General features: G+C 64.0%; 55 protein-coding genes and 1 pseudogene (1 of these 56 running past the window's edge). 40 read left to right on the top strand and 16 right to left on the bottom strand.

What is annotated here, in order from left to right; all coding sequences use genetic code 11:
• Nucleotides 1–8: 8 nt before the first annotated feature.
• From FJU11_RS02545 to hemB, 4 genes are all read right to left on the bottom strand, one after another.
• Nucleotides 9–839 (bottom strand): DMT family transporter, encoded by an 831-nt coding sequence (locus FJU11_RS02545; protein WP_141165526.1) that lies wholly within the window; start codon nt 837–839, stop codon nt 9–11.
• A gap of 80 nt (nt 840–919) precedes the next feature.
• Nucleotides 920–1,666 (bottom strand): arginyltransferase, encoded by a 747-nt coding sequence (locus FJU11_RS02550; protein WP_141165454.1) that lies wholly within the window; start codon nt 1,664–1,666, stop codon nt 920–922.
• A gap of 156 nt (nt 1,667–1,822) precedes the next feature.
• Entirely contained in the window at nt 1,823–2,284 is a 462-nt protein-coding gene (locus FJU11_RS02555; RefSeq protein WP_141165455.1) for an RDD family protein, read from the bottom strand.
• A 75-nt stretch (nt 2,285–2,359) separates the two neighbouring features.
• Nucleotides 2,360–3,394 (bottom strand): porphobilinogen synthase, encoded by a 1,035-nt coding sequence (gene hemB, locus FJU11_RS02560; protein ID WP_141165456.1) that lies wholly within the window; start codon nt 3,392–3,394, stop codon nt 2,360–2,362.
• A 173-nt stretch (nt 3,395–3,567) separates the two neighbouring features.
• Here hemB and FJU11_RS02565 point away from each other — a divergent pair, with 173 nt between their 5' ends.
• The 3 genes from FJU11_RS02565 to FJU11_RS02575 all read left to right on the top strand — a co-directional run bounded on the left by FJU11_RS02565 (nt 3,568) and on the right by FJU11_RS02575 (nt 6,195).
• Entirely contained in the window at nt 3,568–4,008 is a 441-nt protein-coding gene (locus FJU11_RS02565) for a DUF6163 family protein (protein ID WP_141165457.1), read from the top strand.
• A 128-nt stretch (nt 4,009–4,136) separates the two neighbouring features.
• Complete coding sequence (gene ldtR, locus FJU11_RS02570) at nt 4,137–4,655, top strand: transcriptional regulator LdtR (protein ID WP_141165458.1); 519 nt, start codon at nt 4,137–4,139, stop codon at nt 4,653–4,655.
• Nucleotides 4,656–4,932: 277 nt separating this feature from the next.
• On the top strand, nt 4,933–6,195 hold the full coding sequence (locus FJU11_RS02575; protein ID WP_141165459.1) for a L,D-transpeptidase family protein: 1,263 nt from the start codon (nt 4,933–4,935) through the stop codon (nt 6,193–6,195).
• A 55-nt stretch (nt 6,196–6,250) separates the two neighbouring features.
• Here FJU11_RS02575 and FJU11_RS02580 read toward each other — a convergent pair whose 3' ends face one another.
• Nucleotides 6,251–8,425, bottom strand: coding sequence for an FUSC family protein (locus tag FJU11_RS02580; RefSeq protein ID WP_141165460.1), 2,175 nt, complete (start codon nt 8,423–8,425; stop codon nt 6,251–6,253).
• 261 nt (nt 8,426–8,686) lie between these two features.
• On the opposite strand from FJU11_RS02580, the gene glyA reads away from it, so the two are divergent.
• The 7 genes from glyA to FJU11_RS02615 all read left to right on the top strand — a co-directional run bounded on the left by glyA (nt 8,687) and on the right by FJU11_RS02615 (nt 14,629).
• On the top strand, nt 8,687–10,006 hold the full coding sequence (glyA, locus tag FJU11_RS02585) for a serine hydroxymethyltransferase (RefSeq protein WP_141165461.1): 1,320 nt from the start codon (nt 8,687–8,689) through the stop codon (nt 10,004–10,006).
• 109 nt (nt 10,007–10,115) lie between these two features.
• On the top strand, nt 10,116–10,604 hold the full coding sequence (gene nrdR / locus FJU11_RS02590) for a transcriptional regulator NrdR (RefSeq protein WP_141165462.1): 489 nt from the start codon (nt 10,116–10,118) through the stop codon (nt 10,602–10,604).
• Nucleotides 10,594–11,721, top strand: a complete 1,128-nt coding sequence (gene ribD / locus FJU11_RS02595) for a bifunctional diaminohydroxyphosphoribosylaminopyrimidine deaminase/5-amino-6-(5-phosphoribosylamino)uracil reductase RibD (RefSeq protein ID WP_141165463.1) — start codon at nt 10,594–10,596, stop codon at nt 11,719–11,721. The genes nrdR and ribD overlap by 11 nt, the downstream gene beginning before the upstream one ends.
• The gene (locus FJU11_RS02600; protein WP_141165464.1) at nt 11,721–12,329 is read left to right on the top strand and encodes a riboflavin synthase; all 609 of its coding nucleotides are present in this window, start codon (nt 11,721–11,723) and stop codon (nt 12,327–12,329) included. The genes ribD and FJU11_RS02600 overlap by 1 nt, the downstream gene beginning before the upstream one ends.
• A 139-nt stretch (nt 12,330–12,468) precedes the next feature.
• Nucleotides 12,469–12,930: a 6,7-dimethyl-8-ribityllumazine synthase gene (ribH, locus tag FJU11_RS02605; protein WP_141165465.1), complete on the top strand. Its 462-nt coding sequence runs from the start codon at nt 12,469–12,471 to the stop codon at nt 12,928–12,930.
• Nucleotides 12,927–13,412: a transcription antitermination factor NusB gene (gene nusB / locus FJU11_RS02610; protein ID WP_141165466.1), complete on the top strand. Its 486-nt coding sequence runs from the start codon at nt 12,927–12,929 to the stop codon at nt 13,410–13,412. Before ribH ends, nusB begins: the two co-directional genes overlap by 4 nt.
• Nucleotides 13,409–14,629: an MFS transporter gene (locus FJU11_RS02615; RefSeq protein WP_141165467.1), complete on the top strand. Its 1,221-nt coding sequence runs from the start codon at nt 13,409–13,411 to the stop codon at nt 14,627–14,629. The genes nusB and FJU11_RS02615 overlap by 4 nt, the downstream gene beginning before the upstream one ends.
• Nucleotides 14,630–14,848: 219 nt before the next feature.
• On the opposite strand, the gene FJU11_RS02620 is transcribed toward FJU11_RS02615, so the two are convergent.
• A complete protein-coding gene (locus FJU11_RS02620; RefSeq protein ID WP_141165468.1) occupies nt 14,849–15,763 on the bottom strand; it encodes a LysR family transcriptional regulator in 915 nt (304 codons plus the stop codon).
• 158 nt (nt 15,764–15,921) lie between these two features.
• Between FJU11_RS02620 and FJU11_RS02625 the strand changes: the two genes are divergently transcribed.
• The 4 genes from FJU11_RS02625 (at nt 15,922) to FJU11_RS02640 (ending at nt 20,732) form a co-directional block, all read left to right on the top strand.
• Nucleotides 15,922–17,457 carry a sulfatase gene (locus FJU11_RS02625; protein WP_141165469.1) on the top strand — a complete coding sequence of 512 codons (1,536 nt, stop codon included), beginning with the start codon at nt 15,922–15,924 and terminating at the stop codon, nt 17,455–17,457.
• 76 nt (nt 17,458–17,533) lie between these two features.
• Nucleotides 17,534–18,520: a Bug family tripartite tricarboxylate transporter substrate binding protein gene (locus tag FJU11_RS02630; RefSeq protein ID WP_181408018.1), complete on the top strand. Its 987-nt coding sequence runs from the start codon at nt 17,534–17,536 to the stop codon at nt 18,518–18,520.
• Nucleotides 18,521–18,593: 73 nt separating this feature from the next.
• On the top strand, nt 18,594–19,151 hold the full coding sequence (locus FJU11_RS02635; RefSeq protein ID WP_141165471.1) for a tripartite tricarboxylate transporter TctB family protein: 558 nt from the start codon (nt 18,594–18,596) through the stop codon (nt 19,149–19,151).
• A 63-nt stretch (nt 19,152–19,214) separates the two neighbouring features.
• Nucleotides 19,215–20,732, top strand: a complete 1,518-nt coding sequence (locus tag FJU11_RS02640; RefSeq protein ID WP_141165472.1) for a tripartite tricarboxylate transporter permease — start codon at nt 19,215–19,217, stop codon at nt 20,730–20,732.
• Between the two features lie 41 nt (nt 20,733–20,773).
• Here the strand turns inward: FJU11_RS02640 and FJU11_RS02645 are convergent, their stop codons facing one another.
• Nucleotides 20,774–21,391 carry a LysR family substrate-binding domain-containing protein gene (locus FJU11_RS02645; protein WP_235890784.1) on the bottom strand — a complete coding sequence of 206 codons (618 nt, stop codon included), beginning with the start codon at nt 21,389–21,391 and terminating at the stop codon, nt 20,774–20,776.
• Nucleotides 21,392–21,556: 165 nt separating this feature from the next.
• Nucleotides 21,557–21,685 (bottom strand): annotated as a pseudogene (locus FJU11_RS18825) (helix-turn-helix domain-containing protein); the annotation flags it as partial.
• A 100-nt stretch (nt 21,686–21,785) separates the two neighbouring features.
• Between FJU11_RS18825 and FJU11_RS02650 the strand changes: the two are divergent.
• From FJU11_RS02650 to FJU11_RS02705, 12 genes are all read left to right on the top strand, one after another.
• Nucleotides 21,786–22,763, top strand: a complete 978-nt coding sequence (locus FJU11_RS02650; protein ID WP_141165474.1) for a Bug family tripartite tricarboxylate transporter substrate binding protein — start codon at nt 21,786–21,788, stop codon at nt 22,761–22,763.
• A gap of 131 nt (nt 22,764–22,894) precedes the next feature.
• Entirely contained in the window at nt 22,895–24,376 is a 1,482-nt protein-coding gene (locus FJU11_RS02655) for a sulfatase-like hydrolase/transferase (RefSeq protein WP_141165475.1), read from the top strand.
• A 35-nt stretch (nt 24,377–24,411) separates the two neighbouring features.
• Complete coding sequence (locus FJU11_RS02660; protein ID WP_141165476.1) at nt 24,412–24,942, top strand: tripartite tricarboxylate transporter TctB family protein; 531 nt, start codon at nt 24,412–24,414, stop codon at nt 24,940–24,942.
• 1 nt (nt 24,943) lies between these two features.
• On the top strand, nt 24,944–26,461 hold the full coding sequence (locus FJU11_RS02665; RefSeq protein WP_141165477.1) for a tripartite tricarboxylate transporter permease: 1,518 nt from the start codon (nt 24,944–24,946) through the stop codon (nt 26,459–26,461).
• Nucleotides 26,462–26,845: 384 nt separating this feature from the next.
• The gene (locus FJU11_RS02670; RefSeq protein ID WP_141165478.1) at nt 26,846–28,168 is read left to right on the top strand and encodes an ABC transporter substrate-binding protein; all 1,323 of its coding nucleotides are present in this window, start codon (nt 26,846–26,848) and stop codon (nt 28,166–28,168) included.
• 216 nt (nt 28,169–28,384) lie between these two features.
• The gene (locus tag FJU11_RS02675; RefSeq protein ID WP_141165479.1) at nt 28,385–29,254 is read left to right on the top strand and encodes a carbohydrate ABC transporter permease; all 870 of its coding nucleotides are present in this window, start codon (nt 28,385–28,387) and stop codon (nt 29,252–29,254) included.
• A gap of 9 nt (nt 29,255–29,263) precedes the next feature.
• Nucleotides 29,264–30,091: a carbohydrate ABC transporter permease gene (locus tag FJU11_RS02680; RefSeq protein ID WP_141165480.1), complete on the top strand. Its 828-nt coding sequence runs from the start codon at nt 29,264–29,266 to the stop codon at nt 30,089–30,091.
• Between the two features lie 5 nt (nt 30,092–30,096).
• Nucleotides 30,097–31,104: an alcohol dehydrogenase catalytic domain-containing protein gene (locus FJU11_RS02685; protein WP_141165481.1), complete on the top strand. Its 1,008-nt coding sequence runs from the start codon at nt 30,097–30,099 to the stop codon at nt 31,102–31,104.
• Nucleotides 31,104–32,186: an ABC transporter ATP-binding protein gene (locus FJU11_RS02690; RefSeq protein WP_141165482.1), complete on the top strand. Its 1,083-nt coding sequence runs from the start codon at nt 31,104–31,106 to the stop codon at nt 32,184–32,186. The genes FJU11_RS02685 and FJU11_RS02690 overlap by 1 nt, the downstream gene beginning before the upstream one ends.
• A gap of 34 nt (nt 32,187–32,220) precedes the next feature.
• Entirely contained in the window at nt 32,221–33,144 is a 924-nt protein-coding gene (locus FJU11_RS02695; protein WP_235890787.1) for a sugar kinase, read from the top strand.
• Nucleotides 33,141–34,175 carry a tagatose 1,6-diphosphate aldolase gene (locus FJU11_RS02700; RefSeq protein WP_141165484.1) on the top strand — a complete coding sequence of 345 codons (1,035 nt, stop codon included), beginning with the start codon at nt 33,141–33,143 and terminating at the stop codon, nt 34,173–34,175. The genes FJU11_RS02695 and FJU11_RS02700 overlap by 4 nt, the downstream gene beginning before the upstream one ends.
• Nucleotides 34,176–34,241: 66 nt before the next feature.
• Nucleotides 34,242–35,693, top strand: a complete 1,452-nt coding sequence (locus FJU11_RS02705) for a sulfatase family protein (protein ID WP_141165485.1) — start codon at nt 34,242–34,244, stop codon at nt 35,691–35,693.
• A 295-nt stretch (nt 35,694–35,988) separates the two neighbouring features.
• Here FJU11_RS02705 and FJU11_RS02710 read toward each other — a convergent pair whose 3' ends face one another.
• The 3 genes from FJU11_RS02710 to FJU11_RS02720 form a co-directional block, all read right to left on the bottom strand.
• Nucleotides 35,989–37,428, bottom strand: coding sequence for an NAD-dependent succinate-semialdehyde dehydrogenase (locus tag FJU11_RS02710; protein ID WP_141165486.1), 1,440 nt, complete (start codon nt 37,426–37,428; stop codon nt 35,989–35,991).
• A 44-nt stretch (nt 37,429–37,472) separates the two neighbouring features.
• On the bottom strand, nt 37,473–38,645 hold the full coding sequence (locus FJU11_RS02715; RefSeq protein WP_235890788.1) for a mandelate racemase/muconate lactonizing enzyme family protein: 1,173 nt from the start codon (nt 38,643–38,645) through the stop codon (nt 37,473–37,475).
• Nucleotides 38,646–38,709: 64 nt separating this feature from the next.
• Nucleotides 38,710–39,774: a LacI family DNA-binding transcriptional regulator gene (locus tag FJU11_RS02720; protein WP_141165487.1), complete on the bottom strand. Its 1,065-nt coding sequence runs from the start codon at nt 39,772–39,774 to the stop codon at nt 38,710–38,712.
• Nucleotides 39,775–39,985: 211 nt separating this feature from the next.
• Between FJU11_RS02720 and FJU11_RS02725 the strand changes: the two genes are divergently transcribed.
• Both FJU11_RS02725 and FJU11_RS02730 read left to right on the top strand, forming a co-directional pair.
• Nucleotides 39,986–41,311 (top strand): ABC transporter substrate-binding protein, encoded by a 1,326-nt coding sequence (locus FJU11_RS02725; RefSeq protein ID WP_235890789.1) that lies wholly within the window; start codon nt 39,986–39,988, stop codon nt 41,309–41,311.
• A gap of 63 nt (nt 41,312–41,374) precedes the next feature.
• On the top strand, nt 41,375–42,115 hold the full coding sequence (locus FJU11_RS02730; protein WP_141165488.1) for an SDR family NAD(P)-dependent oxidoreductase: 741 nt from the start codon (nt 41,375–41,377) through the stop codon (nt 42,113–42,115).
• Nucleotides 42,116–42,303: 188 nt separating this feature from the next.
• On the opposite strand, the gene FJU11_RS02735 is transcribed toward FJU11_RS02730, so the two are convergent.
• Nucleotides 42,304–43,035 carry a GntR family transcriptional regulator gene (locus FJU11_RS02735; protein ID WP_181408019.1) on the bottom strand — a complete coding sequence of 244 codons (732 nt, stop codon included), beginning with the start codon at nt 43,033–43,035 and terminating at the stop codon, nt 42,304–42,306.
• A gap of 187 nt (nt 43,036–43,222) precedes the next feature.
• Between FJU11_RS02735 and FJU11_RS02740 the strand changes: the two genes are divergently transcribed.
• The 6 genes from FJU11_RS02740 (at nt 43,223) to FJU11_RS02765 (ending at nt 49,745) form a co-directional block, all read left to right on the top strand.
• A complete protein-coding gene (locus FJU11_RS02740) occupies nt 43,223–43,510 on the top strand; it encodes a UxaA family hydrolase (RefSeq protein ID WP_141165489.1) in 288 nt (95 codons plus the stop codon).
• Nucleotides 43,511–43,522: 12 nt separating this feature from the next.
• Nucleotides 43,523–44,701: a UxaA family hydrolase gene (locus FJU11_RS02745; RefSeq protein ID WP_141165490.1), complete on the top strand. Its 1,179-nt coding sequence runs from the start codon at nt 43,523–43,525 to the stop codon at nt 44,699–44,701.
• A 96-nt stretch (nt 44,702–44,797) separates the two neighbouring features.
• The gene (locus tag FJU11_RS02750) at nt 44,798–45,760 is read left to right on the top strand and encodes a tripartite tricarboxylate transporter substrate binding protein (protein WP_141165491.1); all 963 of its coding nucleotides are present in this window, start codon (nt 44,798–44,800) and stop codon (nt 45,758–45,760) included.
• A 73-nt stretch (nt 45,761–45,833) separates the two neighbouring features.
• Nucleotides 45,834–47,804: a tripartite tricarboxylate transporter permease gene (locus FJU11_RS02755; RefSeq protein WP_141165492.1), complete on the top strand. Its 1,971-nt coding sequence runs from the start codon at nt 45,834–45,836 to the stop codon at nt 47,802–47,804.
• Nucleotides 47,805–47,818: 14 nt separating this feature from the next.
• On the top strand, nt 47,819–48,751 hold the full coding sequence (locus FJU11_RS02760) for a hydroxyacid dehydrogenase (RefSeq protein ID WP_141165493.1): 933 nt from the start codon (nt 47,819–47,821) through the stop codon (nt 48,749–48,751).
• 1 nt (nt 48,752) lies between these two features.
• Complete coding sequence (locus FJU11_RS02765; RefSeq protein WP_141165494.1) at nt 48,753–49,745, top strand: Ldh family oxidoreductase; 993 nt, start codon at nt 48,753–48,755, stop codon at nt 49,743–49,745.
• A gap of 70 nt (nt 49,746–49,815) precedes the next feature.
• Here the strand turns inward: FJU11_RS02765 and FJU11_RS02770 are convergent, their stop codons facing one another.
• A complete protein-coding gene (locus FJU11_RS02770; protein WP_141165530.1) occupies nt 49,816–50,319 on the bottom strand; it encodes an outer membrane protein assembly factor BamE in 504 nt (167 codons plus the stop codon).
• A 130-nt stretch (nt 50,320–50,449) separates the two neighbouring features.
• On the opposite strand from FJU11_RS02770, the gene FJU11_RS02775 reads away from it, so the two are divergent.
• The 6 genes from FJU11_RS02775 (at nt 50,450) to FJU11_RS02800 (ending at nt 54,979) form a co-directional block, all read left to right on the top strand.
• The gene (locus FJU11_RS02775) at nt 50,450–51,001 is read left to right on the top strand and encodes a ubiquinol-cytochrome C chaperone family protein (protein WP_141165495.1); all 552 of its coding nucleotides are present in this window, start codon (nt 50,450–50,452) and stop codon (nt 50,999–51,001) included.
• A gap of 2 nt (nt 51,002–51,003) precedes the next feature.
• On the top strand, nt 51,004–51,576 hold the full coding sequence (locus FJU11_RS02780) for a YceD family protein (RefSeq protein WP_141165496.1): 573 nt from the start codon (nt 51,004–51,006) through the stop codon (nt 51,574–51,576).
• 195 nt (nt 51,577–51,771) lie between these two features.
• Complete coding sequence (gene plsX / locus FJU11_RS02785; RefSeq protein ID WP_141165497.1) at nt 51,772–52,830, top strand: phosphate acyltransferase PlsX; 1,059 nt, start codon at nt 51,772–51,774, stop codon at nt 52,828–52,830.
• 10 nt (nt 52,831–52,840) lie between these two features.
• On the top strand, nt 52,841–53,812 hold the full coding sequence (locus FJU11_RS02790) for a beta-ketoacyl-ACP synthase III (protein WP_141165498.1): 972 nt from the start codon (nt 52,841–52,843) through the stop codon (nt 53,810–53,812).
• 154 nt (nt 53,813–53,966) lie between these two features.
• Nucleotides 53,967–54,305: an integration host factor subunit alpha gene (locus FJU11_RS02795; RefSeq protein WP_141165499.1), complete on the top strand. Its 339-nt coding sequence runs from the start codon at nt 53,967–53,969 to the stop codon at nt 54,303–54,305.
• 107 nt (nt 54,306–54,412) lie between these two features.
• Nucleotides 54,413–54,979, top strand: a complete 567-nt coding sequence (locus FJU11_RS02800) for a MerR family transcriptional regulator (protein ID WP_141165500.1) — start codon at nt 54,413–54,415, stop codon at nt 54,977–54,979.
• A 165-nt stretch (nt 54,980–55,144) separates the two neighbouring features.
• Here the strand turns inward: FJU11_RS02800 and FJU11_RS02805 are convergent, their stop codons facing one another.
• The 3 genes from FJU11_RS02805 to FJU11_RS02815 all read right to left on the bottom strand — a co-directional run.
• Entirely contained in the window at nt 55,145–55,480 is a 336-nt protein-coding gene (locus tag FJU11_RS02805; RefSeq protein WP_141165501.1) for a hypothetical protein, read from the bottom strand.
• Between the two features lie 209 nt (nt 55,481–55,689).
• Entirely contained in the window at nt 55,690–55,923 is a 234-nt protein-coding gene (locus FJU11_RS02810; protein WP_141165502.1) for a hypothetical protein, read from the bottom strand.
• A 55-nt stretch (nt 55,924–55,978) separates the two neighbouring features.
• A protein-coding gene (locus tag FJU11_RS02815; RefSeq protein ID WP_181408020.1) for a DUF982 domain-containing protein crosses the window boundary here: on the bottom strand, nt 55,979–56,123 show its 3' end. The gene runs 149 nt beyond the window's last position; only the last 145 of its 294 coding nucleotides appear in the window; its start codon lies off the right edge, out of view; its stop codon occupies nt 55,979–55,981.

A 56,123-nucleotide genomic window follows, 5' to 3' on the forward strand; every position in this document is an offset into this window, starting at 1 on the left:
GAAAGGCTCTAAACGGCCCTCTGCACGCCGCGCGAGAAGGTGGAGCGGCGCGAGCGGCGCACCTGCCACACGGAATGCGCGGCGAGTGCGGCGATCATGATCGCGCCGCCGGAGAGCGTCGCCGTCGTCGGCACTTCGCCGAAGATCAGCCAAACCCATACCGGCGCGAGGATCGTCTCGAGAAGGTAGAACATCGCGACCTCGGGCGAGGGGATGTAGCGCGGTGCCGAGGCAAGGCACCAGAAGGCGAGCGGGATCACCACGAAGCCGTTCAGCGCGATCCACACGGGATCGCGGATGACCGGCCCGCCGGTCGGCAGCAGGAACAGTGCGACGAGTGCTGGAAAGAGGTTCGCGACCAGCGGCGTGAAGCCCATGTCGCGGCCGGTCGCCCTCGCCGCGGTCAGCGCTGCGGCCGTCAGGAAGGCCGTCGCGAGCGCCATCGCATCGCCGAAGCCGTGACCGAGCGAGACCCCCTCGCGCACGATGATCGCGACGCCGACGATCATGGCGCCCATCGCGAGAAACGTCGCGCGCCGAGGCCGTTCCTTCAGGAAGATCCACGATAACAGCGCGGAAAAGACCGTGTTGAAGGAAAGGATGAAGACGAGGTTCGCCGTCGAGGTGTTGAAAACGGCGAGCACGAAGGTCACCGCGCCGACGGCGTAGACCGCGACGACCATCGATCCGCCGAGCCCGGGCACGAGCCGGATGGAGCGGCCGGCGAGGGTGCGATAGGCGAGCCAGATGGCGATCGCCACGACGAAGGTGGCGCCGCTGCGCGCGGCAAGGATGGACCACACACCGCCATCGGCAAGCCGCACGAGCGGCACGTCCATGGTGAGCGACAGGCCGCCGAGTGCGGCGAGCCCCAACCCTTTTCCCGTGTCGCTGGATGGCTCGGTGTTCGCCGGCCCCTTCAAGCGGGCCGTCGCCAGCCGTCGGCCATCAGGTGTTCCTGCGGCTGGAAGCGGGTCTTGTAGTCCATCTTCGGCGATCCCTTGACCCAGTAGCCGAGATAGACGTGGGCGAGCCCGCGCTGGCGCGTGCGCTGGATATGGTCGAGGATCATGTAGGTGCCGAGCGAGCGGTCGGCGATGTCCGGGTCGAAGAACGAATAGACCATAGACATGCCGTCGCCCATCACGTCGGACAGCGCGACGGCGACGAGCGGTCCGTCGTTGCGTCCGGTCGCAATCGAGTCCGGCGTCTTTACGCGGTATTCGACGATGCGCGTGTCGACATGCGTATCCTCCACCATCATGGCGTAGTCGAGCACGCTCATGTCCGACATGCCGCCGGTGCGGTGGCGCGCGTCGAGATAGGCGCGGAAGAGGGAATACTGCTCGCTTGACGGTTCGGCGGCATGCTCGCGGGCGACGAGATCGGCGTTGCGCTTGACGACGCGCTTCATCGACTTCGTCGGCTCGAACTCGCCGGCGAGGATGCGCACCGACACGCAGGCGCGACACGTCTCGCAGGCCGGCCGGTAGGCGATGTTCTGCGAGCGGCGGAAACCGCCCTGCGTCAGAAGGTCGTTCAGTTCGTCCGCCTTGTCGCCGACGAGATGGGTGAAGACCTTCCGCTCCCATTGACCCTCGAGATAGGGGCACGCCGATGGCGCGGTCAGGAAGAACTGGGGCGAATGGCTGGAATGGCTCGTCATTTCCGGATCGCGGCGCGGTTCAAATCACGGTTTCGCACAGGATGGCCCAATGCCGCGAAAGGTCAACCGAAGATGCCGAGGTTCCCGCCCACTGCGACGCCGTGAGGCGGCGTGCCGACGGCCTTCGATCGGTGCCGGGGCCGTTCGTACGCCGACCTAGTCCTCGCGGCGAACCACCACCGTGCCGAGCAGGAAATCCTGCAGAAGGCGCTTGCGCGGCGAGAACAGGCTGACGAGAAGCACGATCGGCGAAAGGATGACGTTTCCGGCCCAGAAGAGCACGGTATGGATCAGCGCCAGCATGCCGTCCACCGGGCCGCCGTCGAGACGGGCAAGCCGTAAGTCCATCGCCTTCATGCCTGGCGTCGCCTGCGCGCTTCCGCCCATCGTCAGCATTACGTAGGGCAGGGCGACCAGTGCGAAGAGCACCGAATAGAGCATGAAGCCGAGACCAAGCGTGACGATGCCGAGGAAGAAGACGACGATCGACACCGGGATGCACAGAAGCAGCACCAGCGTGTAGTCGATGCAGAAGGCGAGTATCCGCCGGGTGCGCACGCTGCGGTAGCGGCGCGGCGCGTCGAGGTTCGTTCCCGGCATTTCGGCGGCGATGGCCATCGTCGTGCTCCGTTGGCGCGTTTCGATCGCCACGAATGTGGGGACGAACGCGGCGGATGCAAGAATGGCGCGGGTTCAAACCCCCTTCGCCAGCAGTTCCGCGACGCGCGGCGCGAAATAGGTCAGGATGCCGTCGCAACCCGCGCGCTTGAAGGAGAGCAGGCTTTCGAGCATCACCTTTTCCTCGTCGATCCAGCCGTTTGCGCCCGCAGCCTTCATCATCGCGTATTCGCCGGACACCTGATAGGCGAAGACGGGCAGTCCGAACTCCTGCTTCAGCCGCCAGCAGATGTCGAGATAGGGAAGACCGGGCTTCACCATCAGCGAATCGGCACCTTCCTGTACGTCGAGTTCGGCCTCGCGCAGGCATTCCTCGCCATTGGCGGGATCGACGTAATAGCTCTTCTTGTCGCCCTTCAGCAGGCCTCCGGTGCCGATCGCCTCGCGATAGGGCCCATAATAGGCCGACGCGAACTTCGTCGTGTATGCCATGATCGCCACGTCCTGATGGCCGGCGGCATCGAGCGCCTCGCGGATCGCGCCGACGCGTCCATCCATCATCTCGGAGGGAGCGATGATGTCGGCACCAGCGTCGGCCTGGTTCACAGCCGCCTCGGCGGCTTGCGCCACGGTCTCGTCGTTGACGATGATCCCGTCGCGCAGGATGCCGTCGTGCCCGTGCGTCGTGAACGGGTCGAGCGCGACGTCCGTCATCACGCCGATTTCCGGAACCGCCTCCTTGATCGCCCGCGTCGCGCGGTTGACGAGATTGTCGGGGTCGAGGATGTGCGAGCCCGTCTCGTCGCGGCGCTCCATGGCGATGTTGGGAAAGGTCGCGATCAGCGGAATGCCGAGGTTGGCCGCGCGCCGTGCCTCCTCCGCCGCCCGGTCGACCGTCAGCCGGAAGACGCCCGGCATGGCGTCGACGGGCTCGCTCGTATCGGTACCGTCGACGAGGAAGATCGGCCAGATGAGGTCGTCGACCGTCAGCCGGTTCTCGCGCACCAGCCGGCGCGACCAGTCCGCCTTGCGGTGGCGGCGCATGCGGCGGTGGCCGGTGATCCGGTCGACATTCGCCCGATCGAAGGCGTCCTGTGCTTGCTTGTCCATGGTCGTTCGGCTCCCGCATTGTCCGTTTCCCTTGAACGCCCTTGCGAAGAACGGGTCAAGGCGGGCCATACCGGCGCGCTTCCGTATGCCCCGGAAAGGTTCTAAGCGCATGCGAAGGAGACCCCTGCCGATGATTCGGCGGCGGCGGGCGAAGGAAGGAGAGGACGGGGCGGATGAGCCGGGTTCCGGCCGTTGACCAAACGACAAGGACGTTCACGGAGGAGGCGTTCGTCGTCTTCCTGCGTTTCGTCGCGCTCCTCGCGCTGCTCGAGGGCCTGAAATACTGGGTGGCGCTCATCGGCATCGTCGGTCATGCGCCCTGGCGGTTCGATCTCATGCCGGTCCACTGGCAGATCGCGGCGACGAGCCTTGCCGTCCTCTTTCCCTCCGCCGCGACGGGCCTCTGGCTGACGACCTCATGGGGCCCCGTACTATGGGCCGTGGCGGCGGCCGGCGAAGTCGTCATGTATACCGGCTACACGCTGCGCTTCGGGCATCAGCCGATCATTCTCGCCGCCCACGCCGTCATCGCCCTTTGCTATGTCGGCTTCCGGCTTGCGCTCGTGTTCGAACGGCGTCGCCGGGTGGAGACGGTAAGGCCCGATTTACCGTGATACACTCTTGGCTTCCGGTAAGCAGCTGTTAAGCCTGGATTTTAAGTCGAATTTTAGGGGCATTCGATAGGTTCTGTCTCAAGGCGGCGGACAAGAAAGCCGCCACGCGTCAACAGCGAGGCAGACCGATGAACGTTCAAGCTACCCGGATCGTCGAGAACGACGGCACCAGCGACATCAACGACCAGTCGCTCCACACGCTCTACATGGAGTCCCTTCAGCTCGTCGAGCGGCTCCACCGCCGTCTGCTCGACGTCGTCAAGGACGAGTTCGACCGCAAGGGCCGCTCGGACATCAACGCCACGCAGGCGCTGCTGCTCTTCAACATCGGCAATTCGGAACTGACCGCCGGCGAACTGCGCTCGCGCGGTTACTATCTGGGCTCGAACGTTTCCTACAACCTGAAGAAGCTCGTCGATCTCGGCTACATCAACCACCAGCGTTCGCGCGTCGACCGCCGTGCGGTGCGTGTCAGCCTGACGGACAAGGGCACCGAGGTCGCTTCCGTCGTGTCCGAACTCTACGAGCGTCACACCGGTTCGATCGAGAAGGTCGGCGGCATCGGCGAAGGCGACTTCAAGGAAATGAACCGTCTTCTCACGCGGCTCGACCGCTTCTGGAACGACCAGATCCAGTATCGCCTCTGAACGAGGCATACAAACCACACCGGCCTTCATTCCGGGCGCGCGTTCACGAATGCGTGCGCCGTGCTCCACGAAGTCGACACAAAGTCGTGGCAAGTCCAACACGAGTTCTGTCGGCGGGGAACCATCTGCGTATCGTCATGTGGCGGCGCGTCGCGTGGGTGACATCGGAACGTTCGCGAACGAACGTCGATGTCCGTCACCGGCAGGTATCGTCTTGTTAACCTTGATGGTGGTATCGTGATGCTTTGTCATCGCGATCTTGGAACACGGTGTCTTGATGTCCAGAAAATTCGGTAGCGAATCCTTCTCGCGGCGCGGCTTCCTGCGCGCGGTCACTGCCGCAGGCGCCTTGACGGCAGCCGGCGGGGCCAGCGCACAGTCGATCGTCGACAGCGTCATCCGCGGCTCTCAGCGCGGGTGGAACGACAGCTTCGATTCATCACCGGGCCATGGTGGCGACGTCAACAGCCTGACGCCGATTCTCAATCCGCGGACGCTCTCCTACGTCCAGCTCGCCATCAACCGCTACCAGCAGCTCGTCGCCAATGGCGGCTGGCCGATGGTGCCCGAGCACGGCAAGCTCAGTCTCGGTAGCGTCGACGACGCCGTCCTGACGCTGCGCAAGCGGCTGATGATCTCCGGCGATCTTTCGCAGTCGGCAGGCATGTCGCGAGCCTTCGATTCCTACGTCGATGCGGCCGTACGCCGCTTCCAGGCGCGTCACGGCCTGCCGGTCGACGGCGTCCTCGGCGAATACAGCTACAAGGCCATGAACGTTTCGGCCGATGTCCGTCTCGGCCAGCTCCAGACCAACCTGGTTCGCCTCAACGCGCGCAGCGGCGATCTCGGCCCGCGCTACGTCGTCGTCAACATTCCCGCCGCGTCGATCGAGGCCGTCGAGAACGGCCAGGTCGTCCAGCGGCACACGGCGATCGTCGGCCAGACCTCACGCGAGACCCCGACGCTCGATTCGGCGATCAACCAGGTCATCCTCAACCCGTACTGGACGGCGCCGCGCTCGATCATCCGCAAGGACATCATGCCGGTGATGCGCAAGGATCCGCAGTATCTGACGCGCAACCACATTCGCCTCTTCGACGCACAGGGCAACGAGGTGGACCCCAGCACGGTGGACTGGAGCGCGGACAAGGCTCCGAACCTCACCTTCCGTCAGGATCCCGGCAAGATCAACGCCATGGCGTCGGTCAAGATCAACTTCCCGAACAAGTATTCGGTCTATATGCACGACACGCCCGAGCAGAGCCTGTTCGGGCAGATCATGCGCTTCGATTCGTCGGGCTGCGTGCGCGTCCAGAACGTGCGCGACCTCGTCGTATGGCTGCTCCGGGACAATCAGGGCTGGTCGCGAAGCCACATCGAGCAGGTCATCTCGACGCGCAAGAACACCGAGATCCCGCTCGAACAGCGCGTTCCGGTGCATTTCGTCTACATCACCGCCTGGTCGACCTCGGACGGCGTCGTCCAGTTCCGCGACGACATCTACCATCACGACGGTGTGGACGAGTTGGCGCTTCGCTAGAAGCTCCGTCTGAAGTTGCCCTGAATTCGACCCGGCCCCGAAAGGGCCGGGTTTCTCATGAGCCTTCGGCAGGGCGTGCGAGCGATGAATGCGGCGCAGGCTCTTCCGTCGGGAAGTTCGCGCGCTTCGGCCCCGACATCGCCCGTTCGAGCAGGGCGGCAATGATTTCCAGTGCCTGGATCGGGCTTTCGTCCTCGTTGATCGCCAATTCCCGCCGCGGCGTGCGCGCTGGCACGGCCGGCTTCGAGCGCGGCGGCTTCAGGAAGAAGCGGTCCTTGCGTTCGCGCGCGGCCGATATGCGCTCGCGGACGTCCACGACCAGCCGATCGAACTCCGCCAACTCGTCCGCCGAAAGCGTGCGCCCGTGCGAGATCCCGCGGGCGAGCGCACGCACCCAGTGCGTGCAGCCGGTCAGCACGAGCAGCTTCTCGCGCACCTGTCCGTATCGGGTGACGACGTTCCACGGACCGCCGAGCGGTCGTGCCGCGGTCGCGAGATCGGCAAGTTTTCGGTCGAGCGTGCGCGAGGGTGCGAGAATGTCGGCACCGGCATCTTTGCCATGGGCCCGGGCATGGATGGCGTCGAGCGCCTCGCCGAGCGTTGTCAGATAGCCTTCGAGCGCGACCGTGACGCCCGCCGTCGCCCGTTTGGGAAAGACGAGGAACGCGCAGAAGACACCCGAAAGGGCGCCGAGAACCGTCTCCTCGAGCCGCAGCACGAGGAGTTCGGGTGTGAACAGACCCATCAGCCCGTAGAGAAGCGCCAGCGCGATGGTGATAAAGAAGATCATCACGCCGTAGGAGGTCTGCAGGAAATAGAAGCCGAAGAAGAAGCACGCCATGATGCCGCCGATCGATACGGCGATGGAGCCGTGGAGGAGCGTGGCGATGATCGTTCCGGCGATGACGCCTGCGAGCGTGCCTGCCGAGCGTTCGAGCGCGCGAACGGCCGTATCGGCGCGTGAACGGGTGTTGTTGAAGACGATGAAGGCTGCGATGACCGCCCAGTACCACCGCGTCGAGGAGATGAGGACTCCGCCAGCCATGGCGAGCGCGGATGCGAGCGTCACCTGGATCGGAAGGTGCCAACGCTCCGGAATCCACGGCGTCTTGCCGTTTTCGCCCGAACCGCCAGCGGGCGTTCCGTTGCCGCCGGCGCTCGTCGTACCGGGTCGATCGGTTCGTTTGGCGAAGGCGGGCAGGGGGTCTTCGGCAAGCTTTGCCGCCAGATGGTCGCGGGCGTGCGCGGTGCGAAGCAGCACCTGGCACGTGGCGACCCGGTTGCCTTCCGGCGCCCCGCGCAGCCCTTCGGCGGTCTTCGCCAGTCCCGGGCTGTCGCGGTAGAGTGCCGCGACGAGCAGGTCTTCGGGCGGCAAGGCACGCATGCTGGCGGCGACCAGCCGCTCGACGCTCAGTTGAAGGTCGAACAGCGCCACGGCGAGTTCGGATGCGGGTCCGTGACCGGCGAGCGCGCCGCCGTCTTCCTGCGGGATGAAACCTTCCGCCATCAGCATGATGGCATGCAGGCGGGCAAGATGGCCCTGGAGGTATCTTCGGTTGGTCCGGTCCACCGTGCCGGCGCGGCTTGCGCGTCTCAGTTCACGCAGCACGAGGTTGATCCGCCGGTCGATGGTCGTCGTCGCACGGCGGAAGTCGCGCTCGGGATCGTCGACCAGAATGACGGAGCTGACGATCTGGGTGATCGCGAGGCCGAGAAAGGCCGCGAGCGCGATCCAGCCGATCTGGTTTGCGGCCGGGTGCAGATAGTCCCCCATGAAGAAGGCGATGAAGGCGATCATGCCGGCCGCGAAGCCGCGCGGGCCGAAACGCCGGATCGCGACGGCGGCGAAGATCACTACGAGGAAGACGATATCCGCCGTGAAGGGATACGCCGCGAGAAGCCCGGCGACGAAGATGCTCGCGCAGCCGGCGAGCCCGGCAAGCGCCCGGCTGACGATCTGGTCGCGCACCGTGACGTCGCGGATTGCGAGCGAACCGAGGAAGCCGATGATGGTGGCGATGCCGTAGGCGGCGATCGGCAGGGGATGGACGAAGGTGATCGCCGTGAGCAACAGGCCGATCAGCGTCATCGAAAGCACCGCGCGCGAGGCGAGCCGCAGACGCGAGAAGGCGGGATCGGATGCGACGATGCGGTCGCGCAGCCGCGCGAGGACGCGCCGTCTCGGGGCGATGGGCGGTGTCACGGGCGGTGCGCCCTCGGCTGCAGTCATATCGCCCTTTCGAGGACCGTTCCGGCATCGCTGCCGATCGCGAGTCGCGGCATGCGCGATGCCAAGCTAAGGCATTTCACTGCGGGTTCAACGCGCCATCGGCCCGCCCGGGTCGGCATGCCGCGCCGATCGGATGCCCGGACGGAGCGGATTGGCGAAGATGGGCGAGGTGTGGTACGTGCTGTGGGCACGCCGACGCCGCGCGTTCGTCGCTGCAGCGTCCGGTTCGTCCACTCTTCAACCTTCAAGGATTTGAACGAGATGTCCAACACTTCCTCGGCCTCCGCGGCGCGCTTCGCCGACGCGTTCTTCAACCGCTCGCTCGCCGAAAGCGATCCCGAAGTCTTCGGTTCGATCGACAAGGAACTCGGTCGCCAGCGCCACGAGATCGAGCTGATCGCCTCCGAAAACATCGTCTCGCGCGCCGTTCTCGAGGCGCAGGGCTCGGTGATGACCAACAAGTACGCCGAGGGCTATCCCGGACGGCGCTACTACGGCGGCTGCCAGTTCGTCGACGTCGCCGAACAGCTCGCCATCGACCGGGTGACGAAGCTCTTCGAGTGCGGCTTCGCCAACGTCCAGCCGAACTCCGGCTCGCAGGCGAATCAGGCGGTGCTGCTGGCGCTCGCGACACCCGGCGACACGATCCTCGGCATGAGTCTCGATGCCGGCGGCCATTTGACCCATGGCGCGCGTCCGAACCTTTCGGGCAAGTGGTTCCATGCCGTGCAGTACGGCGTCGTGCCGCAGACCGGCCTCATCGACTACGAACAGGTCGAGGAACTCGCACTTCACAACCGGCCGAAGATCATCGTCGCCGGCGGCTCGGCCTATTCGCGGCAGATCGATTTCGCTCGTTTCCGCGAGATCGCCGACAAGGTGGACGCCTATCTGTGGGTCGACATGGCGCATTTCGCCGGCCTCGTCGCCGGCGGCCAGCATCCGAGCCCGTTCCCGCACGCCCATGTCGCGACCTCCACGACCCACAAGACACTGCGCGGCCCGCGCGGCGGCCTCGTGCTGACGGACGACGCCGACATCGCCAAGAAGATCAACTCCGCGGTCTTCCCGGGCCTCCAGGGCGGCCCGCTGATGCACGCGATCGCCGGCAAGGCAGTGGCCTTCGGCGAGGCACTGACGCCGGAATTCAGGAACTACGCCGCCCAGGTCGTCGCCAACGCCAAGGCGCTTTCGGAAACGCTGATCGAAGGCGGCCTGGAAATCGTCTCGGGCGGTACGGACACCCATCTCGCGCTCGTCGACCTGCGGCCGAAAGACCTGACCGGCAAGGCGTCCGAAGCCGCCCTCGGTCGCGCCTACATCACCTGCAACAAGAACGGCGTTCCCAACGATCCGCAAAAGCCAATGGTCACCTCCGGCATCCGTCTCGGCACGCCGGCCGGCACCACCCGCGGCTTCGGCGAGGCGGAGTTCCGCGAGGTCGGCACGCTCATCCTCGAAGTGCTCGACGGTTTGAAGGATGCCGAATCGGAAGAGACGAACGCCGAGATCGAGGAAGGCGTGAAGAAGAAGGTCGTCGAACTGACGGACCGCTTCCCGCTCTATCCGCATCTCGGCTGATCGAAGAGCCGAAGGGTGAGAAGCCGTCGTCGCAACCGAACCGTCCGGATACCGAAACCCGGGGCGTATCGCGTGACCCTGCGTTCACGCGATACGGTCTAGGCCGCCCATGCGGTGTCCCTATTGCGGCTGCGAGGACAGCCAGGTGAAGGATTCGCGACCGGCCGAGGATGGCGCGGCCATCCGGCGCCGGCGCGTCTGCCCCGATTGCGCGGGCCGCTTCACGACGTTCGAGCGGATCCAGCTTCGCGAACTGACGGTAGTCAAGAAGACCGGCCGCAAGCAGCCCTTCGATCGCGACAAGCTCATGCGATCCTTCGAGATCGCGCTGCGCAAGCGCCCGATCGAGCGCGAGCGCATCGAGCGGGCGGCGTCGGGCATCGTTCGCAGGCTGGAAAGTTCGGGCGAAACGGACATTCCGAGCGACGAGATCGGTCTTCTCGTGATCGAGGCGCTGAAGGCGCTCGATGACGTGGCGTTCGTGCGCTACGCTTCGGTGTACCGCGATTTCACCGGGCCTGAAGACTTCGAGAAGACCATCGCGGAACTGAGCGCACGGATCGCGCGCGATCCGGCCGGCCACGACGATGGGGTCTGAGCCGGACGGGACATCCGTCACAACGCTCGATCGACGCATGATGGCGGCGGCCATTCGTCTTTCGAAACGCAATACCGGGCGCACCGCCTCGAACCCGTCCGTCGCCACCCTGATCGTTCGCGACGAGGGAAATGGGGCGGCGATCGTCGGCCGCGGCGTCACGGCGCTCGGCGGCCGGCCGCATGCCGAAACCGTGGCGCTCGACGAGGCGGGTGAGGCCGCACGCGGTGCGACCGCCTACGTGACGCTCGAGCCGTGTGCCCATCATGGCCGGACGCCGCCTTGCGCGCGCGCCCTGGTCGAGGCCGGTGTTTCGCGGGTCGTCGTCGCGGCCACCGATCCCGATCCCCGCGTTTCGGGCCGGGGCTATGCTATCCTTCGCGAGGCCGGCATAACGGTCGAGACGGGCGTGCTCGCCGAAGATGCGGCCCACGCCATGGCCGACTACCTCACGCAGCGCGTTCATCATCGTCCGCATGTCACTCTAAAGCTTGCCGTTTCCGCAGATGGCGCAATCGGCCGGCGAACGGGTGGCCAGGTCGCGGTCACCGGTGCGCTCGTTCGGGCCCAGGTGCATCTGCTTCGTGCCCGCTCGCACGCCGTCCTCGTGGGCATCGGCACCGTGCTTGCGGACGATCCCGAGCTTACCTGCCGGATCGAAGGGCTCAAGGACCGTTCGCCGATCCGGGTCGTGCTGGATCGCCGATTGCGCACGCCGCCGTCTTCGAAGCTCGTTCGCGATGCCGGCCGCGTGCCGCTATGGCTGGCCTCCACGCGCCCGGCCGAAGATCCGGCTCGCCGCGTGCTCGCGGCGGCCGGCGTGCGGTTTCCCGCCGTTGTCGGTTCGAACGACGCCATTGCCCTTCCGGAGCTCCTGGAGGATTTCGCGGCCGCCGGCATTCAAGCGGTCATGGTGGAAGGCGGCGCCGAGACCGCGCGCTCGTTCCTGGCGGAAGACCTCGTCGACCGCATTGCGCTTTATACCGGCGCGAAAAATATCGGCGGTGACACGGTCACCTCTCCGGTGACGATGGAAGCCGTTCCGGAAGGCTTTGTGCAAACGCGCTTCATGCGCTACGGCGGCGACGAATACCGCGAATACGAACGGATACGCTGATGTTCACGGGTATTATCACCGATGTGGGCAGGCTGGAACGGGCAACGCCGATCGATGGCGGGCTTCGGTTGCGCATCGAGACGCAATACGATCCCGCAACGATCGACATCGGTGCCTCCATCGCCTGTTCGGGGCCATGCCTGACCGTTACCGCGAAGCCGGACGCCACCGACAATGCGCGCTGGATCGAGGTCGAGGCATGGGCGGAGGCACTGGAACTGACGACGATCGCGAACTGGCAGGAAGGCCGTCGCATCAATCTGGAACGATCGCTGAAGATCGGCGACGAACTCGGCGGTCATCTCGTCTCCGGCCATATCGACGGTACGGCCACGATCGTCGCCGTCATAGCCGAGGGGGAGGCGACCCGGTTTCGCCTGCGGGCGCCCGATGCGCTCGCGCGCTTCATCGCGCCGAAGGGATCGGTCGCACTCGACGGCACGTCTCTGACCGTCAACCAGGTCGAGGGCAACGAGTTCGACGTGCTGCTCATCCGCCATTCGCTGGCGGTGACGACATGGGGCGAGCGCCATGAGGGCGACGCGGTCAACCTCGAAGTGGACCAGATGGCCCGCTACGCCGCGCGCCTTGCCGGAATGTCGGGTTAGCGGCGAACGCCCGTCGCCCTGTCCGTTCGGAGGGGCTGCGATGTACGAAACGCACGCAGTTCCCGCTTGCCAATCCCGTCCCGGCATGGTTTGTCCCGCCGGCAAGTTTCCGCCCCCTTTCGGAGGATAGACCGTGACCGTGGCTCGCACGACGCGCCCGCATCTTCTCATCGTGGAGGCGCGCTTCTACGACGAACTCGCCGATGCGCTTCTCGACGGCGCCAGGCGCGAGCTCGCCGCTGCGGAGGCGACCTTCGACGTGATCTCGGTGCCGGGTGCGCTGGAGATCCCGGGTACGATCGCGATGGCGCTCGACGCGGCGGAAGCGAACGGAGTGATGTACGAAGGATACGTCGCACTCGGAACGGTCATCCGCGGCGAGACGTATCATTTCGATGTCGTCGCCAACGAATCGGCCCGAGCGCTGATGGATCTTTCGGTCAACGAATCGATCGCGCTCGGCAACGGTATCCTGACGGTGGAAAACGAAGCGCAAGCCCGCGCGCGTGCCGGAGACGACCGCGAGAACAAAGGTGCGGACGCCGCCCGCGCCGCGCTGCGAATGATCGCGGTGCGCGACACGCTGGGTGCCGGCGCGTGAGCGATCGCGACCCAAAGGCGCCGCGCGCCGCGAACCAGCGTGGCGCTGCGAGACTGGCCGCGGTGCAGGCCCTTTATCAGATGGATGTCGCCGGCACGGGCCTGAACGAGATCGTCGCGGAATACGAGACGCATCGTCTCGGCGGCGTCATAGACGGCGACGAGTACCGGCCGGCGGATGCCGCGTGGTTTCGGGCCGTGACCGCCGGCGTCGTCGGCCACCAGCGCGAACTCGACCCGGAGATCGCCTCTGCGCTGACGACCGGCTGGGCGCTTTCGCGGCTCGATACGACGCTGCTCGCGATCCTGCGCGCAGGTGCGTTCGAGATCACGTATCGCGACGACGTTCCGCCCGTCGTCGTGGTCAGCGAATATGTCGACGTCGCGCACGCCTTCTTCGAAGACGAAGAGCCGAAGCTCGTCAACGCCGTTCTCGATCGCCTCGCAAGACGCAGGCAGTCGAGCGACAAGGCAGGGACGTGAACCGCGCCGGTACTGCGAGCGAGGACCGGTCGCTCGCGCGACGCAACGCCGCGATCCTGGCGGCGAGCCAAGCGATCGTCGGTTCCGCCGCACCGATCAGCGTTTCGATCGGTGCGTTGGCGGGAAGCAGCCTGCTCGGCGACGACAAGTCGCTGGCGACGCTGCCCGTCACGGGCTTCACCGCAGGTGTGGCGATCGGCGCCGTCTTCGCGGCAGCGCTCACCCGCCTCGTCGGCAGGCGTTACGGTTTCATGGCGGGGGCCTCGCTTCCGGCTGTCGGCGGCATCGTCGCCGCACTGGCGCTCTACGACCGGAACTTCTGGCTGCTCGCGCTCGGCCTCATGATCGTCGGCTTCGGCAATTCCTTCGTCCAGCAGTACCGTTTTGCCGCGGCGGATGCGGCACCGCCGGCCTTCAAGCCGCAGGCGATCTCGATCGTGCTCGTCGGCGGTATCTTCGCCGCGATCATCGGGCCGCAGACCGTCATCCATACGCAGGCTTTCTTCGCGCCGGTCATGTTCGCCGGCTCGTTCGTCGCGCTCGTGCCGTTGGCGCTTCTCGGCATGGTGCTTCTGTCCTTCCTGCACGTGCCCGAGCATGCGACTCTTATCGACGACAAGCCCGAGGCACCTGCACGTCCGCTCGGCGCCGTCCTCACGCAATTTCGCTTCGTCACGGCGCTCGTCTGCGCGATCGGTTCCTACGGCTTCATGAGCTTCATGATGACGGGGGCGCCGCTTGCCATCGTTGCGGACGGACATTCGGCCGACCTCGCGACGCTCGGCATCCAGTGGCACGTACTCGCGATGTACGCGCCGAGCTTCTTCACGGGCCGCCTGATCGCCAATTTCGGCCGCGAGCGTATCGTCGCTCTCGGCTTCGTCGTCATGCTCGCATGCGGGATCATCGCGCATCTCGGCACGTCGATCTGGCATTTCTGGGCCGCGCTCGCGCTGCTCGGGCTCGGCTGGAACTTCGGCTTCATCGGCGCGACCGCGATGGCGACGAGCTGCTACCGCCCCTCGGAGAAGAACGCGGTGCAGGGCGTCCACGACGTGATCCTGTTCACCTGCGTGGCCCTCAGCTCCTTCGCTTCCGGCCAGGTGCTGAACGCCTTCGGTTGGGACGGCATCAACCTCGTCGCGATCCCGGTGGCGGCGATCTGCCTCGCGCTGCTTGCCCTCGACACCTTTACGGCCCGCCGCACCGCGGCCTGAGACCGCAGGCACGGCGTTTGAAGTTCGATCCATGCGACGCGGCGATGTGCACGCGGTGGCGATGACGGATCCGATCATCGCCATAAGCGCGTGTCGATGCCGGGACTCGCATCGACGCATACGGGATGAAGTCGTGCCGATTTCCCAAGCCCCATGGCGGGTAGGGCGCGCGGCGCCCGTCCATGAAACGAAGCGGAACGTTCGTAAGCGGGGCCCGCATTATGCAGGGGCGAAACCATTCGTTTCGGTCTTCGTGATCGACAGCAAGCGTCTGAACGGACGAATGTCCATCACTTCCGGGCGGTAGACGACACCGGCTTCGAGATCCCATCCGTTCGTGTCGATATCGAGGGGCACGATCCCGCGTTGGTGGGCTTCGGCGCTGAGATTGTCCGACAGGATGCCAACGAGGTCGGAGCCTGCCAGCATGCCGAGTATCGTCATGAGCGAGGAAGCCCTGAGAATGATCGTCGGCAGGGGCAGGTCCAAACTTTGGAAGTGGCGTGCGATGAGGCCGGTCAACCGGACATCGGCATTATGACCCGCCCACTGGAACTCGGCGAGGTCGGCCCAGGTGACATCGTTCCTGCCGGCCAGGGGATGGCCGCTGCGGACCCAGGCACGGCGGCGCACATGCCATGTCTTCTCCACGACGAATTCCGGCGGGAGAGCGATGTCGTGCACGTCGCTGATGATGAGATCGAGATCGCCGTTGAGAAGCCTCGGCAGCAGAACGTCGGTGATACCGTTGACGGCCTCGATGATGACGTTGGGAAATTCCGCGTGAAACTTGCTTAGAACGACCGGTACGTGCTTCCAGCTCCAGGCGAGCCCGGTTCCGATGTAGATGGTACCGCCGGTCCCCTCGACGAGACCGCCGACTTCGAGTTCGGCGTAGCGCGCTTCGCGCTCCATGCGTGCCATGCGTTCCGCGAGCAACCGTCCGGCCTTGGTTGGGATCATGCCCTTGGGCGATCGCTCGAAGAGTTCGGTACCGAAGTTCTGTTCCAGAAGATGGATACTCTTGGAAAGGGCAGGCTGCGAGATTCCTGCCCGAGCCGCGGCCTGGCGCTGGTTACCGGTGGCGCAGACCGCTCGGAAGTGATCGAACTGGCGAGAGAAGAGATAGCGCATGGGTGGTTCGGAAACGGCTGTCGGCTCGATAACTTATTTTCATCATAGGCGCACAATTCGATATTGGAAAGACAAGGCTTCGTGCTGGTAGGGCGGAGGTGGAACTGGGGTGCGGATGGATGCCGGGCATGTCCGCATGGGAGCGAGCGAGGAAGACCTTGAAGGCTGTCTTTGTATTGTTCGATTCCCTCAACCGTCTCGCGCTCGAGGCGTATGGGGGGACGATGGTGGATACGCCGAATTTCAACCGTTTGGCAGAGCGCGGCGTAACGTTCGATCGGCACTATGTCGGCAGCCTTCCTTGCATGCCGGCACGCCGCGACATGCATACGGGGCGGCTCAGCTTCACGCACCGCAGTTGGGGTCCGCTGGAACCGTTCGACAATTCCTTCGCGGAGATTCTGAAGAACCAAGGCGTCTATACGCACTTGGTCACCGACCATTTCCATTATTTCGAGGATGGCGGTGCGGGGTATCACACCAAGTACAACTCCTGGGATTTCATTCGCGGACAGGAGTACGATCCCTGGAAGGCGATGGTCGAACCGCCGCTCGACCGGTTTCGGAACAAGTTCTCCCGGAAGCATTACGATCCGGAGCACGCGCCCCGTCGCATGCGGCACATGGTCAATCTCGAACTGGCCGGTGCGGAGGAGCAGCTGCCGGGACCAGGATGCTTCGCCTCTGCGTTCGAATTTCTGGAGACGAACAAGGATGCCGACGACTGGCTCCTGCAGCTCGAGGTGTTCGATCCGCACGAACCGTTCCACGCACCGGAGCGGTTCAGGCGGGAAGGCGACAGCACCTATTCCGGAGGCATACTCGACTGGCCGGAATACAAGCGGGTAACGGACAGTCCGGAGGAAGTCCGTGAGATACGGGCGAACTACGCGGCGTTGGTCCGCATGTGCGACGAATATTTCGGACGCCTTCTCGACTTCTTCGATGCCAACGATCTTTGGAAGGATACCGCGCTCGTCCTGACGACGGATCACGGCTTTCTCCTGTCGGAGCACGAATGGTGGGGCAAGGTGCGCATGCCCTATTACGAGGAAGTCTCGCACGTTCCTCTGATGGTCTATCACCCGGATTTCACCGAACATGGCGGCGCTCGGTGTTCCGCCGTCACGCAGACCCCCGATCTCATGCCGACATTCCTCGACATGTTCGGCGCCGCCATTCCGAAGGAAGTTCGCGGGTCCTCGCTGTTGGCGCATCTGCGCGATACGGCGGGGCAGGAAGCCGATCCGGGCAAGCGGGCCGTGGCGTTCGGCGTATTCGGCGGGCCGATCGCCGTTACCGACGGCCGTCACGTGATGTTCCACTACCCGCCGGACGTTCGTGGGAGCGGGTTGCACGAATATACGCTCAATCCCCAGCACATGTCGGAAGCTTTTGCGCTCAGGGAACTCGAAACCGCCGAGCTCGGTCCGTCCTTCGATTTCACCAAAGGAATTCGTCTGCTCAGGATCGACGCGCTGAGTGACGCCAATCGCGTTCCGCAACACGACGACCAGACGTTTCAGGACCAATGGTTCGCACTCTACGACCTGGAAAGCGATCCACGGCAGGAATGTCCGATAAGGGATGCGGAGGTGGAAGCGCGGCTCTATTCGCAGATGCACGCCATACTCGCCGATATCGATACGCCCAGGGAGGCTTATGGCTGGTACGGGCTCGAGTGCCCCGCCTGAGGCATTCGGAGATACCTCGGACCAACGAAATCAATCGGAACGACGGGAGGAATACAGAATGAAAATTACCGCGTGTTTGAAGGCGGCCGGGCTGACGGCCGTCGTCGGCCTCTTGGCCGTGTCTCAGGGTTACGCGCAGTTTCCCGAACGCAAGGTGCAGGTCATGTACCCATGGGCTCCCGGAACGCCGACCTACGGTGTCAGTCAGCTCATCGCGGAAGGCATGGCCAAGGAGCTCGGCCAAGCCGTGCCGGTTGTGGCCAAGCCGGGATCGGGAGGGGTGAAGGCGTTCAAGGCGTTTTTGAACAGTCCGGCGGACGGGTACACGATCGCCGATGGGTACGTCGCCCCGCTGGTGCTCGCCCCGATGTTCGGTAATGCCGACTGGGGATGCGACGACTTTATTCCTTTGTATTCGGCGACGTCGAACTCCTTCGCCATCGCAACGCGTCCGAACGACGATCGCTGGAGCGACTTCAAGTCGTTCATCGGCTATCTGAAGGATCACCCCGGCGAGACCCGTTACAACGGCAACGAGCTGACACTGCCGCACATGGTCGCGGCGAAAGTCCTCAAGCAGCTCGACATCGTCTCGCGTCCTGTCCCTTACCCCGATCTCGCGCTCGGGATGAAGGATCTACGCAACGGCACGCTCGACTGGCTTATCGTGAATCCTGGCATGTACCGCGCCAACAAGGATCACTTGAAGATTCTGGCTACGCTCAGCAACCAGAAGGCCGTCCAGGAGGTCTACGACGGTGCGCCGACGCCCAAGGACGTAGGCGTCGATCTCGGCATCAGCGGTCTGACGGCGAGCGGCTGGGACTGGTGGCTGGTGCACAAGGATACGCCCGAGGACCGGCTCGACAAACTGCGTGGCGCCATGCAGGCCGCACTCAAGGACAAGGACGTGCGCGACGGTATCGCGAAGGCAGGCTTCGTGCCCACGAACTACAGCCCGGACGAATATTCCAAGGTCTGCAACTCCGTCAGCGACGAGTTGAAGTCCGCAAAGGATGCCGTCGAATGGGAAAAGAAAAAGGTCAGGGCGCTCAGCCAGTAGCGAGCGGACGCGTTCGTAGCCTTGGCGGCCGGGACGACGCGCCCGGCCACAATCGGTTCGGGAACGGAATTCGATGTCATCGGAGTTGAAGGCGCGCCTACAACACTCTTCCGCCGTTGCAGGGTTTGTGCTGATCTGCGTCGTTATCTACTGGCAATGCTTCACCGACCTCGCGGCTCAGGACGCGGCAAGCGGCGGGGCGCAATACAACGCCGCCTTCGTGCCCGAGCTGCTGTCGGGCTTCCTGATCGCCCTCTGCATGCTCCAGCTCGTGCGCGTGTGGTTCGGCAACGGCTTCCGGGAGAGCGAGGATACCCTGCCGGACGAGCTCGATGCGGATGCACCGGTCGAAGACGCCGTAACGTACGAGGACGACGAGAATTTCGGGCTCGTGCTTCGGGCGATCCTGTGCGTGGGCCTGATCGCGGTGTTCATTCTCGTCCTGCCGTATCTTGGCTATTACGTCGCCATGCCGCTTCTTCTGATCGCCGTTCTGGTGACGCTCGGCTCTCGCAATCCGCTTACCGTGGTGGCGCTGGCGATCGGTTTGACGCTGATCGTGGGCTACGTCTTCGGCGGATTGCTCAACGTCGTGCTTCCTCCCGGTTTTCTGGAAATCGAACCATGGTAGACGCCGCGGAAGCGGGGTGGGCAACCATGCCCATTCCGATAATCGTCCGTCCGGAGCGACACGATGACCCTTGAGCCACTCATCGACGGCTTTCGGCTGTTTTTCGACGTCAGCACGCTGCTCGCGATCGCATTCGGCACGCTGGTCGGGTTGCTGATCGGGGTTCTGCCGGGCCTCGGGCCGCTCATGGGCATCATCCTGCTTCTGCCGCTTGCCTATCACATGGAGCCGGTCGCGGGGATGGGGCTTCTGGTCTCGATCTTCGTCGCGGGCTCGTGCGGCGGGGCGATAACGGCCATCATGGTACGCATACCGGGCACGCCGCTTGCCGCTGCGACGCTTCTCGACGGTTACCCCATGATGAAGCGAGGGCTCGCGAAGGAGGCGATCGGTACCGCTGTCGCCGCCTCGGCTCTTGGCGGCATCATCGGCGGTCTGATCCTCATCTTCCTCGCGCCGTTGCTCGCGGATATCGCGATCGATTTCGCGCCGCCGGAATATTTCGCCCTCACGCTGACCGGACTGCTGACCATCGCGGTCGTCTCGCGTGAGGCGACCGTAAAGGGGCTCATGACCGGAACGCTCGGCCTCGTTCTTTCGACCATCGGTTACGACGAGTTCGCCAATGTCAGCCGCTTCGCTTTCGGCATCGATGGTCTGCTGGGCGGGATCAATCTGGTCGCGATGGTCGTCGGAATATTCGCCATTTCCGAAATCATCGACCAGATCCGCCACGGCGATCTGTCGGCGAAGCCGGATGTAAGCGTCGTTCGACCTTCGTTTTCGTCGGCGATATCGACCATGCGTCATTGGCGTAATCTCGTCCGGTCGAGCGTGATCGGCACGGGACTCGGCGCGTTGCCCGGTATCGGCGGCGGCATATCCGCCTTCTCCGCCTATGCCATCGCAAAGTCGGCTTCCAAACGACCGGAAGAGTTCGGCACGGGCATCGCAGACGGTGTCGTCGCGACCGAATCGGCCAACAACGCGACGGTCGGCGGTACACTCATCCCGACGCTGGCGCTCGGCATTCCGGGCGACGCTTCGAGCGCCGTGCTGATGGGTGCGCTCATCCTCTTGGGATTCTTTCCGGGACCGGGGCTTTTCGAAAAGCATCAGGATATCGTCGGCGGCATCTTCTGGGCGTATATGGCCGCCAATGTGATGATGTTCTTCGTCGGTATCCTGCTCACGCCGCTGTTCGTGGCCTGCATCAAGTTGCAGAAGCGGTATCTGCTGCCCCTGATCATGGTTCTATGCGTCATGGGCGTCTATTCGCTGGAATCATCGGTGTTCGATCTCTGGGTGATGCTTGTCTTCGGTCTCGTCGGGTATGCGCTGAGGCGCTTCGATTACCCATTGCCCCCTCTCGTCATCGGTCTCGTGCTCGGCCCGGTCTGCGAAGGCAATTTCCGGCGTTCGCTGATCATCTCCGGTGGTCATTACGATATCTTCTTCTCACGCCCGATCGCGACGACGATCATCGTCGTCAATATTCTTCTCGTGTTGTGGATGCTGATCCCGAAAAGCTTGAAACAGCGGGTCTTCCGCAGACTCGGATCCGCCGCTTCGGAAGCTTGAGGCGTATTTCGCGGCCGTTCCGACAGGGCGCTTTCAATCGGCTACGTGCCGGACGGTTTCGTCATGTCTCGCCTGACTTCTCGCGTCACCTGAAGCAGGTTTTCGAGCAACGGCGTGGCGCGTGAGGGCATCCATGCCACGGCAAGTTCCGCCAGCGGTGCGTCGGGGTCGGCAATCGGCTTGTAGGTCACGCCAGCAATCTGCAGCGAGGCGGCGGACGACGGCACCAGCGTATAGCCGACACCGCCGCCGACGAGCCCGATGATGCCGTGCAACTGGTTGATCTCCTGGACAATATACGGCTCGCGCTGCAGGCGTTCGAACAACGGCCGGAAGACCGAGCGCACGTGATGGGCTTTCCGTCCCGGTGCGATCACGAGCCCCTCGTCGATGATTTCGGCAAGGCTCAGGGACGCCTTTTCGGCGAGCGAATGATCGCCGGAAAGCGCGATCACGTATGGTTCCTTCAGGATGATCCGGTATTGAAGCGGCTCCTCTATCTTGATGGGGCGCAGGAGTGCGGCATCGAGACGGCCCCGTAGCAGCGCCTCGTTCAACTCCATGGTGATCATTTCGACCAGTTCGAGCTGTACCTCCGGATAAAGCCCCCGAAATCGCGAGACGATGCGGGGCAGGGCATGGAAGGAGGCTGCTTCCACGAAGCCGATCCTCAGACGCCCGATGCGGCCTTCGGCAGCCTGCCTCGCCGAGGAAACTGCGCTTTCAAGCTGGCGAAGGAGCTGAATCGCGTCGTCGGCGAAAATGCGCCCGGCATCCGTCAAACCTACGCGCCGGCCGGTACGGGCGAACAATGTCACGCCCAGCTCGCGTTCCATCTTGTGGATCTGTTGCGTGAGCGCCGGCTGGCTGATCCCGAGCCGATGCGCGGCTCGGACGAAGTGCAATTCCTCCGAAAGGACGACGAACGAATTCAGCTGGCGCTGGTCCACCACACAATCCTTATCAATAAGGGGTTCTTATTTGACTATAACGTCGTATAGGAAAAAATTGTCGTCGGTAAATAGCGATCGATTTCGAACGGGAGGAAAGACGATGCTAACGAGACGCCGCTTCCAGTTTCTTGCAATGGCCGCCGCGATGATCGGCAGCCTTTCGATGGGTGCAGCCCATGCGGCCGACTGGCCGACCAAGCCGGTTCACATCATCGTTCCCTATTCGCCTGGCGGAAACACCGATCTCATCGCTCGCAGCCTCGCCAAGCCGCTGAGCGAAAAGCTCGGCCAGCCGGTCGTCGTCGAAAACAAGCCGGGTGCCGGCGGCACGATCGCCGCGTCCCAAGTCGCTAAAGCAGATCCCGACGGCTACACGCTGCTTCTTGGCGACATTGCCACGCACGGTGTCGATCCGTTCGTCTACGGCAATCTCAAATACGATCCGCAGAAGGACTTTCAGCCGATCGCACAGATCACGTCGATCCCGCTGGTGCTCGCCGTGGGTCCCAAGGTAAAGGTCGATACGGTCAAGGGGTTGATCCAGTACGCGAAGGACAATCCCGGTCAGCTCGACTACGCTTCGGCCGGAATCGGCTCCGCCCAGCAGCTCGCCTTCGAGTATTTCAAGGCGAAAGCTGGCATCGACGCCGTGCATATCCCCTTCAACGGTTCGACGCCGGCGCGCACGGCCATCATGTCCGGTGAAGTCGGAGCCATCATCGACGGTACGATCGTGCCGAACGTGAAGGAGGGCGATCTCAAGGCCCTTGCCGTGACCGGCGACAAGCGCACCCCGGCGCTGCCGGATGTGCCGACGATGCAGGAAGCCGGCGTCGACGGCTACACCTTCACCTCCTGGCATGGTCTCTTCGCACCGGCTGGAACGGACAAGGCGATCGTTCAGAAGCTGAACAAGGCCGTCGACGCCATTCTGGGCCAGCCGGAATTCGTCAAGCAGTTCCAGAAGCTCAACATCAATCTGGTCGGCGGTTCGCCGGAAGACTTCTCACAGTTCATCGCGCAGGAGTCCGACAAGCTCGGCAAGCTCGTGAAGCAGGCGGGCATCAAGAAGCGCTGAACTGGAATATCTCGGCCGCGACCGCTCGCGTCCGGGCACCTCGGCGTGAACGTGCCTTTACCGATTTCATGTGCCGCGGTCATGCGTCCGTTTCAACGTTCGCATGACCGCCCATCAAGGCCGGAATTTCCATGTCTGCACCCGCACCGAACGTCCTCTTCATCAGTGTCGATCAATGGCCCGGATACCTCATGGGTTGCGCCGGCCATCCCGTCATCGAAACGCCGACGCTCGATCGGCTGGCCGAAGTCGGAACCCGGTACACGCGCTGCTATTCGGAAGTTCCGATCTGCATTCCGGCCCGCCGTTCCATGATGACGGGCAGTTCGGCGCGCGTGCATGGCGATCGCGATTTCCAGCCGGCGCTTGCGATGCCGGATATGCCGACCCTCGCGCAGTGCTTTCGGGACGGAGGCTATCAGGCCTTCGCCACCGGCAAGCTCCATGTCTATCCGCCGCGTGATCGCATCGGGTTCGACGATGTGATGCTGGCGGAGGAGGGGCGCGGTCAGCTCGGCGGACCGGACGACTACGAGATTTTTCTCGCCGATGCCGGTCGTGCGGGAAAGCAGTTCCTGCACGGCATGAGCAACAACGAGTATTCGTGGCGACCGTGGCACCTGCCGGAAGACACGCACGTTACCAACTGGACGACGACCACCGCCGCACGCATGATCAAGCGCCGCGATCCGACGCGGCCGGCCTTCTGGCACGTTTCCTATACGCATCCGCATCCGCCGCTCGCTCCGCTTGCAAGCTACATCGAACGCTATCGCAACCGGACGATCGACGATCCGATCATGGCCGAATGGGCGCGCGATCCTGCATCGCTGCCCTTCGTGCTTCGCGCCGTCCAGAGCTATTGGCCGCATTTGCCGCCCGAACAGCTTGCCGATATGCGGCGGGCCTTCTATGCGCTGTGTACGCATATCGACCACCAGATCCGCATCCTCATCGGCACGCTGCGCGAGGAGAAGGTGCTGAACGACACGATCCTGTGCTTCGTCAGCGATCACGGTGACATGCTCGGCGACGACGGCCTCTACGCAAAGCGGCTGATGTACGAGGGTTCGGCGAACGTGCCCTTCATCCTGGTCGACCGGAAGAACGGCGGGCGCGTGCCTGCCGGTGCTGCAAACGACCGGCTCGTCGGCCTGCAGGACATTATGCCGACGCTCCTCGATCTGGCCGGTCTTCCTGTTCCCGAAACCTGCGATGGACTGAGTGCGATCGGCACCGAGAAGCGCGACATCTTCTACGGCGAGTGCCTTTCCAGCGAACGGGCAAGCCGGATGGTGCACGACGGCCGCTACAAGTTGATCTGGTATCCGGCCGGAAACCGCTTTCAACTTTTCGATCTTCAGGAAGATCCGCGGGAAGAGATCAATCTTTCCGGATCGCCGGAAGCGAGCGAAAGACTGGCCGCACTCAAGCGTGCCTTGCTTGATCGCCTCTACGGAAGCGACGAGGCGTGGGTGAAGGACGGCGAACTCGTCGGCGTCGACGAACCGGAAGACAAGGTCGCCGATAACCGGCAGCTTTCGGGGCAGCGCGGGCTTCACTACCCGCCGATACCGCCGGAGGATCCATCGATCGCGGTCGGATCCTGGTAGGCGATCGAACGGGCGAATTCCAAGAGAACAAGGCAATGAAACTCGTCAATTTCCGCCGGATCGAAATCACCGACCTGATTGCCGGTGGCCTGGTGACGGTCGTCGGCCTGTTCGCGGCGATCAGGTCGCTCGCTTCATATCCGCTGGGCAGCGCGAGCCGCATGGGGCCTGGCTATTATCCGATGCTCATCGGTGGCGTCCTGATCGTCCTCGGTCTCTGCATCGCATTCGCACGGGCATTCCAGCAACCGACGGGCGAGGTGGTCGACCGGGAGGCAATGCCTCTTGGCGAAGACGACGAGGAAGAGGATATCCGGTCCGTCTTGCGCGATACGGCGCCGTCGATCGTGCTCGTTCCATGCGCCATCGCCCTGTTCGGCTTCCTGCTCGAGCGTGCCGGGCTCATCCCCGCATGCGTCGGGCTGACGGTCGTCAGCGTTTTCGCCGCATCGCATTTCTCATGGGTCAGGCTCGTCGAGCTGATCGTCGCGATCCCGATCATCGCCTACCTCATTTTCGTCGTCGGGCTCGGTCTGCCCTTCGAACTCGTCAAGGGATGGTTCTGAAATGGAACTCCTGAACCACCTCGCCGTGGGCGCGAGTGTCGCACTTACCTGGAACGGCCTGTTCTACTGCTTCATCGGCGTGACGCTCGGCATGTTCGTGGGCGTGCTGCCCGGCGTCGGGCCGCTTCCCGCGATCGCCATGCTTCTCCCCGTGACGTTCTACCTCGATCCGATCCAGGCGATGATCATGCTGAGCGGCGTCTATTACGGCGGCCAGTACGGCGGCAAGACGGCATCCATCCTCCTCAATCTGCCGGGGACGGCACCTGCTGCCGTGACCTGCCTCGACGGGTATCCCATGGCCAAGCAGGGCCGGGCGGACATCGCGCTCTTCGTAACGACGATCTCGTCGTTCGTGGGCAGTCTGCTCGGCATCATACTCGTCGGCGGGTTCGCGCCGCTGCTCGCGAAATTCGCTCTCAGCTTCGGTGCGGCGGAATACTTCTCCCTGGTCGTGCTCGCCTTGATCGGCGCTTCCGCAATGGGAGGCAGCAGCTTCGCCCGTTCCCTCTCCATGGTCTTCTTCGGGCTGCTGCTCGGCATCGTCGGCGAGGATGTCACGTCGGGACGCGAACGGTTCACCTTCGGAATTCCACAGATCGCCGATCGCCTCGATCTGGTGGCCGTGGCGATGGGCCTGTTCGGTGTGGCCGAAGTCATCTCAACGGCACGCAAATCGCGTGTCCATGCGGCGGAAGGCTTCAGCTACAAGGTCAGGCTTCCGAGCCGGGAGGATATGCGGCGAACGTGGAAGCCGACACTTCGCGGTGCGGGGATGGGGGCGATCTGCGGGATCCTGCCGGGTGCGGGAGCGACGATGGCCTCGTTCCTCGCCTATGCCGTTGAGCGATGGGTCTCCAAGACGCCGGAAAAGTTCGGCACCGGCATGATCGAGGGCGTAACCGCGCCCGAAGCGGCCGACAATGCCGCCGCGCAATCCTCCTTCATTCCGACGCTCACGCTCGGCATTCCGGGAAGTGCCGTCATGGCGGTGATGCTCGGTGCCCTGATGATCCACGGCATCACCCCGACGCCGCGTCTCATCACCGACAATGCCGAGCTCTTCTGGGGGCTCGTCGTCAGCTTCCTGCTCGGCAACGCGATCCTGCTCGTCTTCAACATCCCGATGATCGGCATATGGGTCCGGTTGCTCCAGATCCCCTATACGATCCTCTACCCGATCATCCTCGCCTTCATCTGCATCGGCGTCTACAGCATCAACAGCTCGGTCTTCGATATCTATCTGGTCCTGCTGTTCGGCCTGATGGGCTACGGCATGCGGCTCCTGCACCTGCCGCCGGCGCCGCTCATCCTGGGCTTCATCCTCAGTCCCATGCTGGAGCAGAACTTCAGGCGCGCCATGCTGCTTTCACGGGGAAGCTTCGAGGTCTTCGTGGAGCGTCCGATCAGCGCCGCGTTCCTCGCCGCTTCGGCGCTCATCGTGCTGGCGGTCCTTGCCGCTACGGTCCGTCGCGCACTCAGGAACCGGAAATCGATTCGGAAGCCCGTCGAGGTCTGAACTCGTCGCGCCGGAAGCATTCACCGGCGGATATGTAACCGATTTCTGTAACCTGGCGTGTCGCGTACACGAAACGCCCGTCTGTGCCTTACCCATTGCGATGAGGCGGCGTAGTTATCGTCAATTTGGGCAGCCTATTTGATCGCGGGAATCGTGCCGGCGCGATGGCTTTAGACCTGCTATACTTGGATACCTTCAGCGTTGGATTTGGGGCGGATCGACGTTTTTCCTCCTAACGCTTCCGCATGCGTGATCGTCGTCGTTGCCAGTTCGACCAACGATCATTTCAGCTCGGCACCGTCATCCATCCGTGTTGACAACAATAGTCGTCGGGAATAAGTAACCGGTTACAAGAATTTCCTTGGCGTCGATTGGGAGAAGGCGATGCTGGATCATAAGTGGAATTCGAAGTTCGTTACGGCCGTGTTCGCCGGTGCTTTCGGCATCCTTGCAACCGGTCTGTCCGCCCAACGGTCCATGGCCGACGATTTCAACTGGAAGGCCCATTCCGGAGAGACGGTCTCGTTTCTGGCGAGTACCAATCCTTGGACATCGGCGGTGATGAAGTACAAGGGCGACTTCGAGAAGCTGACCGGCATCACGTTACGCGTCGATACGTACTCCGAAGAGCAGATGCGCCAGCGCCTCGTGACCGTGATGAACGCGCGCAGCAACGAGGTCGACCTGTTCATGACGCAGGTTTCCCGGGAGGGCATGCAGTTCGCCGCAGCGGGCTGGTATCGCGATTTGATGCCGCTGGCGAAGAAGGAAACCGCGCCCGGCTATGAACTCGACGATCTCAGCCCTGCGCTGGTAAAGGCCGCGACATTCGACGGCGCGCTCGTCGGGATCCCGCTCAATATTGCGGGTCCGGTGATCTATTATCGTACGGACATCTTCGAAAAGTGCCAGGTTTCGCCCCCGGGCACGATCGACGACATCGCCAAGGTCGCGGCGAAGATCAAGAAATGCGACCCTTCGGTCACCGCGTTCGCTTCACGTGGTCTCAAGCCGGCGCTTCCCTACACGTTCAGCGTCTTGCTGCACAATATGGGCGGGTCGTACATGAAGGACGGCAAGTCCAACCTGTGCTCGCCGGAAGGCAAGAAGGCGCTCAGGACCTATGCCGGCCTTCTGAAGGACTATGGCCCTCCCGGTGTCGTGAACTACAATTTCTACCAGCTGACGAGCCTTTACCGGGCGGGACGATCGGCCATGTCCTTCGAGTCGTCCAACGAGCTTTCGTCCATCATGGAGAACGAGCAGCGCTTGGGCGACACAGGCGTCATGCCCTTGCCGAAAGGGCCGGGCGGATCGCACCCCATCACCATCGGGTGGTCGCTTGCGATCTCGAAGTTCAGTTCAAATCCCGACGCCGCCTGGTATTTCGTCCAGTGGGCGACGAGCCCGAAGATGCAGGCGAAGCTGGCGCTGGCGGGAATCGCACCGCCCCGTAAGTCCGCATCAAGCGATCAGGCTTACAAGACGTGGCTCGACAAGCAGCCGGTACGCAAGCAATGGCAGCAGGCGATCGATTTCCTGGCAGCCAACGGCAATTCCGACGTCGCCTATCCGATCGCCCAGAATCCCGTGTCGAGACAAATCATCGGCCAGGCCGTCGATAGCATTCTACTCGGCACCGCATCGGTCGACGAAGCCTGCAAGACGGCCGACGAAAAGGCCGATGCGCTTATCGCGCAGCAGTGAACGCGACCCATCACCGGCAATGACCCGGCGGCGGTCGCGAAATCGAAAAGCCTCTTGGGACAATACCCTCCAGCACAGCCGCCCGATGATCGACAAATATTCGGATCTTTCGTCGATATGGCGCACATGATGTCGAGTGTTCGCATGGCTACGGATTTGGAATTCGGATCGGCATTCTTATTCATGACGGAACGCTGCGGCCGATTGGATTGAACGATGGAAAAGAAGAACGAAGCGCGCCTGGAGCTGGCAAGCCTCTCGTTGCCGGCGATGATATACACCATCGCAATGATCGGCTTTCCGTTTATCTATACGATCTGGATGAGTTTTCATGCGACGACGGCAGCCCAGCAACTGGTATTCAACGGACTTGGGAATTATTCGCATCTGGTGTCCGACGGCGAGTTCTGGCACGGGCTGGTCGTAACCTTCTACCTCTATTTCCTTTCGCTGGCACTCCAGCTGTTCTTCGGTACCTATCTCGCGCTGCTGCTATTCCGTTCCAAGCGACTGCCTGGCATCGTTCGGTCGCTCTTCATCTCGCCGTTCCTGATACCGGGCGTGGTGACCGGTATGATGTGGCTCGTCATTCTCGATCCGTCGCTCGGCGCGGCGAACTATGTGCTGACCTCGCTGGGCCTGCCGGCGTCGGACTGGCTCGCCTCACCGACATGGGTTGTCCCGACGATCGCCATCATCGACACCTGGCAATGGGCTCCTTATGTCGCGCTGATCGTGCTTGGCGGCCTGCAGTCGCTTCCGCCAAGCGTCTACGAGGCGGCGGAGATCGACGGTGCATCGCGCCGCAAGGTCCTTTTCCGCATCACGTTGCCGCTGCTTCTGCCGACGATCATGACGGCGACGATCCTGCGTAGCGTGGATCTGCTGCGCTTTTTCGATCTTATCTACATCACCACCCAGGGCGGGCCGGCAAACGCGTCCGACACCTTGAACATCTACGGTTTTCGCGTCGGCTTCGAGTTCTTCCAGTTCGGCTATGCGAGCGCGCTCATGGTGACGCTTTCCGTGATTGTGCTCGGTGCCGTCCTGATCCTGAACCAGCTGCGCAACGCAGTCGCGTGGTAGGAGCAAACGATGCGCGCTCGTAGTTTCTCCGTTCCGTGGTTCACCGTTCTCAACGTGATCCAGCTCACCATCGCGGGCATCGTCGTCATCACGCCGACGTTGTGGATGGTTCTCTCCTCCTTCAAGCCCTCCTTCGAGGTCACGGCCTATCCGCCGACGCTCATCTTCTCGCCGACGCTCGAGAATTACGCCTCGCTTTCGCAGACGACGCCTTTCCTGCACTACGCCTTCAACAGCGTGCTCGTGACGGTCTCTTCGACGTTGATCGGCATTCTGCTCGGCGCGCCGGCGGCCTTCGTCGTTTCGTGGACGCGCATCACTTGGCCGGCGATCGTCTCCCTGGTCGCGCGCATGGCGCCCGGCACGCTGTTCCTGCTTCCCTGGTACGTCATGTTCCGACACTTCGACATGATCGGCAGCTACTGGTCGCTGATCCTCACCCATGCCGTCATCACGCTTCCGATCGTGCTTTGGGTCATGCTTCCATTCTTCGACGGCATCCCGCGCAGCGTGATCGAGGCGGCGCAGATCGACGGCTGCGGACCGATCAAGATCTTCCGGCGCATCGCCGTGCCGCTCGTCAGTACCGGTATCGCCGTCGCCTCGATCCTCGCCTTCGTTTTCTCGTGGAACTACTTCCTCTTCGCGCTGGTGCTTTCCAACGCGCAGACGAAGACGCTGGTCGCGGCATCCTTCAACTTCATCGGCGAGGGCGCCACCAACTGGGGCGGACTGATGGCTGCCGCCACCCTCATCGCCCTGCCGCCACTGATCCTCGCCGTCGTCGTGCAGCGCTGGCTCGTGTCCGGCCTCACGCTCGGCGCCGTGAAGGGATGACCCTCATGAACAGCGACAACCATTCGACCATGCGTGCCGCCGTCTTCCACGGCGACGAGCGCATCACCGTCGAGACGGTGCCGATGCCGCAGCCCGCCACGGGCGAGGCGCTGGTGCGCGTCCTTCGAACCGCGCTCTGCGGTTCGGACTTCAAGCTCTGGCACAAGGGTGCCGAACATACCGCGGGCCACGAGATCTTCGGCCGTGTCGACCAGCCGGGCCACCCGCTGCACGGGCAAAGGTGCGCGGTCTACATTCCGCTGCACTGCGGCCACTGCGAAGCGTGCCGGGCCGGCGATACGCAGATGTGCGTCGAGATCTCCTCGCTCATCGGCTGGAACCGGGGCGGTGGGTACGGCGAATACGTCGCCGTGCCCGACAACTGCCTTCTGCCGGTGCCCGACGACATCGACGACGATCTCGCCCCGCTGCTGCTCGATACCATCGGCACCTCGGCGCATGCGGTTCGCGAGGCGAGCCGGGTCGTGCCGGCGGCGCAGGGTTCGGACGTGCTCGTCTGCGGCGCCGGACCGGTCGGCCTCGGTGTCATTCTGGCGCTGAAGGCGCTCGGCCATGCGCGCATCCACGTTTCCGATCCGAACCCCGTGCGCGAGGCGATCGCCGTCGATTTCGGCGCGACGGCGCATCCGACCGGCAGCCGCGAGAAGCGTTTCAAGCTCATCGTCGAATGCTCGGGCGCGCACGCGGCGCGCAACCTGGCGATTGAACTCGTGTTGCCGAAGGGGGCGATCGTGCTCGTCGGCGAGAACGCCGAGCCGTGGACCATTACCGAAGACAAGGTGTTCCGTCGCAAGGACTTCGTCATGATGCGGACCTTCTATTTCCCCAAGCACGATTTCGAACCGAACCTGGAACTGTTGCGCGCCCATCGCGACCGGTATCGCCGTCTCGTCGACGACGCCTTCGCACTGGATCTCCTTCCCGAGCGGTTTTCGCGGTTTGCGGAGGGTCGGCTCATCAAACCCGTACTCGCATTCGAGGAGGAGCGCTGATGGCTTCGATCAGCCTGCGCAAGCTCGTGAAGAAGTTCGGCGAACTGACGGTCATTCCCGATCTCGACCTCGAAATACCCGATCGCGAGTTCGTCGTGCTGGTCGGACCGTCCGGCTGCGGCAAGTCCACATTGCTTCGCATCCTCGCCGGCCTCGAGACGATCGACGGCGGCGAGGTGATGATCGGCGAAGAGCGCGTGAACGGCGTTCCCGCCGCCAAGCGCGACATCGCCATGGTCTTCCAGGACTACGCGCTCTATCCGCACATGACCGTTCGCCAGAACATGGCCTTCGCGCTGGAAAACAAGGGCGCGGACAAGGCCGAAATCGAACGGCGCATCACCGAGGCGAGCCGCCTTCTCGATATTGGCGATTATCTCGATCGTCGGCCGAAGGCGCTTTCGGGCGGCCAGCGCCAGCGCGTCGCTATGGGCCGGGCGATCGTGCGCGACCCGAAGGTGTTCCTCTTCGACGAGCCGCTTTCCAATCTCGACGCCAAGCTGCGCGCGGCGGTGCGCGCCGAGATCAAGGCGCTCGCCCAGAAGATCCGAACGACGATGGTCTTCGTGACGCACGATCAGATCGAGGCGATGACGATGGCCGACCGGATCGTCGTCATGAAGGCCGGCGTCATCCAGCAGGTCGGCAAGCCGGAAGAGATCTACGAGCGGCCGGTCAACATGTTCGTCGCCGGTTTCATCGGCTCGCCCGCCATGAACTTCTTCCCCGTCACCGTCGAGGGAGATGACCTGCGCCTGCAGACCGGCGACACGGTTCCGGGCCATGCCGTACCGGGCTTCGCGACGCTTTCGGCCGGGCAGGACCGGCAGATCGTTCTCGGTATCCGGCCCGAACATCTCGACGGAGCCGGCGAAGGCAAGGGCGAGGGCGTTCCGATCACCGTCGATCTCGTCGAGCCGCTCGGTTCGGATACGCTGATCCACTTCACGCTCGGCGACGTCGCGGCGATCGCCCGGGTTTCGCCGGACCTGCGGCTTGCCCCCGGCGACCGGGTCTCGCTCGTCCCCGCCCCGGGCAAGGCGCGCCTCTTCGATGCCGAAAGCGGGAAGGCCATCCAATGAACGGCTCTCTGCGCCGGTCGAAAGGATCCAGGCGGTGAACGCGGCATCCGCCAAGCCCACTCGCGTGATCTGCGTCGGCCTGTCGGCGCTCGACCACATATGGCAGGCGGAGCGGCTCCCGGGTGCGGATCTTTCGAAGACGCGAGCGGAAAGCTTCGCGACGCGCGGCGGGGGCATGGCGGCGACGGCCGCCGTTACGGTCGCGAAGCTCGGAGGCGACGCGCGGTTCTGGGGACGTGCCGGCGACGATCCGGCCGGTCATGTCATGCGGGATCAGATGGCCGGGGAAGGTGTGGACACCCGATGGTTCCGCCTCTTCGAGCAAGCCCGGTCCTCCGTCTCCGGCGTCTTCGTCGATCGGGCAGGCGAACGTCACATCGTCAATTTCCGTGGAGGCGACATGCCGGAAGATGCGGGCTGGCTGCCGCTGTCCGACATCCGCGAGGCGGGTTGCGTGCTCGCCGACCCACGGTGGCCGGAAGGTGCCGTCGCGGCGTTCGATGCCGCGCGCAAAGCCGGCGTCGCGACGGTGCTCGACGGAGACGTCGCCGACACGCAGGTGTTCGAGCGCATCCTGCCCTTCACCGACCATGCGATCTTTTCCGAACCGGCGTTGCGCGCGTTGGCGGGCTCCCGGACGAGTGACGCCCTCGAAGCGATCGAGGCGCGCTTCGGCTGCACCGTCGTCGCGGTCACGCTCGGCGGGGAAGGGGTCGCGTGGCGCTGCAAGGGCACCGAGATGCGCCTGCCTGCCCACGAAGTGGCCGTCGTCGACACGAACGGCGCCGGCGACGTCTTCCACGGGGCTTACGCGCTTGCCGTCGCGAACGGCATGCAGGTCGCGGAAGCGATGCGCTTCGCCTCGGCCGCCGCCGCCTTGAAGTGCACCCGGCCCGACGGGCGAAGCGCCATTCCCACCTTCGACGAAGTCATCCAGTTCCAGAGGAAACATTCATGACGACTATTGGCAAGAATCGCGGCCTTGCGCGGCTCGCCGACGATCACGGCTACTTCACGATGGTCGCGCTCGACCAGCGCCCCCCGCTGATCGCCGCCATCGCCAAGGCCCGGGGCATCGAGCCCGAGGCGGTGACCTTCGAGGATATGCTTCAGGCCAAGCGGCTGCTCGTCGAGACGCTGGCCGAGGATGCGAGCTCGATGCTCTTCGACCCGAACTTCGCCATGCCGGCGGCAATCGATATCCTGCCGAAGAAGACCGGCCTGATCGTGACGCTGGAAGAGCACCGCACGCAGGAGACGGCGGAAGGGCGCAAGTCGCGCGCGATCGACAACTGGAGCGTCGAAAAGATCCGCCGGATCGGCGGCGACGGCGTCAAGGTGCTCGCATGGTATCGGCCGGACGCGAGCCCGGAAATCATCGAGCACCAGAAGGAATTCGTGCGATCCGTCGGCGAGGAATGCCGGCGCCACGACATTCCGTACGTCCTGGAACTGCTGGTCTATCCCTTCATGGGCAGCGACCGGCATACCAGCGACTACGTCGAATCGCCCGACAAGCGCGCCGAACTCGTCGTTGAAAGCGTGCGCGAGTTCGCCAAGCCGGAATACGGTGTCGATCTCTACAAGCTCGAAACCCCCGTACCGGCCGCCTCGCTGCCGCATCCGGATGCCGGTACCGAGGCAAGCGAGGCGACCGCCCAGTTCGAGGCCGTCGGATCCATTTGCCGCGAGGCCGGCATTCCCTGGGTCATGCTTTCGGGCGGGGCCGCACCCGAACAGTTCGAGCGCGTCCTGACTTACGCGTATGCCGCCGGTGCCCAAGGCTTCCTGGCCGGACGCACCATCTGGCTGAACGCGATCGAAAGCCACTTCCCGGATGTCGAGAGGACCAGCGCCGCCCTTCGCAAGGAAGGCCATGGCCGCCTGCGCGACCTCACGGCCCTGACCGCCCGGCTGGCAAAGCCATGGGCGCCGCACTACGAGAAGAATACCGCGAAGGCGGAAGGGGATTTCGCGAAGGGCTACTGAGGAAACGGGCACGCGTCGGAACGACCGTCGCCCTTCGAAAGCGGGTCCGTCATCGAGAGTAAGCCAATGTCGAAAATCAGGAGGACGACCGCACCCAACGTCGTCTGGATATTCTGCGATCAGCTGAGAACGGACGCGCTGAGTTGTTATCGCAAACGATGCGAGGATATCCATACACCGAACATCGACGCCATCGCTGAACGCGGAACGCTCTTCGAGCAGTTCTTCGTCAACTCGCCCATCTGTACGCCGTCCAGGACGTGCTTTCTGACCGGCCTCTACCCCGAGCAGTCGGGCGTCTATCACAATGAGGGGTTTTCTCGTGAGCTTCGGTTCCCCGAATCGGCCGTCACGGTCCCGGAGACGTTTGCTGCGGCGGGATATGTGACGGCCAATTTCGGCAAGTCCCACGTACCTGCACCGTTGTCTCCCTGGCAGATGAACGACACGGCCGGCGGTCTCGTGAGCGACCCGCGTGCCAGCGGCGCCGTCGACGGAGCGACGATTATCCGATCAGCAGCGAACGATCACATCATCGCTGGTATTCATGCGGACGACGTATTCTTCGAGCCCGAGCGGGTGGCGCAGAATGTCGAGAAATTTCTGGACGAAGCCGAAGGTCCGTTTTTCGTTCGTGCGTCGATCCTGCAACCCCATACGCCGATCGTCGTGCCGGAGAAATATGCCGGTCGATACGACGCCGAAGCGTCTCCCGGGAAGATTGTCCGGCATCCGAACCTAAGCAGGTTCGAAACGAAGTTCGCGGAAACGGTCCGGGACGACCGATTGTCGGAGCACGATTTCCGTTTGGCCCAGGCGCTATACTACGATCTCGTCTCGTGGATAGACGACCAGGTCGGACGGATCATGCAGGCTCTGCGCAGAAACGGACTTCTCGACGACACGATCGTCCTCTTTGGTTCCGACCATGGCGCGTATGTGGGCGAGGAGGGCGTGCTCGACATGAAGCATACCTTCGCCCCCCAGGTTCACAGGGTTCCGTTCATCGTCAGCGGCCCCGGCGTCCCTCGCGACCATCGTCGTTCGGACATTGCGGAAAGCGTGGACTTTGCGCCGTCGCTCTGCGCGCTTGCCGGACTCGATGCCGATCCGCAATATCGAGGACGGGATCTGTTTTCCGATCCTGAGCCCGAGTACGTTTACGGAACCGTCGGCTACGGAGCCGAGGGCAGCTTCATGCAGCCGATCTATGGTGCCGGGATGTTCGACGATACGCACGGTTGGCCGCGACGTGCATGCATCCGAACGAAGCGCTTTCGTCTCGACATGAATGTTCGCATCGATGGGCATGTTCCCGACGCCGCGTACGAGGACATCTTCCTGGCCGACGTCGAGAACGACCCCGAAGAAACGGAGAATATCGCTTCGGTTCCCGAGTTCGCCGACACCGTCATGAGATTGAAGGGCGAACTGAAGAACCATATCCGTAATTCCGTCGAGCCCGACTTGAGTGCGGTGTACGCAGGCTTCCAGTACGGCGACCCGCCGGGGGTATGACCGATCCGAGAAGTTGCGGTTCTACCGGAATCTACACTGTACTCGGATCGGCCGTGGATGCTCTTCCGCCAGCAAGAACGGTCTCCTCCATATAAGACAGAGAACTAAGTTCCGTCGCGCAGTATTGTACGCATGATGACGGTGCCGCTTGAAGCTTGCCAGGCATCGGCAATCGGCACGGACTTTCTCCAGAAGCATTCGACTGTCGCCGAACGACCAAACGGCGCTGGATCGAGAAAGACGGGCACGGAAGATCCGCACCCGTCTCGATGTTGGAGGATGGCCTGTTCGTCGCCTATCCGGTGAAGTGCGAGACGTATTTCGACACGAGATAGGACTCGATCGCGTCGGCACCGCCTTCGGTGCCGTGGCCGGAATCCTTGACGCCGCCGAAGGGGACTTCGGGAATGGCGAGGCCGTTGTGGTTGATCGTCGTCATGCCCGCCTCGATGCCCATGCCGAGCGCCTGCGCGGTCTCGCCAGAACTCGTGAAGGCGTAGGAGGCGAGGCCGTAGGGCAGGCGGTTCGATTCCTCGAGCGCCTCGTCGAGCGAGGAGAACGGCATGAAGGAAGCGACCGGGCCGAACGGCTCCTCGTTCATGATGCGTGCGGTCGTCGGCACGTTGGCGAGCACCGTCGGCTCGAAGAAATAGCCCTTGTTGCCAACGCGCCGGCCGCCCGTCTTGAGCTCCGCGCCGTTGTCGACGGCATCCTGGATCATTTCCTCGACGGCCGGGATACGACGGTCGTTGGCGAGCGGGCCCATCTGGCTTCCGTCTTCCATGCCGTTGCCGACCTTGATCGCCTTGCTCGCCTCGGTGAAGGCGTCGACCACCTTGTCGTAGACGCCCTTCTGGACGAGGAAGCGCGTCGGCGAGACGCAGACCTGACCGGCATTGCGGAACTTCGCCGCTGCGAGAACCTTCACGGCCTTGTCGAGATCGGCATCGTCGAAGACGATCGCCGGCGCGTGGCCGCCGAGTTCCATCGTCGAGAGTTTCATGTGCTCACCGGCGAGTGCTGCGAGATGCTTGCCGACCGGCGTCGAACCGGTGAACGAGATCTTGCGGATCACCGGATGCGGAATTAGGTATTCGGAGATTTCCGCCGGCACGCCGTAGACGAGATTGACCGCGCCCTTCGCCACCCCGGCGTCGGCGAAGGCACGGATCAGCTCGGCGGGCGAACCCGGCGTTTCCTCCGGCGCCTTGACGATGATGGAACAGCCGGCCGCGAGCGCGCCGGAAAGCTTGCGCACGATCTGGTTGATCGGGAAGTTCCACGGCGTGAAGGCGGCGACCGGACCGACGGGCTGCTTGACCACCATGTTCACGACGCCGTCGGCGCGCGCCGGCACGATCCGGCCATAGGTGCGCCGCGCCTCTTCGGCGAACCAGTCGATCGTATCGGATGCGCCGAGGATTTCGCCGCGTGCTTCGGCAAGCGGCTTGCCCTGTTCGCGGGTCATGATCGCGGCAATCCGGTCGACGCGTTCGCGCAGCAGCTCGGCCGCCTTGCGCATCGTCTTGTAGCGCTCGAAGGCAGGTACCGCGCTCCAGGTCCTGAAGCCGGCATCCGCTGCCTCGAGTGCGGCGTCGAGATCGGGGATCGTCGCATGGGCGACGGTGCCGATGACCTCTTCGCTCGCCGGATCGATGATCTCGAGCGTCTTGCCCTCGACCCCGTCGCGCCATTCGCCGTTGATGAAGAGTTGCGTGGATGGATAGTCGGTCATGGTGCGGTTTCCTTCCTGTGTGTGTCTTCGCGCTGCCTGGCCAGTCAGCATGGTGGCAGTTCGATGCGATAGGGTTCAAGGTCGCGCAAGGGCGGTCGAACGCCGATGCCCGGCGTATCCCCCGGAGAGAGTGCGCCGTCGCGGATTGGCCCGAGCTGCGAGAAGATCGCCTCGCGCAGCGGGTTCGGGTTGGCATCGACCTCCAGTGCGCCGCCGCCGCCGATGGCGGCCAGCAGATGAAACGAGGCCGCAAGCCCGATGCCGCCGCCGAGCCAGTGCGGGCAGTAGACAAGACCGGCCTCAACCGCCTCGCGGCAGATCTCGCGGTTTGCGGTGATGCCACCCCACTTGCCGATGTCGGGCTGAAGATAGGCAAGGCCCATAGCGCGGATCGCGACGTCGAAATCGCGTTTCCCGCGGACGTTCTCGCCGGCTGCGAGCGGAACCGGGGACCACCGCGAAAGATCCGTCCAGACCGGCGCCGGAACGTCTGCGCGCATCGGCTCCTCGAGCCAGACCGGCGCGAACTCCGCGCAGGCTTCGGCCATCGCGAGCGCGGTTTCTCGATCCCAGGCCTGGTTGGCATCGATCATCAGGGGCGTTTGGGCGCCGAACGTCGCGCGCAGTGTTCTGAGGTTCGAGATATCCTTCTCGCGGCCGAAGCCGACCTTCAGCTTGAAGCGCCGGTAGCCCTCCGCGTACCTTTTGGTCGCCACGTCTTCCCAGCCGTCGGCGTTCAGACCGCTTGCGTAAAGGGGAACGTCCGCGGCCCCCACCGCGCCGAGGTGACGGTAGAGCGGTTCGCCGGCGCGCCTCGCGGAAAGGTCCCAGACCGCCAGATCGATGCCGGCGATCGCCTGGGCGATGGGGCCGTCCTCGCCGCTCTGGATGGCGAGCACCTCCGTGCTTCTCACCAGCATGTCGTAAACGTCGGCAGGCTCTTCCCAGGAACGATCGACGATAAGCGGAGCGAGCGTTTCGCGGATGAGGCGGGCACGATGTTCGGCGCCGACGGACGGGAAGTTGCACCAGCTTTCGCCCCAACCTTCGGCACCGTCCGCGTCGACGACGCGAACGAAGAGGGCCGGGCGATCGCGCATGACGCCGAACGATGTGACGACCGGAGTCTCGATGGGGAAACGGTAGACGTACGGTTCGATGCAGGCGATGCGGATCATCGAGCGGGTCCTTTCGCGCGTTTCCATGCTGGCGCGCATGGCGTCACTTCGTCCCGTACGCGCGGCGCGTTATCGCGTGTGCGGTGCGCGTCGGGCACGCAGGTCACGCGCCGTCGCCCGGTGCCGGTGCGGTCGATTCGCGGACGACGAGCGAAAAGTCCAGCTCGTGGTGGCGGATTGCCGGCATGCCGGAAAGCGTGTGGACCAGATACTCACCGGCACGCTGCCATATCTCGTCCGTCGGCATATGGATCGTCGTCAGGGCGGGGTGAAGGTGTCGGCTCCATTCGAGGTCGTCGAAGCCGACGACGGAAACGGATTCGGGAACCGGAAGGCCAAGCTTCGCCGCTTCGAGAAGCACGCCGTAGGCGATGACGTCGTTGCCGCATACGACGGCGGTCGGCCTATCCTTCAGGCCGAAGAGGGCGCGGGCCGCCGCGCGCGCCTCGTCCAGGCGATAGTTCACCTGAAGCGTCCAGTCGGGCCGCATCGAAAGCCCCGCCTCTTCGAGCGCTTCCTTTACGCCGCGAAGGCGGGCCTGCGCGCGGTCGTTGTTGCGCTGCATGGCGGCGACCATGGCGATGCGCCGGTGGCCGAGGCCGGTGAGGTGGCGCGTGACGCTCCGGCCGGCGGCTGCGTTGTCCGTGCCGATGCTGGCATAGGGCTTGTGCGGCTCGTAGACGCCGACATTGACGAAGGGGATGCACTGGTCGGTCAGGAGCTTGCGCAGCTCCGCATGGTGCTCGTCGCCGCGCAGGATGAGCCCGTCGATGCCGCGACTGACGAGGTTGCGCGCCTGCTTCAGCTCGACGTCGAGGTCGTACTCGTTCGTCGCGAGCAGCAGAAGATGGTCCCGGGAGGCGAGGTAGCGCTGCAGGCTCTGTAGCCCCTGTGCGAACATCGCGTTGTCGACGGTCGGCACGATCGCGCCGATCGTGCGGGTACGGCGTACAGTCAGCGCGCGCGCCGAAGCGTCCGGAATGTAGCCGACCTCGTCGATGGTGGCGGCGATGCGGGCGCGCAGCTCGGCGCTGACCGAATTGGGATTGTTGAGCGAACGGGAGACCGTGGCCGTGGAGACCCCGGCACGGGTCGCAACTTCCCGGATACCGACGCCCCTTGCTCCCTCCCGATTGCGTGTTCTCGACTTTTTAATAACCGGTTTCATCCAAACGTTTCGTCAGGTGTCGAAGATTATCAGCCCGAAGCCGCGACGAAAGAGCATAATCGCATGTCTTCGTAACCGGCACAAAATTTCCTGCTCGTAGAGCGAGAATGCTCCTTGATGTCAATTTGTAATCGGTTACAATCCCGATCGTCCGATGCGTGGCGCGTTTGCTTCTTTATGTCGCCACGCAAACGCATTCGGGAGGAGGAGCATGATGTCAACGAAGATTTCCAGGCATGCCGGCCTTGGCGCGCGTGTCGCCGGCGTCGCGCTTTTGGCCATCACGAGCCTCGTGGCCACAGCCAGCGCGCAACAGGGTTTCGACTGGAAGGCGCACAAGGGCGATACCGTTTCCTTTCTTGCCAACAACAATCCCGTCGCCACGGCGATCCTCAAGCACCAGGACGAGTTCGAGAAGCTTACCGGCATCACGCTGAAGGTCGACAAGTACCAGGAACAGCAGATGCGCCAGCGCCTGCTGACGGTGATGAACGCCCACAGCGACGAGGTCGACGTCTTCATGACGCTGCCTTCGCGCGAGGGCAAGCAGTTCGCCGCCGCCGGTTGGTACGAGGACCTGACGCCCTATACGAAGCAGAAGGTCACGTCGGACTACGATTTCAATGACCTGAGCCCCGCGCTCGTCAAGGCGGCGACGTTCGACGGCGTCTTCACCGGCGTTCCGCTGAACATCGAAGGGCCGTTGCTCTACTATCGCACCGACGTCTTCAAGGATTGCGGCGTCTCTCCGCCCGAAAGCATCGACCAGATTGGCGACGTGGCGAAGAAGCTCAAATCGTGCAAGTCGAACATGACGGCGTTTGCCTCTCGCGGGCTGAAGCCGGCATTGCCCTACACCTTCAGCGTTTTCCTGCACAATATGGGCGGTTCGTACATGAAGGACGGCAAGTCCAACCTGTGCTCGCCGGAGGGCAAGAAGGCGCTTTCGGCCTATGCCGACCTGTTGAAGACCTACGGGCCGCGCGGTGTCGTCAACTATAGCTTCTATCAGCTTACCACACTCTATCGTTCCGGCCGCTCGGCAATGTCGTTCGAATCGTCGAACGAATTTCCCTCGATCATGGAGGGCGGCGCGCGTCTGAAGGATACCGGAATCATGCCGCTTCCTAAGGGTGCGGGCGGGTCGCATCCGACCTCGATCGGCTGGGCGCTCGCCATCTCGAAGTTCAGCGACGACCCGGACGCGGCCTGGTACTTCGTCCAGTGGGCGACGAGCCCGCAGATGCAGGCGAAGCTCGCCGTGGACGGAATCGCGCCGCCGCGCAAGTCGGTCTCGCAGAATGCCGACTACAGGAAATGGCTCCAGCAGCAGCCGATCCGTCAGGACTGGCAGAAGGCGATCGACCATCTCGCGGCCGAGGGTACCTCCGAGGTCGGATATCCGATCGTCCAGAACCCGGAATCGCGCGAATACATCGGCCAGGCCGTCGACAGCATCCTGCTCGGCGACGCCAGCGTCGATCAGGCCTGCAAGCAGGCCGACCAGCAGCTCGATCAGCTGATCCAGCAGCAGTAGGCGCGAGCCTTCCCGGGCGGCCGGCCAACGGGTCCGGCCGCCCGCCTTCCGGAGTAAATGATCATGACGCAGTCAGCGGCGTTTCGCCTGCATGACGGGTTTCGTGCCGTCGTCGTCGGTGGTGCGGGCGGCATCGGCCAGCCCATCGCCGAACTTTTCGCAGAACTCGGTGCCTCGGTCGTCGCGACGGCTGCCAGCGATGACGAGGCGGCAGCGTCGAAGCTGCACCGGATCGCCGGCGTCGAGGTCGAGCCGCTCGACATCACGGACGACGAAGCGGTCGACGGTTTCGCTGCGCGCTTCGACGGTCTCGATGCGCTCGTCAACTGCGCGGGGATCCTTCGCCGCGACGAGGAGTACCGGCGCGAAGTCTTCCGCCGCGTGCTCGATATCAACCTGACCGGCACGTTCAGCATGTGCGAGGCGCTGAGGCCCGCCCTTGCCACGCGTCAGGGCGCGATCGTCAATATCGCCTCGATGAATGCCTACACGGCCCTGCCGCGGCTGCCCGCCTACTGCGCGAGCAAGGCCGGCATCGTCATGCTGACGAAGAGCTTGGCCCATGCCTGGGCCGGGCAGGGGATCCGCGTGAACGCCGTCGCACCCGGCTTCATCGAAACGGCGCTCAACGCCGAAGGCCGCAAGGAAGCGGCACACTACCAGAGGATCGCCGAACGTACCGCCTTCAAGCGCTGGGGGCAGCCGGACGAAGTCGCCGGCGCGGTCGTGTTCCTGACCATGCCTGAAGCCGGCTACGTCACCGGCACGGTGCTCGCCGTCGACGGCGGCTATCTGGCCGGGTGAGAGCGAAACCGGAACTCGTTCCGATCGTATCGCGCCCGGCTTTCGCCTTTTGGCGAGTGTCTTCCCGAGACCCCGGCACGAAGTCGGTTCTTCCCCGGGCAGCCCATCCGAACATGGGCGAACGACGCAGCAGTCCTTCGCTGTCGATTCCGGTCCCTTTGCTTCCAGCCTGACGGCTTCGCGGTGCGCTACCGCAGCTTGACGCCGTAATGGACGGTGCGGGTCAGGCAGCGGGACCAGCGCAGTTCGACCGGCTGGGCTTCGAGGTCGCGGGCGAGGCGGCTGATGAGGAGGAGGGGTTCGCCTTCCGGGCATTTGAGGTGGGAAGCATCGCGTGCGGAGGCGGAGATGGCCTTCAGGCGCTCCTCGCTCTGGGCGATCGTGATGCCCCAGCGTTTCGAATAGAGTTCGTAGACGTTGTTCGGGATCGTCTCGAGCGTGTCGAGGCCCTCGAACCGGGTTACCGGAAGGGTGATCGTCTCGACGATGATCGGCGCGTCGGCGAAGGAGCGGACGCGCTCGATGCGCCATACCTTCGCACGGCGGGAGAGTGCGAGCGGTTCCGCCTCGGCTGCCGTGGGCGTCGTCTTCGAAAGCTTCAGAACGGTCGACTGGGGAAAGGTGACCGTGCCGCTGTCGGGCTTCAGGTGGAAGAACTGGAACAGGATGCGCGATTCCTCGGGCACCGTGACGAACGTTCCGCGCCCCTGCCGGCGAACGAGCAGGTTTTCCGACGTCATCGCGTCGAGCGCCTTGCGCACCGTGCCCTGGCTGACCTTCAGCTCCTGCGCGAGCTCGAATTCGCTCGGCAACGCCATTCCCGGTGGCCACGTGCCGTCCACGAGCCGGCGGATCAGGCGATCCTTCACCTGCGCGTAGAGCGGTTTGAAACCGACGGCCGGTTCGATTTCCTGCGCCATGGCATGTCCTTTCGTCGGTTCGAAGATTCCCGCCGGCCGCTATCGCGAACGATCGTCGGCCGGAATCCACCCGGCCATCCGATGGTCCGCGCAGGATACCAGTTTCCGGTTGACACGGCCAGAAAATTGTATCTTATGTCTTATATAAGACCTGTCCCGAAAACGACCAACGAGGGAGGAGATCGCCTTGAGCATTCCGCACCTGCTTGTCCACGATCCCAAGGATAACGTCGGCGTCGTCGTCGTCGAAGGCCTGACGGCCGGCACGACGATGCTGTGCGTGGTCACGCACGACAATTCCAGTTTCGAGCTTCAGTCCAAGAACGACGTGCCGATCGGCCACAAGATCGCGCTCGGCGACGTTTCCAACGGCGATACCGCCATCAAGTACGGCGAGGACATCGGCAAGTTCGTCGCCGACGTGAAGAAGGGCGAACACGTGCACGTCCACAATCTCAAGACCAAGCGCTGGTAGGGGGCGAAGACGATGGCATCCACCTATTCAAATCTGACCTTCGACGGCTACCGGCGTGAAAACGGCCGGGTCGGCGTGCGCAACCACGTCGTCATCCTGCCCGTCGACGACATTTCCAACGCGGCCTGCGAGGCCGTGGCCAACAACATCAAGGGCACCATCGCCCTGCCGCACGCCTATGGCCGGTTGCAGTTCGGCGAGGATCTCGACCTGCATTTCCGCACCATGATCGGCACCGGCGCCAACCCGAACGTCGCCGCGGTCATCGTCATCGGCATCGAGCCTGGCTGGACCAAGCGGATCGTCGACGGCATTGCCGAGACCGGCAAGCCCGTCGAAGGCTTCTCGATCGAGCAGAACGGCGACCTGAAGACCATCATGGACGCTTCGCGCAAGGCGAAGGAGTTCGTGCAGTGGGCGACCGAACTTCGACGCGAGGAGTGCCCGATCGGCGATCTGTGGATCTCGACGAAGTGCGGCGAGAGCGACACGACCACCGGTCTCGGCTCCTGCCCGACGGTCGGCAACATGTACGACAAGCTCCTGCCGGAGGGCATCTACGGCGTCTTCGGCGAGACCTCCGAGATCACCGGCGCGGAACACATCTGCAAGGCGCGCGCCATCAATCCGGAAGTCGGCGAGCGCTGGTACCAGATGTGGAAGGCCTATCAGGACGACGTGATCGAGCCATTCAAGGTCAACGATCTTTCCGAATCGCAGCCGACCAAGGGCAACATCGAAGGCGGGCTGACGACCATCGAGGAAAAGGCGCTCGGCAACCTCGAGAAGATGGGCAACAACCAGTTCCTCGACATTCTCGATCCGGCGGAGCAGCCGAAGGGCGGCAACGGCCTCTACTACATGGATACGTCGTCGGCCGCGGCCGAATGCGTGACGCTGATGGCGGCCGGCGGATACGTCATCCATACCTTCCCGACGGGGCAGGGCAACATCGTCGGCAATCCGATCGTGCCCGTCGTCAAGATCTCGGCCAACCCGCGAACGGTGCGCACGATGAGCGAGCACATCGACGTCGACGTCACCGGCATCCTGCGCCGCGACATGACGATGGACGAGGCCGGCGACGCGCTGATCGAGAATGTCCGTCGCACGGCGAACGGGCGGCTGACCGCCGCCGAAGCGCTCGGCCATCGCGAGTTCGTCATGACGAAGCTTTACCGCAGCGCGTAATTTCTAAAGCGGTAAAATAAAAGGAAACAGGATTGCGTGTGGAAGGAGGAAGCCACGTGCAGTCTTGTCCGGCTCGGAAAACCACTGGAGGATCTCATGTTCAAACGACGTTCTTTCGTCGCTGGCGCGGTCGCTGCGGCCGCGCTTGCGGCGAGCCCTGCGCTGGCTCAGGACGATAACTTTCCCACGAAATCGGTCGACTACGTCATTCCCTTCGGACCCGGCGGCGAGTCCGATGTCGCGGCCAGGATGCAGCAGCCCTTCTTCCAGAAGGAGTTCGGCCAGGATCTCGTCATTTCCTACAAGGAAGGCGGCGGCGGCGCCGTCGGCTGGTCGAGGCTGAACGGGCTGAAAGGCGACGGCTACACGGTGATGGGCGTCAATCTGCCCCATATCATCATCCAGCCCGCACAGAAGAACGTCGGCTACAAGACGGACGATATCGTACCGATCTACTGGTTCCAGTTCACGCCGAACGCGATCGTCGTGCCGGCGGATTCGAAGTTCAAGACGCTGCAGGACCTCATCGACTTCGCGAAGAAGAATCCCGGTCGCGTGACCATGGCCGGCACGGGCAAGGGCACCGCCAACCAGCTCGCCGCCACCCAGTTCGACGACCTTGCCGGCATCAAGACCACCTATGTGCCGTTCAAGGGCACCGGTGCGGCGATGACGGCGGTTCTCGGCAACCAGGTCCAGGCGGAGTGGGGATACACCACCGTCGGTGCGGCGCAGGGCGACAAGGTGCGGCTTCTCGCCGTCGCCATGGACGAACGTCATCCGCTCTTTCCCGATGTCCCGACCCTCAAGGAGAAGGGCTTCGACATGACCGGCGGCGCCTATCGCGGCATTGCCGTGCCAAAGTCGGTGTCGGAAGAGCGCCGCAAGACGCTTTCCGACATGTTCGCGAAGATCAATCACGACAAGGACTTCAGAAAGAAGATGCTGGATGCGGGCTTCGCGCTGATCGACGTGCCCTACAGCGACATGCAGTCCTTCATGGACAAGCAGAAGAAGCAGGATCTTTCTGCAGCCAAGGATGCAGGCATCCTGAAATAGGCGTGCGCAAGCGGGTCTATACGCCGGGCGGCCATCGCCCGGCGGCTCTCTTCGATCAATCCAGGGAAAACCCATGCACGGCCTGGACAATTTCGTCGATGCGCTGACGCCCATCAATCTTGCCTTCGCCCTGTTCGGCGTCGCCGCGGGAACGATCATCGGGGCCATCCCCGGCCTGACCGCGACCATGGCGGTGGCCGTGCTCGTTCCCCTGACCTTCACGCTCGATCCGGCCTCGGCACTGATCCTCCTCGGCGCGATCTATACCGGGGCGATCTACGGCGGGGCCTATTCGGCCATCCTTCTCAATACGCCCGGTACGCCGTCGGCCATTCCGACGACGTTCGACGGCTACCCGATGGCAAAGCAGGGCAATGGCGATCTGGCGGTGACGCTGTCGTGCCTCGCATCGGTCGTCGGCGGGCTCGTGGGCGCGGCCGCGCTGCTCCTTCTCGCGCCGCCGCTTTCCAACGTGGCGCTCGCCTTCGGCCCGGTCGAATATTTCTGGCTGGCGATCTTCGGTCTCTCGCTGATCGCGGCCCTTTCGGAAGGCAACGTCTTCAAGGGGCTGGCGGGCGGTGCCTTCGGCCTCCTTCTCTCGACGATCGGCGTCGCGGAAGTTTCCGCCGACGTGCGGTTGACCTTCGGCATCCATATCCTGCTCGGCGGTATCGAAGTCGTCGCCGCGCTGATCGGCCTCTACTGCATTCCGGTGCTGATCGACCTCGCGGCCCATTCCGAACGGCATCTCGATCTCGAGGATTCGCCGCGTGGCTTCCGGCTCGCGGAAGCGGTCCGCGTCATGGTCGCCAACAAGTTCAACGTCGCGCGCTCGTCGATCATCGGCACGATCGTCGGCATCCTGCCGGGCGCCGGTGGCTCGGTCGCGGGTCTCGTATCCTATTCGGAAGCGCGACGGACCGCGCGCGCGGACCAGCGCTACGGGTCCGGCGAGCCGGGGGGCGTGATCGCGTCGGAATCGGCCAACAACGCGACCGTCGGCGGCGGCCTCATCCCGACGCTGGTGCTCGGCATTCCCGGTACACCGCCGGACGCGATCATTCTCGGCGCGCTCCTCGTCCAGGGCGTGCACATCGGCCCGACGCTCTTCGCCAACCAGGGTGCCATCGTCTATACGTTCGTCTGGGGGCTCTTCCTGGCGACGGTGCTGATGCTGCCGGTCGGCCTCCTGATCGGGCGCTACGCCTACAAGTCGATCCTCAACGTTCCGAAGCCGCTTCTCGTTGCCGGCGTCGCCTTCATGACGATCATCGGTTCCTACGCCATCCGCAACAGTTCTGCGGACGTGGCGATCATGGTGATCCTCGGCCTGGCGGGCTGGGTCCTGTCGCGGTTTCGCTTTTCCGTCTCGCCGATCGTGCTCGGGCTCATCCTCGGTCCGATCGCCGAGCAGGGCTTCGTGCAGGGATGGACTATCGGCTCGGCCATCGGCAACGTGCCGGCGATGTTCTTCGGGCGTCCGCTGTCGCTGGCAGTAATCGCCTTCACGCTGCTGACGCTCCTGTGGCCGGTCTACCGTGCGCGGCGAAACCGCGTCGCGATGGCCGCAGGCGACGAAGCGCCCGCCATCGAGCGCAGCGGTCCGCAATGGGGCAGTGCCGCCATCTCCGTCCTCCTGATCATCTTCGGCCTGCTCGCGCTCAACGACGCACGCGGCTACACGGACTCCGACTCGCTGGTCTTTCCCGTTACCGTCGCGATCGGCCTGATCGTATTTGCCGGCATCGTGCTCGTCCGCTCTCTGCTGGGGCTCGGCGAGGCGAGCGAGGGGGACGGCGGATCGTTTCCCCGCCGCGCCATCCTCGTCCTGACGATGCTCGCATGTGCGCTGCTCATGGAAAGCTTCGGCTTCGTCGCCAGCTCGATCGCGCTCTTCGTCATCCTGACGCTCGTCGGTATGCACGAGCGCTGGACCGTGCGCACCGCCGTCATCTACGCCATCGCCGGGCTGGTGATCGTCTTCGGGTTCACCTGGCTCTTCCGCTCCGTGCTCGGCGTGCCCTTGCCCGTCATGAGTCTTTGAGAGGAACGCACATCGTGAGCGAAATCATCATTACCGAGTTCATGGACGAGGCGGCGGTCGCGCTGCTTTCGGCGCGGCACGACACGCTCTATGACCCGTCGCTCGCCGACCGCCAGGACGCCATTCCCGAAATGGTCGCCGGTGCCAGGGCGCTGATCGTGCGTAACCGCACGAAGGTCGGCACGCCGATCCTCGAGGCGGGCGAAAAGCTTGCCTGTGTCGGCCGGCTCGGCGTCGGGCTCGACAACATCGACGTCGAGGCCTGCCGTGCACGGAGTGTGGCTGTCTATCCTGCGACGGGGGCGAACGATCTCTCGGTCGCCGAATACGTCATGACGACGGCCGCCATGCTAATGCGCCACGCCTATCTTTCCACGAAGGACGTGATCGACGGCAAATGGCCCCGGCAGGCGCTTGCCGGCGGGGAACTGGCCGGACGCACTCTTGGCCTTGTCGGCTTCGGCTCGATCGCGCGCGAGATCGCGTGGCGCGCGCACGCGCTCGGCATGACCATCCTCGCCTACGATCCGTTCTGCCCGCCCGATCACGAAGCCTGGCGTCTCGCCCACAACGTTTCGCTCGACAACGTTCTGGAATCTTCCGACGTCGTTTCGCTCCATACGCCGCTGACGGATCAGACGCGCCATCTCATCGATGCGGCGAACCTGGCAAAAATGAAGCCGACCGCCGCGTTAATCAACGCGGCGCGCGGGGGGATCGTCGACGAGACGGCGCTTGCCGAAGCGCTGAAGGCGGGCAAGCTCGCGGGTGCGGCGCTCGACGTCTTCGAGACCGAGCCGCTGACGGCCGAAGCGGGTGAGAAGTTCGCCGGCATCGCCAATCTGGTGCTGACGCCGCACATCGCAGGCGTGACCGAGGAATCGAACGTTCGCGTCAGCCGGATGATCGCCGAAAAGGTCCTGTCGCATCTCGAAGGGAACGCGTGACATGCAGGTGATGAAGGCGGATGCCCTCGAGGCATCGATCACGCAGGCACTCCGCCGTTCGCGGACCGGGGAGACGAACGCCCGTTCGGTCGCCTCGGCGCTCGTCGCGGCGGAACTGGCCGGGCAGGGTGGCCACGGTCTGCGGCGCGTTCTCGCCTATTGCGCTCAGGCCCGATCCGGCAAGGTGGACGGCTTTGCCGAACCGAAGGCCGAGCAGACGCGTCCCGGCGCGCTCGCCGTCGATGCGGCGAACGGTTTCGCTTATCCCGCACTCGATCGCGCGATCGACTGGTTGCCGGAAGCCGCGCGCACGCAGGGTATCGCGATCGCAGGCATCCGCCGTTCGCACCATTGCGGGGTGGCCGGAGTTCCGGTCGAACGGCTGGCCGAAGCCGGCGTCGTCGCACTGCTGGTCGCGAATTCACCCGCGGCGATGGCGCCCTGGGGCGGACGACGCGCGCTCTTCGGAACCGATCCGATTGCTTTCGCAGCACCGCTGGAAGGCGGCGCTCCGGTGGTCGTCGACGTGTCGCTTTCGAAGGTGGCTCGCGGCAGGGTCATGGCGGCTTCCCAGAAAAGCGAGCCAATTCCCGAAGGCTGGGCGCTCGACGCCGAAGGCCGGCCCACGACGGACGCCGATGCCGCGCTCGCCGGCACCATGGTGCCGCTCGGCGATGCAAAGGGCACGGCGTTGGCGTTGATGGTGGAACTGCTTTGCGCCGGGCTGACCGGTGCGAACTACGGCTACGAGGCAAGTTCCTTCTTCGATGCGACGGGCAATCCGCCCGGCGTCGGCCAGACTCTGATCGCCATCGACCCGACGGCTTTTGGGAACAACGCGCTCGAACGCTTCGCCGTCCTTGCCGGCGAGATCGAGTCGATGGACGGCACGCGCGTACCCGGCCGCCGCCGGCAGGAGATTCGCCGCCGTCTCGCAGCCGAGGGAATCCCGGTCGATCCGGACCTGATTGCGAAGATCGAAGCGCAGGAGTGACGCGCTACGGCCCTCGGTTCGGGGATCATCCCAAACCGAGGGCGCTAAAATTGTACAGCTCCGAGATTCTTTAGATCGCGCCCGGCGTCTGTTGCTGCGCGCCCGGCAGTGTCGGCTTCGTCGAACCGCCGGAAAGGAGCTGGCCGAGGAAGGTCTGTTCGCTTCCGCCGGTCGGGCTGGTGCGCGAGATCATGTCGAAGACGTGGCCGTCCTTCAGCGTATAGTTGGCAATGCGCGTCACCGTGCCGTCGCTGTCGAAATAGACGGCGAGGACGCTCTGGCTGACGACGTGCGACTTCATGAAGGCGAACGGCTGGCTGCGCTTCTGCGTGATGTAGTAGAACACCTCGTTGCCGAAGGTCGCCTTCGTCGAGGGCGAGCCGAGGGTCAGCAGCACCTGCTCGCGGCTCGACCCGACGGGCACGAGCTTCAGAGCGTCCTGGTCGACGACGTAACCGCTGGTATAGGTCCGCGAGGCGCACCCGGCGACACCGGCCGCCAGCGCGGTTGCCATCAGGACCGTGCCGGCCGCGGCCGTCGCCCGTGTCTTGAAATCCCGTCCGCTCAACGACATCTCCTTCGGAAAACCCTGCGGATCGCGCCATTGCGTTTCGCGCTCGCTTGGGTAAACCAGCCGCATCCGGTATGCAACACGCGGAGGGGCGACGAAGTCCCGCAACCGGTGCGTTTGCGAGGCGTCTTCAATGATTTTCGGGCTTTTCGGGGGCAGGCGGCGCAACGCGAACCGGCGTATCGTCACCACCGTCTACGAGACGCTGACCGCCGCGGCCCGTGCACCGGCCTTCTACACCGCGATGAGCGTGCCCGATTCGGTGATGGGCCGCTTCGAGATGCTGGCCGTCGAAATGGTGCTCTTCCTGCGTCGCACGCGCGGCGGATCGGTGGAAGTCGAAGCGATCGCGCAGGAGGTGGTCGACGAGTTCTTCCTCGATCTCGACCATTCCATCCGCGAGATCGGCATCGGCGATGTCGGTGTTCCCAAACGCATGAAGAAGTTCGCCCGCATGTTCTATGGGAGAGCCGAAGCCTACAGTGCGGCGCTCGACGCGCGCGATACGTGGGCTCTGGCCGACGCCCTGAAGCGTAACGTACACCCCGAGAACGAGAACGCACCGGATATGCTTGCGTTGGCGCACTACATGACGGCGACGGAAGACGCGCTTGCCGGGACGCCCGACGCGGCGATCCTTTCCGGCGAACTCACCGTTCCGCGACCGAAAGACGACGAGGAATAGACATGGGCGGCTATGGCGGCAAAGGCGAAGCGGGCGGGTACGAAACCTTTTCCCACCGCGTGCGCCCGGAGCATCTCGGCGAAGGCACGCAGACCGTGCAGCTTTCGGCGAGCGAGGCCGATCGCGCGCGCCTCGCGGACGAATGGGGCGTGCTCGGCGTCGAACGGCTGGACGCGGAACTGACGGTCAGGCGCTGGCGTCGCGACGGCATCCGTGTCGAAGGTCGGGTCACCGGCGACCTCATGCAGGAATGCGTCGTCACGCTGGACCCGGTGAAGACCCGGCTGGACGAGACGATCGAAGCGCTTTTCGTTCCGCAGGGTTCGCGCAACGCCGGCGACGCGCCCGGAAGCGAAGGCGAGATCGTCGTGGATCCGGAGGCGCCCGATCCGCCGGAGACCTTTTCGGGCGACGCGCTCGATCTCGCAGACGTCGCCCGCGAGTTCGCAGCGCTCGGCATCGATCCCTATCCCCATGTCGAGGACGTCGCCTTCACCGACCATGTCGAGGACGAGGCGGGCGAGGAAGAATCTCCCTTCGCCGCCCTCCGGCAATTGCGCAAGGGCGACGGCTGAAAGCCCGAGACGTCGGCACGAACGCGGACCCCGTTCCCGCACGACGGAAAACGCCGGCCGTTCCTCCGCATTGCGAAGAATGATTTCGAGGACCCGGCCCCCGTGACAATTAATCGGTTGTGCCGGAAGGTGAATCGACTATTTTCGGGCCACTTTCGCATTCACGAGGGGCCCGGTCGGGCCGAAGAGGATCGTGTGATCACAGTTTCTGTCGATGCCATGGGCGGCGACCACGGCCCCGAGGTCGTGCTTGCCGGCGCCGCGAAATCGCTGGAGCGTCATCCCGATCTGAACTTCGTCCTATTCGGCATCGAGCAGGAATGCCTGCCCATCCTCGAGCGCTTTCCGGCCCTCAAGGCGAAGAGCCGCTTCCATGCGTGCGATCGTGCCGTGCAGATGGACGAGAAACCGAGCCAGGCGCTGCGCCATGGCCGCGGACATTCCACCATGTGGCGTGCGCTGCAGGCGGTGAAGGACGGCGAGGCGGACGTGTGCGTTTCTGCCGGCAATACCGGCGCGCTCATGGCCATGGCGAAGTTCTGCCTGCGCACCATGACGAACATCGAGCGCCCGGCGATCGCCGCCATCTGGCCGACGCTTCGCGGAGAGAGCATCGTCCTCGACGTCGGCGCCACGATCGGGGCGGAATCCCGCCAGCTCGTGGATTTCTCCGTCATGGGTGCCGCGATGGCGCGGGCGCTCTTCGAGGTCGAGCGGCCGACTGTCGGCCTGCTCAATGTCGGCGTCGAGGAGGTCAAGGGCCAGGAAGAGGTGCGCGAGGCGGGACGGCTTCTTCGCGAGGCAGACCTCAAGTCGCTCGAATATACCGGCTTCGTGGAGGGTGACGACCTCGGCAAGGGAACGGTGGACGTCGTCGTCACAGAAGGGTTCGCCGGCAACATCGCGCTGAAGACCGCGGAGGGCACGGCGCGCCAGATCGCGGAATACCTGCGTTCGGCCATGTCGCGCACGTGGCTCGCCCAGGCCGGCTATATCCTGGCGAAGAGCGCCTTCGATCGGCTGCGCGAGAAGATGGATCCGCGCAAGGTCAATGGCGGCGTTTTCCTCGGCCTCAATGGCGTCGTGATCAAGAGCCATGGTGGTACCGACGCCGAGGGGTTTGCCGCCGCCGTCGATGTCGGCTACGACATGGCCCGCAACGATCTCAGAGCCAAGATCGATACCGATTTGAACGAGTTTCACTCCCGCCGACCGGCCGAGACCGTGGCGCAGGAAGTGCGCACTGCCGGTTAGGAAGTAGAGTATGATTCGATCAGTGGTCGCCGGTTTCGGAGCGTCTTTGCCGAAACGCGTGATGACCAACCGCGATTTCGAGGGGCTGATCGAGACTTCCGACGCCTGGATCCAGCAACGCACCGGCATCCGAGAACGCCATATCGCAAGCGAAGGCGAGACCACCGCCTCGCTCGGAGAGGCGGCCGCGCGCGCCGCGCTCGATCGCGCCGGGCGGTCCGCCCAGGACGTCGACCTGATCATCGTCGCGACGTCGACCCCGGACAACACGTTTCCCGCGACCGCCGTCAACATCCAGCAGCGTCTCGGCATCCATCACGGTGCGGCCTTCGATCTGCAGGCGGTGTGCACCGGGTTCGTCTATGCGCTGACGACGGCCGATCTCTATCTTCGCGGCGGCATGGCAAAGCGCGCGCTCGTCATCGGTACGGAGACCTTCTCGCGGCTCCTGGACTGGGACGATCGTACGACTTGCGTCCTCTTCGGCGACGGTGCCGGTGCCCTGCTGCTCGAAGCGCAGGAAGGCGGTGGCCACACGGACGACCGGGGCGTGTTGACGGCGCATCTGCGTTCCGACGGTGCCCATCGCGAAAAGCTCTACGTCGACGGCGGACCTTCGACGACAGGTACGGTCGGCCATCTGCGCATGGAGGGCCGCGAGGTCTTCAAGCATGCCGTCGGCATGATTACCGACGTCATCGAACAGGCCTACGAGGCGACGGGACTCGGCTCGAACGACATCGACTGGTTCGTGCCCCACCAGGCCAACAAGCGCATCATCGACGCCTCGGCCAAGAAGCTCGGCATCGCCCCGGAAAAGGTCGTCATCACCGTCGATCGGCACGGCAACACATCGGCGGCGTCGATCCCGCTTGCGCTCGCCGCGGCGGCCGGCGACGGGCGCATCCGTTCCGGCGACCTCGTATTGCTCGAGGCCATGGGCGGTGGTTTCACTTGGGGCTCGGTGCTTCTCAGGTGGTAGGGCGAAAGCCCGCCGGGACTGCCGACCTGTCGCGTATGCAGCAAATTTCGTCGCAATTTCCGCCGCTTGCTTGACCGCCGTCACCGGGGCTCCTAATCTGATCAGGCATCCGGCGTAGCGGATGCCGGCCTATAGGATCGAGCGGGTGGGTGCCATGAGCGGCAATACGGTGACGCGTGCGGATTTGGCCGAGGCGGTCTTTCGCAAGGTCGGGCTTTCGCGAAGCGAGTCCGCATCGCTGGTGGAGATGGTGATCGAGGAAATCTGCAACGCCATCGTCCGCGGAGAAAGCGTGAAACTGTCTTCCTTCGCCACGTTCCAGGTCCGCGACAAGACCGAACGCGTCGGCCGCAATCCCAAGACCGGTGAGGAAGTGCCGATCTCGCCGCGCCGTGTGATGACCTTCAAGGCTTCCAACGTGCTCAAACAGAAGGTGCTCGACGCCCATCGCGACCGGCTCGGCCCGCTCGACGAGACCCGCGCGGCCGAATAGGCGCTTGGCGCGAAAGCGGGGCATAGTTTCCGACTTCACTTGAAATCCGGCCCGCAAGGCGCCGATATGGTGCGCAAAGCACGATTCGTCCTGCCGGAGCCGGAGTTATGGACAAGAGCCCCGAAGCCTTTCGTACGATCAGCGAGGTCGCCGACGAACTCGACCTCCCGCAACACGTCCTGCGGTTCTGGGAAACGCGCTTCAACCAGATCAAGCCGATGAAGCGCGGCGGTGGCCGCCGCTATTACAGGCCCGACGACGTCGAGTTGCTGCGTGGCATTCGCCACCTCCTCTACGATCAGGGATACACCATCAAGGGTGCGCAGAAGCTCCTGCGCCAGAATGGTCCGAAATTCGTGATCGCGATCGGCGCGGGCGACGTGGAGACGGTCGAGGCGCTCGCTGCGAAGGCGGCCGAGGAAAAGGCGCGCAAATCCGCGCGGAGATCTCCGGAAGAAAAGACGAAGGCGCGCGAGCCCGAAGACGATCGCGACGACCAACTCGTCGGCCAGGCGAAGTCGCCTTCGAGCCGGCGCCTGTTCGGTTTCGGGCAGACGAGCGAACCTCCGGCGACCGGCGGCGGCAAGATGGCCGAGGACGATCGCGCGCTCCTTCAGGAAGCACTCTACGATCTGCTGGAATGCAAGCGCATTCTCGACCAGGCGCGTTCCTGAGCCCTCGCTCGTTGCTTCGCCAATCCTGTGCGATTACCGGTTAGAGCGTCTCCGTTTCGCTTGGAGACGCTCTAAAGCTGCAATGCCATCCGGTCTGGAGTAGGTGGGTTTAACCTGTCACCAGTGCCTGTTTTGCACTTCGGTTAGATCGGCGGCCCCTGAGACCTATCGCAGGATGGGGCATCCGTATTCGTTGGCGAAACGCATCCGGCCGATCCCTCTGCGCGTATATCCCTCGACGACGACCGTACGTCCGACATGGACGACGCGCGGGCGATAGAAGCCGTAGCGCGCGGCGATGTCTTCGGCCTGACGGCCGTAGCACCTGCCGCGGTCGTAGCGGCGATACTCGCGATGGCGATAGCGCGGTGGGTTCGGATCGTAGGTGCGCACGCCGTTTGGCCCAATCTCGATGCCGAGGTTCTGGGCGAACGAAGGGGCGACCGAGCCGGCAAGGCTCAGCGCGACGATGACGGCGATCGACGACAGCTTGCTGAACATGACGTTTTCCTCGAACGATGCGTGCCGGTCGACTGCAAGGTGCCGTTGGCGGTTACCTCGCTCACAAGAATTCGATCCGACCACGATGTCCCAAAAACAACCGTCTCAACCGAAGGTTCCGGAACGCTGGCGGGTACGCCGTCACATCTCCTCACAACCGGATTCCGATCGTGAAACACGCGGAATCCGGCTGGTTGGTGGTCGAGAACCTAGCTCTCGGCCTCGATGACCTTTTCGAGCTTGTACTCCTCGCCTTCGCCGGGCTGGACGTAGACACGGCCTTCGCGCCCGCGCTTGCTGGAGTTCTGTGCCGAGAGGATCGCCGCGTCGATGGCGTCTTCGCGGGAATCGTAGCGCGGCATGTCGCCATCGCCCTGCTCGTTGTCCGAGCGCAGTTCCCACTGGCCCTGATGACGGGTTACGTAAAGAGTGTCGCGAGACATGGTCGTTCCTTTTCCCTGTTGATCTCGTTTTCGATTTTCGCGTCGGCAAGGATGGTCAGAAACCGGATCCGGCCTTTCGCGCGATCGCTTCTCCGGCTGCGAGCGGCACTTCGGCGAGACAGATGCAGGCGGCTTCCGCGTAGCTGGCGAAGCTCGCCCGTGCGGTTTCCGCACCGAGGTCGCCGCAGATCGCGGCACGG

The organism is Pararhizobium mangrovi, from assembly GCF_006516965.1.
GTDB classification, from domain to species: Bacteria; Pseudomonadota; Alphaproteobacteria; order Rhizobiales; family Rhizobiaceae; genus Pararhizobium_B; species Pararhizobium_B mangrovi.

What these genes read in the sequence shown, in the direction of transcription:
- FJU11_RS02545 (WP_141165526.1), bottom strand. Translation starts at nt 839, where the DNA reads ATGGACGTGCCGCTCGTGCGGCTTGCCGATGGCGGTGTGTGGTCCATC.
- FJU11_RS02550 (WP_141165454.1), bottom strand. Translation starts at nt 1,666, where the DNA reads ATGACGAGCCATTCCAGCCATTCGCCCCAGTTCTTCCTGACCGCGCCA.
- FJU11_RS02555 (WP_141165455.1), bottom strand. Translation starts at nt 2,284, where the DNA reads ATGGCCATCGCCGCCGAAATGCCGGGAACGAACCTCGACGCGCCGCGC.
- hemB (WP_141165456.1), bottom strand. Translation starts at nt 3,394, where the DNA reads ATGGACAAGCAAGCACAGGACGCCTTCGATCGGGCGAATGTCGACCGG.
- FJU11_RS02565 (WP_141165457.1), top strand. Translation starts at nt 3,568, where the DNA reads ATGAGCCGGGTTCCGGCCGTTGACCAAACGACAAGGACGTTCACGGAG.
- ldtR (WP_141165458.1), top strand. Translation starts at nt 4,137, where the DNA reads ATGAACGTTCAAGCTACCCGGATCGTCGAGAACGACGGCACCAGCGAC.
- FJU11_RS02575 (WP_141165459.1), top strand. Translation starts at nt 4,933, where the DNA reads ATGTCCAGAAAATTCGGTAGCGAATCCTTCTCGCGGCGCGGCTTCCTG.
- FJU11_RS02580 (WP_141165460.1), bottom strand. Translation starts at nt 8,425, where the DNA reads ATGACTGCAGCCGAGGGCGCACCGCCCGTGACACCGCCCATCGCCCCG.
- glyA (WP_141165461.1), top strand. Translation starts at nt 8,687, where the DNA reads ATGTCCAACACTTCCTCGGCCTCCGCGGCGCGCTTCGCCGACGCGTTC.
- nrdR (WP_141165462.1), top strand. Translation starts at nt 10,116, where the DNA reads ATGCGGTGTCCCTATTGCGGCTGCGAGGACAGCCAGGTGAAGGATTCG.
- ribD (WP_141165463.1), top strand. Translation starts at nt 10,594, where the DNA reads ATGGGGTCTGAGCCGGACGGGACATCCGTCACAACGCTCGATCGACGC.
- FJU11_RS02600 (WP_141165464.1), top strand. Translation starts at nt 11,721, where the DNA reads ATGTTCACGGGTATTATCACCGATGTGGGCAGGCTGGAACGGGCAACG.
- FJU11_RS02620 (WP_141165468.1), bottom strand. Translation starts at nt 15,763, where the DNA reads ATGCGCTATCTCTTCTCTCGCCAGTTCGATCACTTCCGAGCGGTCTGC.
- FJU11_RS02635 (WP_141165471.1), top strand. Translation starts at nt 18,594, where the DNA reads ATGTCATCGGAGTTGAAGGCGCGCCTACAACACTCTTCCGCCGTTGCA.
- FJU11_RS02640 (WP_141165472.1), top strand. Translation starts at nt 19,215, where the DNA reads ATGACCCTTGAGCCACTCATCGACGGCTTTCGGCTGTTTTTCGACGTC.
- FJU11_RS02650 (WP_141165474.1), top strand. Translation starts at nt 21,786, where the DNA reads ATGCTAACGAGACGCCGCTTCCAGTTTCTTGCAATGGCCGCCGCGATG.
- FJU11_RS02655 (WP_141165475.1), top strand. Translation starts at nt 22,895, where the DNA reads ATGTCTGCACCCGCACCGAACGTCCTCTTCATCAGTGTCGATCAATGG.
- FJU11_RS02660 (WP_141165476.1), top strand. Translation starts at nt 24,412, where the DNA reads ATGAAACTCGTCAATTTCCGCCGGATCGAAATCACCGACCTGATTGCC.
- FJU11_RS02665 (WP_141165477.1), top strand. Translation starts at nt 24,944, where the DNA reads ATGGAACTCCTGAACCACCTCGCCGTGGGCGCGAGTGTCGCACTTACC.
- FJU11_RS02670 (WP_141165478.1), top strand. Translation starts at nt 26,846, where the DNA reads ATGCTGGATCATAAGTGGAATTCGAAGTTCGTTACGGCCGTGTTCGCC.
- FJU11_RS02675 (WP_141165479.1), top strand. Translation starts at nt 28,385, where the DNA reads ATGGAAAAGAAGAACGAAGCGCGCCTGGAGCTGGCAAGCCTCTCGTTG.
- FJU11_RS02680 (WP_141165480.1), top strand. Translation starts at nt 29,264, where the DNA reads ATGCGCGCTCGTAGTTTCTCCGTTCCGTGGTTCACCGTTCTCAACGTG.
- FJU11_RS02685 (WP_141165481.1), top strand. Translation starts at nt 30,097, where the DNA reads ATGAACAGCGACAACCATTCGACCATGCGTGCCGCCGTCTTCCACGGC.
- FJU11_RS02690 (WP_141165482.1), top strand. Translation starts at nt 31,104, where the DNA reads ATGGCTTCGATCAGCCTGCGCAAGCTCGTGAAGAAGTTCGGCGAACTG.
- FJU11_RS02700 (WP_141165484.1), top strand. Translation starts at nt 33,141, where the DNA reads ATGACGACTATTGGCAAGAATCGCGGCCTTGCGCGGCTCGCCGACGAT.
- FJU11_RS02705 (WP_141165485.1), top strand. Translation starts at nt 34,242, where the DNA reads ATGTCGAAAATCAGGAGGACGACCGCACCCAACGTCGTCTGGATATTC.
- FJU11_RS02710 (WP_141165486.1), bottom strand. Translation starts at nt 37,428, where the DNA reads ATGACCGACTATCCATCCACGCAACTCTTCATCAACGGCGAATGGCGC.
- FJU11_RS02715 (WP_235890788.1), bottom strand. Translation starts at nt 38,645, where the DNA reads ATGCGCGCCAGCATGGAAACGCGCGAAAGGACCCGCTCGATGATCCGC.
- FJU11_RS02720 (WP_141165487.1), bottom strand. Translation starts at nt 39,774, where the DNA reads ATGAAACCGGTTATTAAAAAGTCGAGAACACGCAATCGGGAGGGAGCA.
- FJU11_RS02725 (WP_235890789.1), top strand. Translation starts at nt 39,986, where the DNA reads ATGATGTCAACGAAGATTTCCAGGCATGCCGGCCTTGGCGCGCGTGTC.
- FJU11_RS02730 (WP_141165488.1), top strand. Translation starts at nt 41,375, where the DNA reads ATGACGCAGTCAGCGGCGTTTCGCCTGCATGACGGGTTTCGTGCCGTC.
- FJU11_RS02735 (WP_181408019.1), bottom strand. Translation starts at nt 43,035, where the DNA reads ATGGCGCAGGAAATCGAACCGGCCGTCGGTTTCAAACCGCTCTACGCG.
- FJU11_RS02745 (WP_141165490.1), top strand. Translation starts at nt 43,523, where the DNA reads ATGGCATCCACCTATTCAAATCTGACCTTCGACGGCTACCGGCGTGAA.
- FJU11_RS02750 (WP_141165491.1), top strand. Translation starts at nt 44,798, where the DNA reads ATGTTCAAACGACGTTCTTTCGTCGCTGGCGCGGTCGCTGCGGCCGCG.
- FJU11_RS02755 (WP_141165492.1), top strand. Translation starts at nt 45,834, where the DNA reads ATGCACGGCCTGGACAATTTCGTCGATGCGCTGACGCCCATCAATCTT.
- FJU11_RS02765 (WP_141165494.1), top strand. Translation starts at nt 48,753, where the DNA reads ATGCAGGTGATGAAGGCGGATGCCCTCGAGGCATCGATCACGCAGGCA.
- FJU11_RS02770 (WP_141165530.1), bottom strand. Translation starts at nt 50,319, where the DNA reads ATGTCGTTGAGCGGACGGGATTTCAAGACACGGGCGACGGCCGCGGCC.
- FJU11_RS02775 (WP_141165495.1), top strand. Translation starts at nt 50,450, where the DNA reads ATGATTTTCGGGCTTTTCGGGGGCAGGCGGCGCAACGCGAACCGGCGT.
- FJU11_RS02780 (WP_141165496.1), top strand. Translation starts at nt 51,004, where the DNA reads ATGGGCGGCTATGGCGGCAAAGGCGAAGCGGGCGGGTACGAAACCTTT.
- FJU11_RS02790 (WP_141165498.1), top strand. Translation starts at nt 52,841, where the DNA reads ATGATTCGATCAGTGGTCGCCGGTTTCGGAGCGTCTTTGCCGAAACGC.
- FJU11_RS02795 (WP_141165499.1), top strand. Translation starts at nt 53,967, where the DNA reads ATGAGCGGCAATACGGTGACGCGTGCGGATTTGGCCGAGGCGGTCTTT.
- FJU11_RS02800 (WP_141165500.1), top strand. Translation starts at nt 54,413, where the DNA reads ATGGACAAGAGCCCCGAAGCCTTTCGTACGATCAGCGAGGTCGCCGAC.
- FJU11_RS02805 (WP_141165501.1), bottom strand. Translation starts at nt 55,480, where the DNA reads ATGTTCAGCAAGCTGTCGTCGATCGCCGTCATCGTCGCGCTGAGCCTT.
- FJU11_RS02810 (WP_141165502.1), bottom strand. Translation starts at nt 55,923, where the DNA reads ATGTCTCGCGACACTCTTTACGTAACCCGTCATCAGGGCCAGTGGGAA.